Below are 57,671 nucleotides of genomic sequence, written 5' to 3'. Positions count from 1 at the left end.
TGAGCGTGCGCGAGGAGGACCAGGTCAGGTCCACCCACTGCTGCCCGGTCTCCGGCCAGCAGCCCCAGCGCGGGTTGACGGTGTCGTTCGACGAGGGCGGGTCGATCCCGTCGTTGACCGCGGCCACGCTCTCCCAGGAGGAGGTGTTGGACGCGCTCGCCGTGGCGGAGGTCGCGAGGTTGGCGGACGGCTGGACGCCGCCCCTGTTGTGCACCTTGATCTCGGTGAGGCCGGTCCGCGCGCCGGAGGCGGCCGTGGCCAGCACCCGCACCCGCTGCGCGGTGACGGCGGGGAACTGCACCACGTTGTAGTTGGCGCGCGGCGTGGCCGGGTTCTTCGCCTGGGAGGGCACGCTGACCCAGGCGCTGCCGTTGTGGTACTGGATGTCGTAGGAGGCCGGGGCCCGGTAGGTCGTGCTGGCCGGGCGGCTGTCCTTGAAGTAGAGCCGCACCTCGTTGAACGTGCGGGCGGTGCCGAAGTTGAGCTCGTACCAGTCCTGGCCCGCGGTGGTGCCGCCCCAGAACGGCTCGTTGATGGGATAGCCGTCCACGGCGCCGGCCGTGGTGCTGCCGGAGGCGGTGGTGGAGGCCGTGGCGGTGGCGCCGGCGGCCAGGTTGGCGAGGTCGGCGGTCAGGTCGACGCCGGCCTTGGCGAGCAGATCGACCATGCGGGCGCTGGTCTGGCTGACCTGGGCGGGCGCCTGCAGCCCCGGCACGGCGACGTTGTAGGAGACGGTGCCGGAGGTGGTGACGGCCCCGGTGGCCGGGTCCCAGGTGAACGGCACCAGCGACGACACGGTGGCCACGCGGCTGCCGTTGATGAAGATCGAGTAGCCCTGGGGCACGCCCGGGTAGCGCACGACGCCGTCGGCCGGGTCGTCCCAGACGATGGTCAGGTCGGCGTTGCGGTAGCGCAGGTTGTTGACGGTGAAGTGGGACCAGCCGATGTTGATCGGCGACAGCTCCACCTTGGCGTCGTTGCGCGGGCGCAGGCCGGCGACGTCCTCGATCACGGTCCAGTTGCTGCTGCCCAGGATGTTGTGGTGGATCCAGGAGCGGTAGGTGATGGACGAGCCGTTCCAGTCGGCCCAGAACTCGTTGGCGTCGGGCCACTGGGTGTTGCCGCCGACGTACTGGGCCCAGGCGTTCCAGTAGAGCAGCTTCTTGTACCAGGTCGGGTCGATCCACTCGTTCGGGTAGTTGCGCAGCACCGAGGAGAGCAGCCGGAACTGCACGGTCGAGTTGATCGTGGAGAAGTTGTTGCTGCCGGTGCCCGAGGCCGCCTTGTCGGCCTGGTTGGCGGTGTAGAAGGGGAAGATCGGGTACTGCGCGGGGTCGTCGAACAGGCGCAGCGCCTGCTTGTACGTCGCCGTGTTCGGGATCGCGCCGACCGCGAACGGGTAGTAGTTGTTGATCTCCTTCCACGGCACCCACTCGTTGGTGGACTTCAGCCGGTGCTCGAACAGCTGCCGGCCCGGGTTCCACAGCACGCCGACAATGGCGTTCTGGATCTGGGTGGCGAGGTTGCGCATCTCGGTGGCCTTGGCCGTGTTGCCGACGGCCTCGTACGCCTGCGCCGCCGCGAGGGCGCCGCTGTACTGGTAGGCGGACTCGGCGCGGTCCATGCGGCCGGGCTTCCAGTGGAAGGAGACGGCGTCGGCGTCGTTGCCGGTGAGCGCGCCCCAGTCGTACTCGATGAGCTTGTTGTTGTCGGTGTCGTAGTAGGAGAGCTGGCCCTTGACGTCCTGCTCGGCGTAGCGGGCGAGGTTGGCGGCGATGCCGGGCTGGCCGCCGTGGATCTGGTAGCTCTTCCACGCGGCCTCGGCGATGTACTGGGTGTAGCTGTTGGACCAGTTCTCGGGGTCGCCGGGGTTGTCGAGGAAGCGGCCGTTCTTGGAGGTCTGGCCGACGCTGAGCCAGTCGCCGTAGGCGTAGGCCGGGTCACGCAGGTACTTCAGGTCGTCGATGTGCATGGGCTGGGTCAGCGCGATGGCGTTGTTGTAGCCGAGCACGCCCTCCATCGACGTCGGGAACTGGAAGGTCTGCCCGGGGATGTCCGCGTCGAGGTGGTTGTAGCGCATCAGCCACCAGCGGTAGTAGATGTTCTTCTTGATGCCGGGCTCGGGCACGTCGATGTAGGGGACGTTGTCGGCCCACCAGCGGTTGTACGCGCGCACGTGCGTGGCGAACGCGGTGGCGGGCGTGTAGCCGGCGTAGGCGTCGTACTCGGTGCGCGAGGCCGGGATCTCGTTGGTGACGAAGCCCATCACGACCTTGACGGTCACGGTGGCGCCGGCGGCGACGGTGACCGAGCGGTTGAGGCCGCCGCTGGAGACCGTGAAGCCGTCGCCGGTGAGCCTCGGGTAGAGCGTGGTGAGGTTGTTGTAGGCGTTGACCTGGCCGGTCAGCTCGCTGCCGCTGCCCGTGGTCGCGTACGGCGAGGTGGCGCGGAGCTGCAGCGTGGTCGAGGCGGAGCCGCCGTTGGTGATGGCGAGGTTGGCGACGGCCACGTTGTTGTCGGTGATGAACTTGGTCTGGTCGATCGTCACCGAGCCCGAGGTGTGCCGGCTCTTCCAGTGGCTCGGCGCCTGCCAGCGGGAGTTCACCTGCTCGGTGAAGGTGCCGGGCGTGACGGCCACGGTGAACGCGTTGGCGTTGCTGATGCTCTCCCAGTACGCCACCTGCCCCGCGAAGCCGAGCGTGCCGGGCGTGTGCGTCTTCATGAACAGCGCCCGGCCGCGCGTCATCAGCCAGGTGCCGGCCGGGTCGTTGCCGGGCCGGGCGAGCAGCCGGTCCATCCAGAAGTCGGTGCCGGAGCTCTCGGCGTCGTAAATGGCCCGCATCGTGTTGCCGGTCGTGTACGTCCCCGGCGGGGCCGGGACGGCCGGGCCGCTGAAGGTCGGATAGCCGATGGTCTGGTCGGCGTTGGCCGGGGCGCCCGCCACGACCAGGCCCGCGACCAGCAGGAGAGCGGTCAGGACACGTCTCACGAGAAGGCCCTCCATTCGAGGACGCCGGTCGAATAGCCGGTGCGCGAGGTGATGTTCAGTCGGAGCCTGGTGGTGCTGATCGCGGGGAAGGTGGTGGCGTTGAAGGTGTTCGCGGCCACGCCGCAGCCCGACTGGCCGGGGACGTCGGCGTAGGCGCTGCCGGTCCAGTACTGCACCCGGCAGGAGGCGGGCAGGTCGATGCCCTGGTCGTCGTCGAACCAGTAGACCTCGGAGCGGGAGACCGTCTGGGCGGTCGGCCAGCGGTACTCGATCCACTCGGTGCCCTGGTGGTTCCAGTTGCCGTACGCGCCGTGGCTGTGGTCGGCCGAGTTCGCCGGGGTGTAGCCGTCGTTGACCGCGGCCAGCGTCTCCCACGGGGAGACGTACGAGGTGGAGGCGGTGGCGCTCGCGGCGAGGTTGCCCGGGGTGACCGGGCCGCCGGTCTGCACGACCTTCTGCATGGTGCCGTCGGCGTTGAAGTACAGCTTGTCGATGGTCACCGAGCGGCGGAAGTTGCCGCCGCCGGGGCTGGAGGCGTTGTGGTAGACCATGTACCACTGGCCCTTGAACTCGATGATCGCCGGGTGGTTGGTGGTCGAGCTGACCTGGTCGAGCACGACGCCGCGGTGCGTCCACGGGCCGAGCGGGTTGCTCGCGGTCGCGTAGCGGATGCAGGCGTAGCCGGGCGCGGAGCAGGCCGAGTCGTTGGCGGCGTAGGCGAGGTAGTAGACGCCGTTGCGCTTGAACATCCAGGGGGCCTCCCAGAAGTTCGTCACGCCGCTCGGGGTGATGACGGAGCCGTTGAGCGAGGTCATGTTGCTGGTGAGGCGGGCGGCGCGCAGGCCGTAGTAGGAGCCCCAGTACATGTAGACCTGGCCGTCGTCGTCGGTGAAGACGGTGGGGTCGATGTTGAGCGGCGAGGAGTTGGGGGTGCTGTCGCTGACCAGCGGGCCGCCCTTGGCGTCGCGGAACGGGCCGAGCGGGGTGTCGCCGACCGCGACGCCGATGTCCATCCAGCCGGCGCCGTTGCCGTTGACGGGGACGTACCAGTAGTACTTGCCGTCCGCGCCGCGCTCGACCTCGCCGGCCCAGGCGTCCGCGCCGGCCCAGGAGAAGTTGGAGATGGCCAGCTTGGCGCCCTGGTCGGTGAAGGTGGCGGCGTCGGAGGAGGTGAAGACGTGCCAGTCGCGCATGACGAAGTTGGTGCCGCCGGTCGGGGCCTCGTCGTGGCCGGTGTAGAGGTACAGGGTGTCGTTCACGACCAGCGCGGCCGGGTCGGCCGTGTAGATCGCGGTGGTGATCGGCGCGCCCGCGAGCGCGGGGGGCGCGGTGCCGAGGAGGAGGAGCAGGAGTGCCGCGGCGAGGGCCGCCGCCCGTCGTCGTCTCATGGGGGGTGTGCTCCCTTTTCTGTTAGCGCTAACATCCATTCCGAGGAGACCTAAAAGGTTTTCGGGAACGTAAACCGGCGGCGGCGGGCTGTCAATGCGTCACTGCTATGGCTTGCATGCGCCCCTACCTGCGACTCTGAGAACTCACCACCACTGATCAGCGAGCGAGCGTCATGTTACGATTCGATCTCACCGAAAAGGCTTTCGGAGACATACGGCGGTGACCTTGTACTCGGGGCACGAGGTGACGGTGTCCGCGTGGCTGGAGATCAGCGCGTTCACCCGGCTGGCGGCGAAGTGGAAGGCGCAGAAGACCTGGCCGCGCAGGACCTCCTCGGTGACCCGCGCCGTCAGCGTGGCCTGCCCGTGCCGGCTCTCCACGAGCACCGGATCGCCGTCGCGGAGGCCCGCGCGGGCCGCGTCGGCGGGGTGCAGGTCGAGGTGGTCCGTCGGGTCGATCGCGACGGCGCCGCTCCGCCGGGTCATGGTGCCGGAGTTGTAGTGCGCCCAGCGACGGCCGGTGACGAGGATCAGCGGGTAGTCGTCGTCGGCGGCCTCGCCCGGCGGCAGGTAGGGACGCGCGGCCAGCCGCGCCAGCCCGTCGGCGGTGGCGAAACGGTCCTGGTAGAGCCGGCTCACCCCGGGCCGGCCGGCCTCGGGACACGGCCAGGGCACGGCTCCCTCCCGGTCCAGCCGCTCGTGCGAGATCCCGGCGAAGACGGGAGCCACCCGCCCGCACTCCGCCAGCGCCGCGGCGGGCGTCGGGCAGCCCAGGTCCGCCCCGAGCGCCGCGGCGACCGCGTGCACGATGGCGAAGTCGGCGCGTGCCTCGCCGGGCGGCGCGAGCGCGGGGCGTACGCGCTGGAAGCGCCGGTCGAAGTTGACGAAGGTGCCGTCCTTCTCCAGCCAGGAGGCCGCCGGCAGGACCACGTCGGCGCGGCGGGCGGTCTCGGACAGGAAGAGCTCCTGGCTGATGACGAGCGGGCAGGACTCCAGCGCCTCGACGACCCGGTTGGCGTCGGGGTCGGTGGTCGCCACGTCCTCCCCCACGATCCACAGCACCCGCAGGTCTCCCGCGCGGGCCGCCGCGAACATCTCCGGGATCCGCAGGCCGTCGTGGTCGGGCAGCCGGACACCCCACACCTGCTCGGCCCTGCCGCGCGCGACCGGGTCGCGGACCTTGCCGTAACCGGGCAGCAGGTCGGGCAGCGCGCCCATGTCGGAGGCGCCCTGGACGTTGTTCTGGCCGCGCAGCGGGTTCACGCCGAACCCGCGCCCGGTGCCGACCGCGCCGCGCAGGATCGCCAGGTTCGCCAGCGTCCGTACGCCGTCGGTGCCGTGCAGGTGCTCGGTCACGCCGAGCCCGTACAGGATCGCGGGGCGCTCGGCCCGGCCGTAGAGCCGCGCGGCGGCGACCAGGTCCGCCTCGGGCACCCCGGTGATCGCGGCCACCCGGCCGGGCGGGTGGTCGTCGAGGACCGCGGCCAGCTCGGGCAGCCCGGCCGCGCGGCGCCGCAGGAAGTCCTCGTCGATCAGGCCCTCGGCGAGCAGGACGTGCGCGAGCCCGTTGAACAGGGCGACGTTCGTTCCGGGCCGGGGTCTCAGGTGCACGTCGGCGTGGCGGGCGAGCCCGACGGCCCGGGGGTCCGCGACGACCAGCCGCGCGCCGCCCAGCACCTGACGGAGCAGCCGCGCGCCGACCACCGGGTGCGCCTCGGCGGGGTTGGCGCCGGCCACGAGCAGGCAGTCGGCCCGCTCCACGTCCTCGAAGGCGTCGGTGCCGCCCGCCAGGCCGAACGTGGCGGTGAGCCCGGCGGCCGACGGCGAATGGCACAGGCGGGAGCAGTTGTCGATGTTGTTGGTGCCGACGACCGCGCGCATGAGCTTCTGGAGCAGGTAGTTCTCCTCGTTGGTCGAGCGGGCCGAGGAGATCGCCGCCACCGAGCCCGGCCCCGCCCCGGCGACGGCGTCGCGGATGCCGCGGGCGATGTGCGCCAGCGCCTCCTCCCAGCTGACCGGCTCAAGGCGGCCGGAGCGCCCGCGCAGCAGCGGCCGGGTGAGCCGGTCGCCGGCCCGCAGGAACCCGTGGGCGAACCGGCCCTTGACGCAGGCGTGGCCGCGGTTCACCGGACCGTCGCCGGCCGGGCGTACCGCGGCGACCTCGCCGTCGCGGGTGAGCACGTCCAGGGCGCAGCCGACGCCGCAGTACCCGCAGGTGGTGCGGGTACTGGTGAGCGCGCCCAGCCAGGACCCCGCGGGCAGTCCCGGCTCGGTGAGCGCGCCGGTCGGGCAGGTGTCCACGCAGCCCCCGCAGGAGACGCAGTCGGAGTCCGCCCAGAGGCCGCCGGTGCCCGGCGCGACCACGGTCTCCGATCCCCTGCCGGTCAACGTGAGCGCGAACGTGCCCTGGACCTCGGCGCACATGCGTACGCACCGGCCGCAGGCGATGCAGAGGTCCCGGTCGAGCCGGACGAACGGATGGCTGTCGTCCCGGCCCCTTTCCGCGCCGCCTCCGGCGCTCTCCGGGCCGATGCCGAGCTCCCGGCAGGTCCTGGCCAGCTCGCCGTCGCCGTCCAGCGCGTACGGCGGAAGCACCGAGACGATCAGCTCCACGGCGTCCCGGCGCAGGCCGCGCAGCTCCTCCCCCTCGACGGTCACCTCGGCGCCCTCGGCCGCCGGGGTGACGCAGGCCGCCACGACGCGCCCGCCCACCCGCACCGAGCAGGCCCGGCAGGAGCCGACGGGCGTGAGCCGGTCGTCATGGCAGAGCGTGGGCACGCCGAGGCCGGCCGCGCGTACGGCCGACAGCAGCGACGCCCCGGTGGGGACGTCCACCGGACGGCCGTCCACGGTCACCCTCATCCGCCCCACCCCCGCAGCCGCTCCCCGTAGGCGCGGACCAGGCCGCGCACCGCGTACGGCAGCCGCCGGCCGAACGCGCACAGGCTGGCCTCGCCCATCACCCGCAGCATGCGGCCGTAGGCGTCGCCAGGAGGAACCCCGGAGCGCACCCGCTCCAGCCCTCGCCGCGAACCGACCCGGCAGGGCGAGCAGGCGCCGCAGCTCTCGGCCGCGGCGAACTCCCACACGTGCCTGAGCACGTCCAGGGGCTCGATCCGCCCGTCCACGGCGACCAGCCCGGCGTGGCCGAGCGCCGCGCCGAGGCCCGCCAGATCCCGCTCGGTGAGCGGGACGTCCAGCTCCTCCTCGGCGAGGAACCCGCCCAGCGGGCCGCCGACCTGCAGCACCGCCAGCCCGGCCCCGTCCCGCAGCCCGCCGCCCAGCTCGGTGACGATCCGCCGGACCGGGGTGCCGAGCTCGACCTCGTGGCAGCCGGGACGGGCGAACCGCTCGGACAGGCAGACCAGCTTCGTGCCGGTCTCCCCGGGCGTGCCGCGGCGGGCGTAGGCGGCGCCGCCGCGGCTGACGATCCACGGCACCGCGGCCAGCGTCTCGACGTTGTTGACCACGGTCGGGGCGTCCCACAGTCCCCGGTCGGTGGGGTACGGAGGCCGGGCCCGCGCGCAGCCTCGGCCGCCCTCCAGCTCGGCGATCAGCGCGGTCTCCTCGCCGGCGACGTACGAGCCGGCGCCCGCCACCACCTCGATCTCCAGGTCGGCGCCGCCGCCGTGCGGCCGGCGGCCGAGATGGCCGTCCGCGCGGGCCCGCTCCACCGCCTCCCGCATCAGTGCCAGCGCCCGCGGATACTCCGAGCGGACCAGCACGAGTCCGCGACGCGCCCCGCAGGCGAAGCAGGCCAGCGCCAGGCCCGCGAGCACCCGCGCCGGATCGGCCTCCATGAGCAGCCGGTCGGCGTAGGAGCCGGGGTCTCCCTCGTCGCCGTTGGCGATCACCACGGTGTCCGGCGAGCCGCCCGCCGCCGCCCATTTGGCCGCCACGGGGAAGCCGGCCCCGCCTCGGCCGCGCAGCCCGGAGGCCGCCACCTCCGACCGGACCACCTCGGGGCTTCGCCGGCTCACGGTCTCCGCCCAGATCAGCCACGGGTCCTCGTCGCCCAGGACGCCCGCGAGCACCACCGGGTCGCCCGTGGCGTCGGCCGCCGGGATGGGCGGCGCGTGCGGCCGGGCGCGCCCGGCGAGCTGGTCGGCGAGGTCCGGCCCCGCGCAGGCCGTCACGCCGTCCAGCGCGGCCGGTCCCCCGTAGCAGTAACCGAGACAGCGGACGGTCCGCAGGGACACGCCGGGGTCCGGGTCGCGGTCGTCGTCGGCGGTGACGCCGAGCGCGCGCTCGACGGCGGTGACGCCGAGCGCGCGCTCGACGGCGGGCAGGTGCCGGCCCGCCTGGGCCGCGAAACAGGCCGTAGCGGTGCAGACCCGCACGTGGCGGCGTCCGTGCGGCGTCGCCAGGTCGGCGAAGTAGGTGGCGGGCCCGAGCCCGGCGGCCGCGGGCAGCCGGAACCTGCGGGCGACCTCGGGCGCCCACCTCGCGGGCGGTCCCGCGTGCTCGGCGGCAGCGGCGGCGAGCGCGTCGAGCAGCCGGGCGCCCGGCCGTCCGCGCCGATCGGCGAGGGCGCGGAACGCGTCAAAAGGGTGGCTTCACGGATTGTGCATGCCCGTTTCCTTCATATCGGACACCCGAGACACGAAGGGAGGGCAAGAGTTTCCTCCGCAGCGGGACTCGTACCGGCGGGCCCGGGGAAGCTCCTCCGGCAGGACCGGACGGGAGGCGACGGTGAGAGACGACCAGGCCGGCCGGCGATGAGCCGCCTCCGGCAGGTGACGTGACGGGGGCGGACGCGCTGGAGGTCGGGACCGCGGCGGCGCTGCCGGTGGACGAGGTGCTGGCCCGGCTGGGCGGCACGACCGGCGGCCTCAGCCAGGCGGAGGCCGAGCGCCGCCTGACCACGGTGGGGCCGAACGCGCTGCGCACCCACCGGGCGCGCCGCGCCGCGGTGCTGGCCCGTCAGTTGCGCTCGCCCCTGCTGGTCCTGCTCGCCGTCACCGCGGCCGCGTCGTTCTTCCTCGGTGAACGGTCGGACGCCCTGATCATCGGGGTCATCCTGGCGGCCTCGGTCGGGCTCGGGTTCGTCAACGAATACCGCGCGGAGAAGGCCGCCGAGGCGCTGCACTCCCAGATCCGGCACCGCTGCCTGGTACGGCGCGACGGCCGGCCCCGGCTCGCCGACGTGACCTCCCTGGTCCCGGGCGACCTCGTGGAGCTGCGGCTGGGCGACATCGTGCCGGCCGATCTGCGGCTGGTGTCGGTGACGGAGCTGGAGTGCGACGAATCGGTGCTGACCGGCGAGTCGATGCCCGTCGTGAAGACCTCCGAGGCCGTGAGCGCCGGCGCCGCACTGGCCGACCTGCGAAGCTCCGCCCTGATGGGCAGCGTGGTGCACGCCGGGTCCGGGACCGGCGTCGTCGTCGCGACGGCGGGACGGACCGAGTTCGGGCGGATCGCGCTCCGGCTCGGCGAACGCCACCCGGAGACCGAGTTCCAGATCGGGCTGCGCAGGTTCTCCATGCTGCTGGTACGGGTCGCCGCCGCGCTCACCGCCGCCATCTTCGCCATCAACCTCGTCCTGGACCGCCCGGTCCTGGACGCGCTGCTGTTCTCCCTGGCGATCGCCGTCGGCATCTCCCCGCAGTTGCTGCCCGCCGTCGTCTCGACCAGCCTGGCGGCCGGCACCCGGCGCCTGGCGCAAAGCCGGGTGCTGGTCAAACGCCTGGTCTGCATCGAGGACCTGGGTGACATCGAGGTGCTGTTCACCGACAAGACCGGAACCCTCACCGAGGGTCGGATCAGCTTCATGCGCTCGCTCGGCCCGGACGGACGCCCCGCCGACGACGTGCTCGTACTCGGCCTGCTGTGCAACGAGGCCGCCGCCTCCGACGGGCAGGGCCGTGTCGCGGGCGGGAATCCCCTGGACGCCGCCCTGTGGGAGGCCCCCGCCGCCGGCGTCCTGCGGGCGTCGGCGGCCCGCTGCCGGCGGCTCGCCCTCGTGCCCTTCGACCACGAGCGGCGTACCGCGTCCGTGCTGGTCGAGGACGACGACGGCCACCGCGTGATCATCACCAAGGGTGCTCCCGAGGCCGTGCTGGAGCGCAGCTCCCCCATCGGCGACCAGGCGAAGGCCGTGCTCGAAGCCGAGTTCGCCGCGGGCAACCGCGTGGTGGCGGTGGCCACCCGGCCGCTGCGCGGAGCCGACGCCCGGCGGACGACGCTCACCCCGGCCGACGAGCACGACCTCACCTTCCGCGGCCTCCTGGTCTTCCTCGACCCGCCCAAGGCCGGCGCGCCGCAGGCGCTGGACCGCCTCACCGGCCTCGGCGTCACCGTCAAGGTCCTCACCGGCGACAACCCCACGGTCGCCGCCAAGCTGTGCGCCGACCTCGGCCTGCCGGGCGGGCGGGTGCTGACCGGCCAGGACGTCGAGGCGGCCGACGACGCCCACCTGGCCACGCTCATCGAGCAGAGCACGGTCTTCGCCCGCGTCACCCCCGAGCACAAGGCCCGCATCGTGCGCGTCCAGCGGCGCGGCGGCCTGGACGTGGCCTTCCTCGGCGACGGCGTCAACGACGTGCTCGCGCTGCACGCCGCCGACGTGGGCATCTCCGTCGAGACGGCCACCGACGTCGCGAAAGACGCCGCCGACGTGCTGCTGCTGGAGAAGAACCTCGACATCCTGGCCGACGGCGTCCTCCAGGGCCGCCGGATCTTCGGCAACACCATGAAGTACGTCCTGATGGGCACCTCCAGCAACTTCGGCAACATGTTCTCCGCCGCCGCGGCCTCGGCGTTCCTGCCCTTCCTGCCGATGCTGCCGTCCCAGATCCTGCTCAACAACCTGCTCTACGACGCAAGCCAGCTCGCCATCCCCACCGACACCGTGGATCCCGAGCGGCTGCGGCGGCCCTCCCGCTGGGACGTGCGGCTGATCCGGCGGTTCATGCTGTTCTTCGGCCCGATCAGCTCGCTGTTCGACTTCGCCACCTTCGCGGTCATGCTAGGCCTCTTCCAGGCCGGCCCGCCGCTGTTCCGCACCGGCTGGTTCGTCGAGTCCCTCGCCACCCAGGTCCTGGTGATCTTCGCCATCCGCACCAGGCGGGTGCCCTTCCTCCGCAGCCGGCCCAGCGTCCCGCTGCTGCTGGCCGCCCTGGGCGTCGTCGCCGTCGGCGCGCTCATCCCCGCCGCGCCCTTCGCCGCCGCCCTGGGCTTCCGGCCGCTGCCGGGGCCGTTCTTCCTCGTCCTCGCCCTGATGGTGGCCGCCTATCTCGTGCTCATCGAGCTCGCCAAGCTCTGGTTCTACCGGGGCTTGCCCCCGGCCCCCGCCGGGCGTGAGCGTACGCCCGCCCACGCCGCGCACCGCAGGGCCCACCGCTTCACCATCCCGGCCGCCCTCCCGCCTGGCGGTCACACCCGCCGCCGCACGCGCAGCAGGTACTCCTTGCGGTCGAGCGGGTCGTGACCGAGGCGGGGGCGGGCGGGGGCCGGGCCGCGTACGGGGCGGTAGCGCTCGAAGGCGCTGTCCAGCACCCCCTCCCCCCGGGTCAGGCCGGGCAGGCGCTGCCCCAGCTCGTGCACCCGCGCCGCCGGGATCTCCCCCTCGATCAGGCCCGGCCCCTGCGCGCGGGGGACCGCGCCGAGCCGGGCCAGCACCGGCAGCACCTCGCCGGTCGTGTCGGCGGGCAGCTCCAGCGTGAAGCGGTGCACCGGCTCGCACACCACGGTCCCGGCCCGCCGCAGCGCCTCCATGACGACCAGCGGCGTCAGGGCCCGGAAGTCGCCGGCCGTGCTCGACATGCTCTTGTCGAACACGCCGCCCGAATGGCTCTGCCTGGCCCAGTAGCCGGAGTGGGTGAGCGTGACCACGCAGTCGATCACCTGCCAGCCGCGCAGGCCCTGCCGGAGCGTCTCGTGCACGGTCTCCTCGATGGTGCGCATGAACGCGTACGGCAGCGAGCCCAGCTCCACCTCCAGCCGGAACGCCACCCCGCCGCCCGGCGGGCCCGGCTCGACCCGCAGGCCGACCGTGGCGAGGAACGGGTTGGGGTCCACGGCGATCAGCTCGACGGCGGCGCCGGAGCCGAGCGGGCGCTCGACGCAGATCGTGGTGCTCTTCCTGAAGGAGACCTCCAGGCCGTCCTCCTCCAGCAGGGTGGCCTGGATGACCTCCTTCTGGACCTCGCCGTAGAGGGTCAGCGAGACCTCGCCGCGCGCGTCGTCCTGGCGCAGGCCGATGAGCGGGTCCTGCTCGGCGAGGCGGGTCAGGGCGAGCAGCAGCGCGCCCCGGTCGGCGGGGCGGGCCGGCCGCACCACGGTCTCCAGGGTGGGCGGCGCGAAGTGGCCCTCCCCGCCCCGGGGCGGCGGCTCGCCCAGCGGGTCGCCGACCCGTACCGCGTCGAGACCCCGCAGGCGGGCGATCTGACCGGCGGCGACGGACCCGCGGGAAGCGGGGATGCTGAGGACGTCCATGCCGGTCACGCGGGCCTCGCCGCCGCCCGGCAGGCGGAGGCGGTCGCGGACGCGCAGCGTCCCGGAGAACAGGCGCGCGTAGGCGAGCTTCTCGCCCGCCGGGCCGCGCTCGATCTTGAACACCGCCCCCGAGACCGGCCCGCCGGGATCGCCGCCGGCGGCGGGCAGCAGCTCGCGCACGCCCGCCACCAGGTCGTCCACCCCGGCCCCGGTGATGGCCGAGCCGAAGAACACCGGGTGCACCAGGCCCGCGCGGGTCTGGGCGGCGAGCGCGGCCCGCAGCCGGGCGGGCGGCACGGCCCCGCCCCGCACGTACGCCGCCAGCAGCGCGTCGTCGTGCAGCGTGACCACGTCGAGCAGCTCCGCCCCGCCGTACGGGACGAAGGCCGCCTCCGGGGTGCCCGCACCGGCGACCTCGCCCATGGCGGCGACCGGCAGCGCCAGCCGGGAGGCCAGCTCCTCCAGCACGGCGCGGGGCCGCGCGCCCCGGCGGTCGATCTTGTTGACGAAGACCAGCGCGGGGATGCCGAGCCTGCGCAGCGTCCGCATGAGCACGCGGGTCTGCGCCTGCACGCCCTCGACGGCGGAGACCACGAGCACCGCGCCGTCGAGCACGTTGAGCACCCGTTCGACCTCGGCGATGAAGTCGGGGTGGCCGGGGGTGTCGATGAGGTTGACCGTGGTGTCGCCGACGGCGAACGAGACCACGGCCGATCTGATGGTGATGCCGCGCCGGCGTTCCAGGTCGAGCGCGTCGGTCTGGGTGCTGCCGTCGTCGACGCTGCCGAGCTCGTCGATGACCCCGGCGGCGAGCAGCAGCCGCTCGGTCAGGCTCGTCTTGCCCGCGTCCACGTGCGCGAGAATTCCCAGGTTGAGCGTATGCAACGAACGTCATGTCCTTCGATGGGTGCGGTCCTGTGACGGAGGGACACGACAGTCGCTCGCATTTTCTGCTCCTTTCCTGGGGTTCCCGGCCAGCAGACCAGAGGGCCCGGCCCGGGGGCAACCGATTAAAAGTCAGCCGAGAAGCTCGACGGTGCCGCGTTCGCCGTCCACGCGGACGCGGTCGCCGTCGCGCAGGCGCATGGTGGCGTTGCCGGTGCCGACCACGGCCGGGATGCCGAGCTCGCGGGCCACGATGGAGGCGTGCGACAGCGGCGCGCCGAGATCGGTCACGACGGCCGCGGCGCGCGGGAACATCGGCGTCCAGCCCACGTTGGTCAGCGTCGTCACGAGGATCTCGCCGGGCTTCAGCCGGTCGCCCTCGTCCGGGCCCGCGAGCACCCGGGCGACGCCCTCGACCACGCCGGGCGCGCCGGGGAAGCCGGTCACGGCGTCGCCGACGGGGGCGAGGCCGCCGCGGGCGTCGTACACGTCGGCCCGCCGGTCGGGGTCGGCCGCCCAGCGCACCGGGTCGAAGTGCCCGACGATCAGCACCGGGTACGGCGGCAGCGCCGCGTACCGTTCGTAGGCGGCCCGCCGCGCCGGCACCCGGTCCAGGCCGGCGGCGTCGCCGCGCAGCAGGCCGAGCAGCTCCTCCAGGGACAGGAAGAAGACGTCGTCGCCGTGCCCGGTCAGCTCCCCCGCGCGCAGCGTGAACGCCCGCAGCACCCAGAAGGCGCGCATGGTCTCCGAGCGCGCCTCCTCCCGGTCGCGGACGACCGCGCCCCAGCGGCGCACCCGCTCGCGCATCCGCGCCTCCCGGCCCGGGTGGCGGGCGGCGAAGCGGGCCCACGCCTCCTCCCTGGCCCGCTCCTGCCGGGCGAGCAGCGCCTCGGTGTCGGTGCGCAGGTCGCGCAGCCCGGCGAGCTGGGCGTCGATCCACGCCGGGTCCTCGCCCGGCCGCGGCTTCGACACCTCGAACTCGTGCGGCCCGCGGTGCCCGTACGCGGCCGCGAACTCCTCGCGGGTGATCTCGCCGCGGGCCAGCCGGGACAGGCCGAGGAGCAGGCCCATGCTGGCGAGCCCGCCGCCCGCGTCGACGCCGGACAGCATGGCCTCGGCGTCGCCCTCGCCGGCCAGCTTGCGCAGCTTGTCGCGGGTCCAGACGAGGGTGCCGCCGCCCTGGCGGCCGGCCGCCTCCAGCATCCGGCAGGCGGTGACCACGTGCGGGCGGATCTCGCGCTCCCACAGCCCGGCCAGCTCGGGGGCGGTGGGGGTGGCGGCGACGCGGGCGCGCAGCTCCTCGCAGCGCCGCCGGGAGGAGGCCAGGAAGGCGGGCATGGCCTTGAGGTTCGTACGGACCCGCCGCTGAAGGGCCACCGCCATCGGCAGCACCCTTCTGATGATCTCCCAGCGGGACAGGGCCACCTTCGGCACGTCCAGTCCCGGGGGCAGCTTGCCGAAGACGTTCTCCGTCGCGGAGGTCCGCTTGGCCATGCCCATCGCGGCCGCGATCGTGTGGACGGTGCTGAGGTTCATGTAGAACCGGCCGCCGATGTTGCCGACCATGTCGAAGCCGGGCAGCGCCGAGGCGGACATCGCCTCGTGGATGAACAGCCGCACGTACGACCAGGTGATCGGCGTCATCACGTCGGGGATGGCCTCGCCGAGGTTGCCCGCGGTCCACAGGTATTCGCCCTTGAGGCTGTCGTTCCACTCCTCCGGGCGCGCTCTGAGCCCGGTGATCGGGCGGGCCTGGAGGACGGCCAGGGTGCCGTCGGCGCGGCGGGCCCACTCGACGTCCATGGGGACGCCGTACAGGTCCTGGACGCGCGTCCCGAGCGCGGCCAGCTCGGCCGCCTGCGCGGCGCTCAGCACGGGGGCGCGGCGCAGCTCGGCGGGGACCGGCCGGTCCTCGGTGCCGTCGGGCGTGCGCACGGTCATGACGGTCTTGTCGCCGACCTGCTCGCGGACGACCGCGCCGCCGCGCAGCACGAGCGTGTCCGGGGTGACCTGCCCGCCGACGACGGCCTCGCCGAGCCCCCAGGAGGCGTTGATCACGGTCTCGTCGAGCGCGCCGGTCACCGGGTCGGCGGTGAACATGATCCCTGCGGCGTCGGCGTCCACGAGCTCCTGCACCACCACGGCGAGCGCCACGTCGTCGTGCGGGACGCCGTTCCTGTCGCGGTAGGCGATCGCGCGGGCGTTCCACAGCGAGGCCCAGCAGCGCAGGACCGCCGGCAGGAGGCCGTCGCCGCGGACGTTGAGAAAGGTGTCCTGCTGGCCGGCGAAGGACAGCTCCGGCAGGTCCTCGGCGGTCGCGGAGGAGCGCACCGCCACGGCGACGTCGTCGCCGAGCCCCGCGTACGCCTCCCTGATCGCGGCCGCGACCTGCTCGGGGATCTCGTGCCGGGCGAACAGCGCGGCGGCGCCCTCCGGGTCACGCGGGTCGATCTCGTCGCGGAAGCCCGCCACGAACGCGCGGTACGCCGCGGTCGTCACGTGGAACCCGCGAGGCACCGGGAGCCCGGCCCGCGCGAGCCGGGCCAGCGACGCCCCCTTCCCGCCCGCCAGGGCCAGGTCGGCGGCCGGGTCGTCCAAGGGCAGCACCAGGTTCACGTCACTCACACTCCTCGTTCCCGAGCGAGGCCGCGAGCCGGCGGCGGGCGACCTCCTCCATGGCGTCCAGGATGTCCGCGGTCGCCTCGGCGACGGCCCGCCGGTCCGCCTCCGGCAGGGCGCGGCCGGTGGACATGGCCCGCTCCACGGTGTCGGTCACCAATGCGGCGATCCGCTCGTCGGGCAGCCGCGCGCTCTCGGGCAGCAGGTCCGGCAGGGCGATGAAGCCGTACACGATGGAGCTGATCACCGTCAGGTGGTCGCCGGGCTCGGCGCGCACCGCGCCGAGCCCGATCAGCCGGGCGATGTAGGTGTCGAAGGGGCCGCCCAGCTCCAGGCCGGTGCGGCTGGTCCGCTTCATGCGCGTGAGCTTGCCCAGCACCTCGTCGTCGCCGAGCAGGACCGCGCGCAGCAGGGGGCGGTTCAGCGTCTCGCGGACCAGGCCGCCGAACAGCTCGGGCAGCGTGGCCGGGGCGCTCGCCCTGATGCCGTCGAACAGGTGGACCCGCTCGCGGCGCAGCAGCGCCGCGAAGAGCTGGTCGCGGGTCCTCCAGTGCAGGTAGATCGTGCCCTTGGCGACGCCGGCGCGGCGGGCCACGTCGTCGATCGTGGTCTTGTCGTAGCCCCAGCGCAGGATCAGCTCGGCGGCGGCGTCGAGGATGCGGTGCGCGCGTTCGAGCTGGCGCGCCGGGTCCTGCGGCGGTCGTCCGGCTTTGGCCATCCGGTTCCCCCCGTTTGTTTGACTGGATGAAACTATCCGGTCAATCAATCAAGAGCAAGCCGTTCCCGGGTCCTGGCCGTAGCGTGGGGTGCATGGCCAAGGCGTTCTGGATCGACCAGGACTTCGACAGGGACCGCGACGGGCGCTACGCCGTCCACGTGCGCAAGAACCTGGACGAGTTCGAGTGGGGGGACATCGCCCCCGTCAGGTTCGCGTGCACCGCGTGGCGGCTCGCCACGCCGCCCTCGCTCACCCCCGGCTACGTGCGGTGGGACCGCCGCGTGCTGGAGGCGACCTGTCACCGCAACACCTGGGACGGAACGCTCTACGCCCGCGTCCGGCTCGTCTCCCCGCTGCCGGAGGAGCTGACCCGCTCGCGCGCCTGGTGGCGCGACCGCGGCTGGCTCGGCTGGCAGGAGACCTTCGGCCAGTACGTCGAGCCGTCCCAGCAGGACCTCGCCCGCGTCCCGTTCCTGCGCGCCTCCCTGCTGGTGGAGGCGCCGCTGCCGCTCGGCGACCTGCCGCCCGAGCCCGAGGGCCCGCACGACGAGGTCGAGGAGCACGCCCGCCGCGCGGTGACGGTGCTCGCCCGCGAGCTCGACGCGCTGGTCAGTCCCGTGCTCGACCAGCTCGGGCGCTGACCCCCCGCCGCCCGCGCAGCATGTTCGCGTGATCGGGGGGTAGCAGCGTGCCATGAAGATCCCGCTCGTCGCGCCGGCGCTGGGAGTGGCGCTGGCCCTGACCGGCTGCGCCCCGGACACCGCGGCCCCGGCGCGGGCGGCCGAGCGTTTCCACGCCGAGCTCGCCGCGTCCCGCGACGACGCCGCGTGCGAGCTGCTCGCCCCCAAGACCGCCGACAAACTCCCCGATCCCGGCCAGACCTGCGCCGAGGCGCTGCGCGAGCTCAAGCTCGGCCCCGGCGGCGCGGTCACCGACGTGCGCGTGTGGGGCGACAACGCCCAGGTGCGGCTGGCCGGCGACACGCTCTTCCTGCACCGATTCGGCGACGGCTGGCGGGTACGGGCCGCCGGCTGCGAGCCCGTGCGCGACCTGCCTTATGAGTGCGAGGTGGAGGACTGATGCGGGTGATGTTCACGATCACCACGGTCCTGATCGTGGTCGGGCTCGCGTGGTTCTTCGCCGTGGGGTGGTCCAGGCTATGAAGTGGATCAAGGAGAACTCGCTGTCCCTGGCCTTCCTGGTGATGTTCCTGCTGGCCCTCGCCGGCCAGGCGGTCGCCGGACGGCTCGACTTCAACGACCACCAGCGCGCCATGGGCGACCAGCCCGTCTCTCTCTGGGAGTACGTCGCCTCCTCCGACTTCGCGGTCAACGTCGCGGAGAACTGGCAGTCGGAGTACCTGCAGTTCTTCCTCTACATCGCGCTCACCGTCTGGCTGGTGCAGAAGGGCTCGACCGAGTCGAAGGCCGTCGAGGACGCCGGTGGCGAGTCCGACAAGGAGCAGCAGGTCGGCGCGTACGCCGCGCCCGACTCGCCGCGCTGGGCGCGCTCGCACGGGCTGCGGCTGTGGTTGTTCGGCAACTCGCTCGGCCTGGTGATGGGCCTGATCTTCGCGCTGTCGTGGGCCGCGCAGTCGGTCGCCGGGCAGGCCGCCTACAACTCCCAGCGGCTGGCGGACCTGCGCGACCCGGTGTCCTGGGGCTCGTACGTCACCTCGCCCGAGTTCTGGAACCGCAGCCTGCAGAACTGGCAGTCGGAGCTGCTGGCCGTGCTGTCGATGGTGGTGCTGTCGATCTACCTGCGTCAGCGCGGCTCGTCCGAGTCGAAGCCGGTCGGCGCGGCGCACGCCGCGACCGGGGTCGAAAGCTGAGCATCCGGGGCCTCGGGCGGGCTGGTGACCACGGCGACGACGCGGGTGCCCGGCGCGAGGACGCCCCGCCTGGCCAGATCGACGACGCCGAGGAGCATCTTGGCCACGTAGACGCGCTCGACGCCGTGCCGGGCGGCGAACTCCGTCAGCTCCGGCGTCGTGCGCGCGTAGCCGCCGAAGTGGTGGTCGAGGTCGATCACCCAGTTGGACCAGGTCCGTCCGTACGCCTCCCGCTGCAGCCTGGCCACCTCCCCCTCCAGGAAGGCGGCGCCCTTCAGCACGGCGAACCCCAGCGCCCGCTTGCCCTCGGGCAGCCCGGCCGCGATGCCGGCCAGCGTGCCGCCGGTGCCGACGGGGCAGCACACGACGTCGTACGGGACGCCGATCCCGGCGGGCAGCTCGGCGCAGCCGCGCACGGCCGCCGCGTTGCTGCCGCCCTCGGGCAGGATCGCGACGTCCGCGCCGAACCGGGCGCGCAGCGCCGCCCGCACCTCCTCGGTGTGCTTGCGCCGGTAGGTGGCCCGGTCGAGGTAGGTGAGGGTCATGCCGCACTCGCGTGCGCGGGCGAGCACGGGGTTGAGCGGCAGGTGCTCCTCGCCCCTGATGACCCCGATCGTCTCGATGCCGTGCCGGAGCCCCGCCTCGGCCACCGCCGCGATCAGGTTGGACCAGGCGCCGCCGAAGGCGAGGATCCTGCGGTGGCCCAGGTTGTACTTGAGCTTGCGCGGTTTGTTGTCGTCGCGCATCAGGAACACCCGGACCTGCCCGAGCCCTGGATCCAGGAGCTCCTCCATGGCGCTAGTCTACGGTCGGGCCCTTGTTGAGGAGTGTTGGGTTATGCGCGTTGTTGAAGCTTTTCGCGCCGCCTTCGGTGCGGACCCCCAGACCGTCTGGCGCGCGCCGGGACGGGTCAACCTGATCGGCGAGCACACCGACTACAACGACGGCTTCGTGCTGCCGTTCGCGGTGCCCTGGGGCGTGACCGCCGCCGTCACCCCGCGCGCCGACCGGACCGTCCGCCTCCTCTCGCTCCAGTCGCCGGGCGAGCCGGTCACGCTCGCCACCCACGAGGAGGCCAAGGGCTGGACCCGCTACGTCGTCGGCGTCCTCGCGATGCTCGGCGACCGCGTGGCGGGGGCCGACATCGCGATCGACGGCGACGTCCCGCAGGGCGCGGGGCTCAGCTCCAGCGCCGCCCTGGAGGTCTCCGTCGCCGCCGCGCTCAACGACCTGCACCAGCTCGGCATGACGCCCATGGAGCTCGCCCTGCTCGGCCAGAAGGCGGAGAACGACTTCGTCGGCATGCCCTGCGGCATCATGGACCAGGCCGCGTCGGCGCTGAGCGAGGAGGGGCGCGCCCTGTTCCTCGACTGCCGCTCGCTCGCCTCCCGCACCATCCCGCTCGACCTCGCCGCGCACGGGCTGAGCATCCTCATCATCGACACCCAGGTCCACCACGAGCACGCCGGCGGCGAGTACGCCAAGCGGCGCGCCGAGTGCGAGTCGGCCGCCCGCAAGCTCGGCGTGCCCGCGCTGCGCGACGTCACCGACCTGGCCGGCGCCCTGGACCGGCTGAGCGGGGCCGAGCGCAAGCGCACCATGCACGTCGTCACCGAGAACCACCGCGTCGAGGCGCTGATCGGCCTGCTGCGGGCGGGCGCCGTCACCGAGATCGGCGCCCTGCTCAACGCCTCCCACCTGTCGCTGCGCGACCAGTACGAGGTGTCCTCCCCCGAGCTGGACCTCGCCGTGGAGGCCGCGCTCAAGGGCGGCGCGCGGGGCGCCAGGATGACCGGCGGCGGCTTCGGCGGCTCGGCCGTCGCGCTGGTCGCCGACGACCGCCTGCAGTCCGTCCAGGACTCCGTCTCGGCCGCCTACGCCGAACGCGGCTTCCAGGCGCCGCGCTTCCTGCCGGCCACCCCGGCACGCGGCGCCCACCGCCTGGCCTGACCCTTTCTTACAGGGCGGGGAAGTTCGGGGGGCGGCGTTCGAGGAAGCTCGCCACGCCCTCGGCGAAGTCCGGGCGGCCGAAGGAGGCGAGCATCTCCTGCGTCGCCGTCTTCGCCGACTCCTCCAGCGTGACGTCCCAGTCCCGCCACACCTGGCGCTTGATCACCGACATCGAGGCGGGCGAGCTGTGGGCGGCCAGCTCGCGCGCGTACTCCTGGGCGGCGGCCACCACGCCGTCCCCGGGCACCGCCCGGTTGACCAGCCCCAGCTCGTACGCCTCCCGCCCGGTGAACACCCGCCCCGACAGCAGCACGTCCATCGCCCGCTGCTGGCCCACGATCCGCGGCAGCACCCATGACAGGCCGTACTCGGCGACAAGCCCGCGGCGCGGGAACGCGGTCGTCCATTTGGCGTCCTCGGCGGTGAAGACCAGGTCGCAGACGAGCGCGTGCACCATGCCGAGCCCGGCGCAGGCCCCGTTCACGGCCGCGATGACCGGCTTGGCGATGCTCGTGGGGAAGGTGTTGGGCCGCGGGTCCGGCTTCTCGTCGTAGGCGCCGGTCTGGATGGCGCTCAGGGTCTTGAAGTCCGCCCCCGAGCAGAAGCCCTTGCCCGCCCCGGTGACGACCACGGCCCGTACGGCGGGGTCCCGCTCGGCCTCCTCCAGCAGGTCGAAGTAGCGCCGCCCCATGGCGTCCGTCCAGGCGTTGAGCGTCTCGGGACGGTTGAAGGTGAGCGTGAGCACGCCCTGGTCGACGGCTGAGAGCACGAGTTCCGACATGAAGCCAACAGAATCATGTTCTATCCCATGGCGGCAAGTGGCCCGCGCCGCTAGCGGTGGTGGACGAAGGACGGCGTGAGGACGCTGGTGTCGTAGTAGCGGTGGAAGACGGGGGTGGCGCTGCCGGACAGCGGCGGCACGATCCACGACCAGTCGGCCGGGCAGACCCGCCCGGCCTTCTCCTCCTTCGCCAGGTGCGTGAGGAAGCGCCGGGACTCGGTGTGGTGGTCGGTCATCGTCACCCCCGCCCGCTCGAACGAGTGCAGCACCGCCACGTTCAGCTCCACCAGCGCGTGGTCCCGCCAGAGCGAGCGCTCGGTCGAGGTGTCCAGGCCGAGCCGCTCCGCCACGGTCCCGAGCAGGTCGTAGCGGTCGTGGTCGGCGAGGTTGCGGGCGCCGATCTCGGTGCCCATGTACCAGCCGTTGAACGGGGCGCACGGATAGCAGACGCCGCCGATCTCCAGGCACATGTCCGAGATGGCGGGCACGGCGTGCCAGCGCAGCTCCAGCTCGGCGAACCACCCGTAGTCGGGATGCTCCAGCGGCACCTCCAGCACGGCGTCCCCCGGAAGGTTGCAGAGCAGCGGGTCGCCGAGCCCCGGCTGGATGATCACCGGCAGCACGTCGAACCTGCCGCCGGCGCTCCCCCGCCAGCCGAGGGTCCTCGCCAGGTCGGTGAGCCAGAGGTTGCGCGGGTCGCCGGTGACGCTGCCGTCACGGGACCGGTGGGCGGCGTAGCGAATGAGCTGGTCGTTGAGTATCCGCGGCCCCGGACGGGCCGGGCCGTCGGGCGCGAGCACCGTCACCGTGGGCCTGATCCGGCCGCCGCCGGTGGCCTCGCGCAGATGGGCGACGCATTCGAGCGCCACCCCCTCGGCGGTCGAGACGTCCCTGCGGTCGCGTACGCGGAGGGAGCGCCAGTAGAGGCGGCCGATGCAGCGGCTGCTGTTGCGCCAGGCCACGCGGGCGCCGAAGACCAGCTCGTCGGCGGTGTGGGTGTAGGTGCCCGTACGGGCGATCTCCCGCGCCACGTCGCGCAGACGCGCCTCCTGGCCGCCCGCGCCGGGGTTCTCGGCGTGGTAGAGCCTGACGAAACGTTCCGCCTCACGCAGGTCGGCGATGCGCCCCAGCCAGGCCTGGGTGCGGGGCATGTCGAAGGGACTGAGGGACCTGATCCAGGTACGCACGCGGCAATCAGCACTTCTCGGTCATCGGATCGCCCCGCCGGATTTCCGGGTCACGACGGCACGTCCTGGCGGCGGCGCCCTCTCCTCGCCACCTTCGCAGTTCCCGCGGCTTCCGGCCCCTGGGGACCGGTCCACCCATCTTCGCCGCCAAGTCCCCCCTTGTCCCGAGAACCGAGAAATGCCCCGGACTCGGACGCTCACCCCATCGCGTCCTCCCGGCCCGGCTGTGTACGGCCGGCCAGGGCACAGAGCTCGTCGGCGATGCCGGTCCAGAGTTCGCGCGGGAGGTTGTGCCCCATGCCCGGATACAGGACGAGCCGGGCGCCGGGGACGGCGGCGGCGATCTCCTTCGCCGCACTCGGCCGGATCATCGGGTCGGCCTCGCCGTGGATGACCAGGGTGGGCAGGTTCACCTCGGCCAGCCGAGGCAGCAGGTCGCCGGTCGCCCCGGCCGCGGCGGACTGGCGCATCTCGCCGCCCGCGGGGCTGGAGTCGCGGTCGTAGGACACCCCTGCGGCATGCCGCCACCACGCCTCGTCCAGCGGGTAGCCGGGCGATCCGAGGATGCGCATCGCGTCCACGACACGCCGGACCGCCCCCTCCCGTCCGGCCGGATATCTCCTGAGGCTCTGGCTGAGCATCAGCCTGAGCACGGTCCGCATGTTCACCCTGCCGCGTCTCCAGCCGGCGTAGCTGGAGGAGACGGTGAGGGTGCGCACCCGTTCGGGGCGGCGGATCGCGGTGAGCTGGGCGATGACGCCTCCCAGCGACGCCCCGAAGAGATGCGCGCTGCTCCAGCCGAGCGCGTCCATCACCGCGAGGGCGTCGTCGGACATGTCCTCCAGCCGGTACGCCGCCACCCTGCCGGCCCTGAACCAGTCCTTGGCCAGGCCCGGCCGCCCGGCCTCGGAGAAGTGGGTCGACAGGCCGGCGTCGCGGTTGTCGAACCTGGCCACGGCGAACCCGCGATCGGCCAGCATGGCGCACAGGTCGTCGGGCCACATCACCATCTGCATGGCCGTACCCATGATCAGCAGCAACGGCTCGCCGCCGGGCGGCCCGAACGTCTCGTAGGCGATCTCCACCGCGTCGTTGCGCGTCGTCCGGATGGTCATGGTCCTCCTCCGCGCTGTTTACAATGCACTTGCATCGTAAAAGCGGAACGCAGCGCTTGCAATGCGACTGCATGGGAAAAATTGGGACGGCATGCCCAGACAGGTGGATCATCAGGCTCGGCGCAGGCAGATAGCCGACGCACTGCTACGGATCGTCGATCGCGAGGGACTGGAGGGCGTCAGCCTGCGACACGTGGCGGCGGAGGCCGGGGTGTCGATGGGCAGCGTCCAGCACTACTTCGCCACCAAGGATCAGATGATGATCTTCGCGCTGATCCACGTGCACGAGCGCATCTACCAGCGGGTCAACGCCTGCCTCGATCCCCGCTCGCCACGCGATCTCGTCCGCAGCGCGATCATCGAGATGCTGCCCCTGGACGACGAACGACGCACCGAGGCCCGCATCGCGCTGGCGTTCCTCGCCCGGTCGGCGGTGGCTCCCGAGTACGCCGCGACGCTGCGGGAGGGCTACCCCTACCACGCCCTCTTCTTCGCCGAGCAGATCCGGCGCGCCCAGCAGAACGGCGAGGCCCCGGCCGACCTGGTGCCCGAACAGGAGGCGGTGCTCCTGTTCGCCATCACCCAGGGACTGGTCAACCCGACCCTGATCGGCCACTACACCGAGGAGACCGTGATCGACGCCCTCGACCGCCACCTGGACCGCATCTTCCGCGCCGGATGACACCCCGCGCCATGGAACCTCGCTCATCGCCCCAGCCGGCCCCACTCCGGACGGCGTCCCTGCTGAGCGCTCCCCCGTCGGCCCCCGGAACGACTCAGGCCCCCTGTCCTCGATCCGAGGAAGGGGGCCTGAGCCTTTGAAGATGCTCCCGCGATAGGACTCGAACCTATAACCTGCCGGTTAACAGCCGGCTGCTCTGCCGTTGAGCTACGCGGGATCGATCTGTTTGCGCTGCTCGGCGGGGTTTTGCGGCCCCTCCGTCGTGCGCATGAATAGATTAGCGCACTCCTGGAGTGCGTGTCGCATCGTTACCGGGGTAGGCCCGGTGACAGCGGAGGTGTGACATGCGATATCGAATGACATTCACGATGGGACTGGCCATCGGCTACGTACTCGGCAGCCGGGCGGGTCGCGAGCGCTACGAGCAGATCAAGCGCGCGGCGCAGCGCGTCGCCGACAACCCGAGGGTGCAGGAGGTCGCGGGCGTCGTCGGCGCCCAGGCCTCCAGGTACGCGGGCGCGGCCAGGACCAAGGTGGGCGACACGCTGCAGCATCGGATCCCCTTCCTGGGCGGTGACGCGCACAAGCACAACGGCGCCACTGGCTGGCCGGAGGAGGAGGACGTCACGGCGGGCGTGGAGCGCAAGTCCCGGGAGAGCGGGATCACCTACTAGGTGGCGGGCATGGGTGTGCGCGCGATCACACACCCATGCTGCGCCGCACCCCCTCCAGGGCCTGCTCGGCCTGCGCGCGCAGGCCGGGGTCCTGGGGGTCGAGGCCGTCGTCGAAGACGAGGGTCCAGCCGAGCACCTCGCCGCCCGGCGGACGCCTGGCGACGAGCCGTACGCCGCCCCGGCCGGGCAGGTCGACGTGCTTGTTGACCACGATGGTGGCGTTGACGCGCTCCCTGAGCGTCTCGGGCAGCATGCGCGGCTCGGGCACCGGCTCGACGTGGCGCACGCCGGCCATCGTGAGGACGGTGAGCCCCTGCTCGTCCCAGTAGGCCTTGTCGACCTCCTCGTACGGCACCCGCGTCCCGTCGGGAAGCAGCAGCGCGAGGTTCGTGGCGATCACGTGGCCCGAGCCGGAGACGGCGAAGGTGAGGACCCGCTCCCCTCGCCGCAGGTCGAGGGATTTGCGCACGTCGGCGGGCAGCCGGCGAAAGATGTTCATGCCCACACGGTATCGGCGAGCAGGTCGAGGGTGAGCGCCGCGCTCCAGGAGAAGTCGCGGCAGCCGCGTCCGCTGCCGTCGAAGGGGTCGAAGCACTCGCGGAAGCCGGCCTGCCTGACCAGCCGGAGGGTGCCGTTGGTGAGCTGCTGGGCGAGGTGGTCGAGCGAGTGCACCGCCGCGGCCCTGCGCAGCAGCCAGTTGGTGTTGACCCAGGAGGGGCCGCGCCAGTAGCGGGTGCGGTCGAACTGGCCGGCGCGGATCTCGCAGCTCGGCACGGGGTAGCCGGTCGCGCCCATGAACCTGGCCGACTCCAGCAGCTCGACGGCCGCGCGCAGCTGCTCGGCGGGCAGTTCCGGGTCGAGCAGCGGCCCGAACCCGCCCACCGTGGCCACCCTGATAAGCTCCCCGGCCCGCAGGTCGCGGGCGTAGAAGCCGCCGTCCCAGAGGCGGTCGAGCAGTGCGCGCCTGATGCGCGCGGCCTGTTCGAGGTGGGGGGCGGGGTCGGCGTGCGCGAGCGGGGCGAGCTCGGCCATGGCCTGGCAGGAGGCCAGCCAGATGCCGTTGAACATGGGGTCCTCGACCGCGAAGGGGTGCTCGTCGCGCAGGTAGCCGGCGCTGTAGCCGGCGTCGCGGTAGCGCATGGCGAGCCAGACGTAGCGCTCGTGGTCGCTGTCGGGGTGACGGTCGGCGAGCTCGACGCCGCGGTAGCCGTAGTGGATGGCGGGCAGGTTGTGCAGCGGCTGGTCCCAGGCGGGGCTGTCGTCCATGCCCGACTCCCACGGGTGGACGATGGCGGCGAGCCCGGCGCCGCCGAGGTCGCGGGCCGAGGCCAGGTAGTCGTGCTGGGCCACCAGCGCCGGGTACGCCCTCCTGACGAAGTCACGGTCGCCGGTGTGCCGGTAGAGCCACCACAGGGCGAGCCCGTGCAGCGGCGGCGCGGTGAGCCCCGAGGTGAGGACGGGCGGCGCGGCCGCGTGTTCCTGGGAGCGCCAGAGCGACGGCCCGGGGAAGTACGCCTCGCGGGTGTGGAAGACGATGTGCGGCACCATGCCGGTCGCCCACTGCCCGCGCAGCAGGCTCAGCAGCTCGTCGCGGGCCCGGTCCGGCCGGCGCCGGGCCAGACCGATGACGACGAACGCGGAGTCCCAGCTCCACTGGTGGGGATAGAGCCCGGGAGCGGGCACGGTGCCAGAGCCCGTCCAGTTCGCCTCGAGCACGGCCATCGCCTCGCGCCCGAGCGCGGCATCGTCTACCGCGGGCCGCGCCTCCATCACCCAACTATGACTGGGGAAGCGTCCAGAAGCTATGTCCTCTTGGCCCACTTCGACAGCACGAGGACGCCGAAGGCGACGGCGCCGATGATGAGCCCCCACTTGAGCAGCGTGAGCGCGAACCCCAGCAGGGGGCCGAGCAGTACGAGCGCGGCCACGACCGCCGCGATGATCAGAAGTATGCGTCCCATGTACGTAACGCTAAGAGATCGTTAAGCCGTTTGCAGGCGAGACAGGGTTGAATCAGGGACAAGTCAGGGGTCCCCCCGACCCTTGCCAGCAAAAGGAACTTAAGCCGTCAGACCACCCGTTGTGCCCGGTATAAACGGGGTAATCGGGGGGGTTTCGCCGGGGAGCGTGATGAACCTGGGACCACCAATGAGCAGGGAAGGCGTCGAGCACGCGCTGCGCGCCCGCGCCGACGAACGTGACCGCATCTCCGGTGACCTGCTCGACCTCGAATCCCACACGACCTACCAGTTGCTCAAGGGCGCGTCCTTACGGGGGGCGACCGCCCACCGCTGGACGGACGTCCAGGCGGCGCTGGCCAGGCTCTGGGGCCTGAACGACGCCTACCGGGCCGTGTTACGCGACGCGGAGCAGATCAGGGACTCCCGTGGCCGGCTCGGCTCCGACCAGCTCGAACAGCTCACCACGCTGCTCGCCGGGCCGTCGGTGGTGCTGAAGGCCGCGGCCAAGCCGGTCGAGCAGCGCTCGCTGCTGCCGCAGGCGGACGAGCGGCTGACCCTCGACCAGGCCGTCACCCGCATGGACGCCGCCTTCCGCGAGGTCACCTCGGCCCTCACCGACATCGACGCCCGCTGGAACGATCTGCTCCCCCGCCTCGACGCCGCCGACGCCGCCCTGCGCCGCGTCCGCGCGCTGGAGGCGGACCTCGGCGAGGCCGCGCCGGGGCTGGGCCAGGCGGACGCCGACCTCGTACGGCTGCGCGCCGACGTGGTCGAGGACCCGCTCGGCGCCTCCGTCGAGCCGGACCTCGACCGGGTCTCCCGGCTGCTGGCCGCCGCCGTCGCCGAGCTGGAGCTGGCCGTCACGGTCAAGCAGGAGTACGGCCGCCGCCGCGAGAACCTGGTGGCCGCGCTCGACCGGGTGCGGGCCGCCGAGAGCGAGGCCCGGCTGGCCCACGGCGCGGTCGTCGTCAAGATCGCGCTGCCGCCGCAGGCCCAGCCGCGCAGCCGCGTGGACGCCCTGGCCGACGCACTCGACGCGCTCGACGTCTCGGCCGACTCGTGGGTGCTGCGCGCCAAGCGGCTGTCCGGGCTGGAGAACGACGCCGACGCCGCGGCCCGGCAGGCCCAGACCACGGCCAGGGCGCTGTACGGCCTGGTCGGGCGGCGCGACGAGCTGCGCGGCCGGCTCGGCGCCTGCCAGGTGATGGCGGTGCGCAAGGGCCTCGCGGAGGACCAGGCCGCCGCCGAGCTGTTCGAACGGGCCCGCGCCCTGCTCTGGAGCGCCCCCTGCGACCTGACCGCGGCGGCCGCGGCCGTCGAGACCTACCAGCGTGCCATCCATGGAGGTGAGGCATGACCCGCTGCGTGCAGCCCGGCTGCACCGGGACCATCGAAGAGGGCTACTGCGACCTGTGCGGCCACGCGGCGACCGCCGCGCCCCCGGCGTCCGCGCCTTCCTCGGTCTCGCTCTCGCCGCCCACCCAGCCCTCCTCGCCCGTCACCAACCCGGTGAGCCGCATGACGGGGCCGGCCAGCAGCGGGCGGTCGCGGGCGGGGGTGCTGGCCACGCTGGCCGACCTGCCGTCGGTGCCGTACCGCGATCCGGCCACCGCCGTCATGGCCAACCCGGAGGTGCCGGAGGAGAAGCGCTACTGCGCCAACCCCGACTGCGGCAAGCCCGTCGGCCGATCCAGGAACGGACATCCCGGGCTGACCGACGGGTTCTGCCCGCACTGCCGCACGCCGTACTCGTTCGCCCCGAAACTGGGCAAGGACGACCTGGTGGCGGGCCAGTACCGGGTGCTGGGCTGCCTGGCGCACGGCGGGCTCGGCTGGATCTACCTGGCCTCCGACGAGAACCTCGACGGCCGCTGGGTGGTGCTCAAGGGCCTGCTCAACACCAACGACGCCGAGGCGCTGGCCGCGGCCGAGGCCGAGCGGCGCTTCCTCACCACGGTCGACCACCCCAACATCGTCAAGATCTTCAACTTCCAGCGCTCGGCCGGGCTCGGCTACATCGTCATGGAGTACGTCGGCGGCCAGTCGCTGCACGAGCTGCGCCGCCAGGGCCCGCTGCCGCTGCGCGAGGTCCTCATGTACGGCAGGGAGATCCTGCACGCCTTCGGCTACCTGCACGAGAACGGCATGGTCTACTGCGACCTCAAGCCGGCCAACGTGATCAGGGTCGGCCGCCAGCTCAAGCTCATCGACCTCGGCGCGGTCCAGCCCATCGGCTCGCCGCCCGGCACCTCGTGGGCCACGGCCGGCTACCACGCACCCGAGCTGGAGACCCACGCGGCGTCGGTGGCCTCCGACCTCTACACGGTGGCGCGTACCCTCGCCGTGCTGGCGATCCCCGGGTTCAGCCCGGTGCAGAACGGCAAGGGCGCGCCGCTGCCGCAGGACTGCGGGCACCCGTCGTTCACCCGGCTGCTGCGCCGGGCCACCGCCGACGACCCTGCCGACCGGTTCCAGAGCGCCTGGGAGATGGAGGAACAGCTCGTCGGGGTGCTGCGCGAGGTGTGCGCGCAGGAGGACGGGGTGCCGTACCCGCATCCCTCGACGCTGTTCGGGCCGGAGCGGGGGGCGGTGGGCACGGCGCTGGCCGAGGGCGGCGGGGCGGTGCTCGCGCCGCTCGACCCGGCGGCCGTCGCCGCCGAGCTGCCGGTGCCGCTGGTGGACCCGGCCGACCCGGCCGCCGGCGCGCTGGCCGGGCTGCTCGGCCTGGACGGCAAGGATCTCGTGGACCAGCTCGCCGCGATGCCGCGGACGCCCGAGACCAGGCTGATGCGGGCCAGGCTGCTCGCCGAGGAGGGCGCCGCCGAGGCCCCGGTGGTGCTCGACCAGCTCGCGGCCGAGCTGCCCGGCGACTGGCGGGTCACCTGGTACCGCGGCGTGCTGGCGATGGCGACCGGACGGCTCGACACGGCCGTGTCGATGTTCGACGCGTGCCTGTCGCTGCTGCCGGGCGAGCCGGCGCCCAAGCTGGCGCTGGCGTTCGCGCTGGAGTGCGCGGGCCGGCACGCCGCCCCCTGGTACGACACCGTCTGGCGCACCGACCACGGCTACGTGAGCGCCGCGTTCGGCCTGGCGCGTACGGGCCGGCTGAGCGTGCTGGACGAGGTGCCGGCCACGTCGAGCTACCGGGTGGCGGCGCAGGTGGCGCTGGCCGTGTCGGCGGCGCGCCGGCCGGACCCGGCCGCGATCGTCCCCGGCGAGCTGGTCACCGCGGCCGACCGGCTGACCCGCCTCACCGACCTCGACGGCCGCCGCCGCGACCTGCTCACCGCCGAGCTGCTGCACGGCGGCCTGGCCTGGCTGGCGTCCAACGCGCCGCCGCCCGGCCTGCGGCTGGCGGAGGCCGCGTTCACCAAGTCGGGGCTGCGCAGGCGGCTGGAGTCGATCTACCGGCGGCTGGCCGTGGCCGCCACCACCCGCCAGGAGCGGCACGCCCTCATCGACCAGGCCAACGCCGTACGTCCCCGGACGTGGCTGTGACGGCCCCGGAGGCCCGCCCGGCGGACGCCGGGTCGGGGGCGTGCCCGGTCTGCGGCACGCCGGTGTACGAGGGCTACGCCTACTGCGAGAAGTGCGGCCACACGCTGGGCTCGCCGACGTGCGCGTCCTGCGGGGCGGCCGCCGTGGACGCCGAGGGCTACTGCGAGCGGTGCGGGCTGCGCCAGCCGACCGGACGCGACCACGCCGAGATCGTCCTGGAGGGCGGCGCGGCGGCGGTCACGGACCGGGGCCTGCGGCGCAGCAGGAACGAGGACGCGGTCGCGCTGCTCGCCGCCGGGCGGTCCACCGTGGCCGTGGTCTGCGACGGCGTCGGCAGCTCCCCCAGGGCCGACGAGGCGTCCGCCGTGGCCGTCGAGGCGGCGAGCGCGGCGCTCATCAGGGGGCTGGCGCACGAGGAGGCGTTCGAGCTGGCGGGGCGGGCGGTCACCAAGCTCGCGACGTCCGTGGACGACGCGCCCGCCTGCACGTACGTCGCCGCCGTGGTCAGGGACGGCCGCATCAGCCTGGCCTGGGCGGGCGACACGCGGGCGTACTGGCTGCCGGCCGAACCCCCGGCCGGGCCGCCGAGCGGGCTCCCGGACGAGCTCCCGACCGTGCCGTCGACCGAGCTCCCGAGCGGGCCGCCGGAGGGGCCGCCGGACGGGCCCCCGGGCGGGGCCCTGCTGACCACCGACGACGCGATCGAGACCGGCGAGATCACCGCCTGGCTCGGCGCGGACGCCGACGACGTCCGGCCGCACGTGCGCGTGTTCGAGCCGCAGGGCCCCGGCCTGCTGCTGGTCTGCAGCGACGGCCTGTGGCGCTACCTGGACGGCCACCCGCTCCCCGCCCCCGGCGATCCCCAGGAGCTGGCCCGCGAGCTGCTGCGGCACGCCCTGGACTCCGGCGGCCAGGACAACATCACGATCGCCCTGATCCCCCTAGGAGAACTCCCGTGAGTGACCAGCCGACGTTCACGCTGACGATCGACCAGAACAAATATCTCCCCCTCGACGGCCGCGAGGTGCACGCCATCCTGACGGTCGGCGCCACGGGCGGGATCACCACGCAGGCGGCCGGGCCCGCGGAGGCCGCCGAGGTGATCATCGTGGACACCTCGGGCTCGATGAGCGGCAGCAAGATCCGCGAGGCGCGGCAGGCGGCCGTGACGGCCGTGCAGACGCTGCGCGACGGCGCGTACTTCGCGGTGATCGCCGGCACCGAGCGGGCCACGATGGTCTACCCGCGCGGCAACCCGCACCTGGTGAAGGCCACCCCCGCGACGCGGGCCGAGGCGCACCGGGCCATCGACAAGCTGCTCGCGCACGGCGGCACCGCGATCGGCGAGTGGCTGAAGCTGGCCGGTCACCTGCTGACCGCGCACCCGTCGGCGATCCGGCACGCGCTGCTGATGACCGACGGCCAGAACAACGAGCGCGCCGACGTCTTCGCGTCCGTGCTCGCCGCCTGGAGCGGCAAGTTCGTGGTGGACTGCCTCGGCGTCGGCGCCGACTGGGCGCCGGCCGAGCTGCGCAAGGTGGCCGAGGCGATGCTCGGCACGTTCGACTTCGTCCGCGACCAGGGCGACCTGCCGGAGTACTTCCGCCGGCTCACGCAGACCTCGATGAGCAAGACCGTGGCCGAGCTGTCGCTGCGGGTGTGGGTGCCGCAGACCGCGCGGCTGAAGTTCGTCAAGCAGGTCTCCCCCGTGCTGCTGGACCTCACCGGCAAGCGGACCGACGTCAACCCGCTCACCGGCGACTACCCGACCGGGTCGTGGGGCGCGGAGGAGCGCGAGTACCACGTGTGCGTCGAGGTGCCGCCCGGCCAGATCGGCCAGGAGATCAGGGCGGGCTGGGTCAAGCTCGTCCGGCCCGACACCGGGGACGTGCTCGCCAGCGGCAACGTGCTCGCCCAGTGGACCGACGACCTCGCCCAGTCCACCCGCATCAACGGCAAGGTCGCCCACTACACCGGCCAGGCCGAGCTGCACGACCTCATCCAGGACGGGCTGAGCGCCCGCGCGGCCGGCGACGTGGACACCGCGACCGCCCGGCTGGCCAAGGCCCGCGAGATCGCGGTCGAGTCCGGCCGCGAGGACACCGCCCGCCTGCTGGAGAAGGTGGTCGAGGTGGACCCGGCCACCGGCACCGCGCGGCTGCGCAGGAACGTGGACAAGGCCGACGAGATCGAGCTCGACACCGGATCGGTGCGCACCAGCCGGCTGCGCAAGGAAGGATCGTGATGGCGACCTGCCCGCAGGGGCACGCGTCGGGCGCCGACGACTACTGCGACGTGTGCGGCGCCCAGATGGCCGCCGCCCCCGCCGCCCAGCCCGCCGCGCCCTCCGGTGAGAGCGCGACCGCCGAGAGCTGCCCCATCTGCCAGACGCCGCGCGCCGGCCAGTTCTGCGAGGTGTGCGGCCACGACTACAGCGGGAACGGGGCGGCCGTCCCGCTCCCGGTCACCGGGGCCCGGTGGGAGGCGGTCACCGCCGCCGACCGCGCCTACTACGAGAAGGTGATCGCCGAGGGCGGGCCGGACGCCGACCGGGTGGCCTTCCCGCCGTACTGCCCCGAACGCTCCTTCGGGCTGCACGGCGAGCAGGTGCGCATCGGACGGCGCAGCCGGGCCAGGAACGTCGCCCCCGAGATCGACCTGACCGGCCCGCCCGAGGACCCGGGCGTGTCCCACCTGCACGCCGTGCTGCTGGCCCAGCCGGACGGCTCGTGGACGGTCGTGGACCCGGGCTCGTCGAACGGCACCCAGGTCAACGGCAGGCCGCTCACGGTGAACGTGCCGGTGAGGATCGGCCCCGGCGACCGCATCCACCTGGGCGCGTGGACCGTCATCACGATCAGGGAGGGCACCCCGTGACGATGACGCAGGCCCCTCCCCCGGCTCCACCCGTGATGGCGCCCGCGCCGCCGCCCCCGCCGAGGCGGCGCAACGTGCCCGGCCGCGTCCGTACGCTCACCGGCGTCACCGCCGCCGCGCTCGCGCTGCTGTTCACGGCGCTGGCGGTGGGCAGCTCCAGCGCCCGCGACGGCCTCCAGGTCATCGGCCGCGACGCCGGGCCGCAGGTCGTCGCCACCGCGGGTCTCTACCTGGCGCTCAGCGACATGGACGCGCAGGTCGCCAACGCCCTGCTGATGGGCAACGGGTACGCCGAACGCCGCGCCGACGCCCTCGCCCGCTACGAGAGCCGCCGCTCGGAGGCCAACCAGGCGCTGCTGAAGGCGTTCCAGCTGTCCGGCGACGACCCGGCCGAGCGGCGGACCGTGCAGTCGGTGCTGGACGGGCTCGGCCGCTACGAGCGGCTGGCCGGGCAGGCCCTGCTGCTCGACGAGCGCGCCGGGCACGCGCCGGGCACGCCGCCGGCGGAGGTCGTGGCGACCTACCGGCAGGCCACCGACCTCATGCGGATGGTGCTGCTGCCGCAGGCGTACAACCTGACGCTGGAGAACGGCACCATCGTGCGCCGCACCTACGACGACAAGCAGCTCATGCTGCCGCTGCTGCGGGCCGCGGTGGTGGTGGCCGGGCTGCTCGCGCTGGGCTGCCTGCTGGCGCTGCAGATCTTCCTGGCCCGGCGCTTCCGCCGGGTGTTCGGCCCCGCGCTGCTGGTGGCGACGGTCACGACCGCGCTGGCGCTGGTGTTCGGCTCGAACGTGCTGAGCCAGGACCAGGACGCGCTGCGCGAGGCCAAGAAGTCGTCGTTCGACTCGGTGCTGACGCTGGCGAGGACGCGGGCGATCAGCAACAGCATGCAGGGCGACCAGAGCCGCTATCTGCTGGACAAGGAGCGGGCCGACACCTACGAGCACACGTTCCTGGACAAGTCGCAGTCGCTCTTCTACGTCCCGGCGGGCAACCTGGAGACCTACCAGGCCAAGGTGACCAAGGGCGAGACGAAGGTGCTCGGCCTGCTCGGGCCCGAGCTGATCGGCCCGCGCGGCCGGGACGTCGCCACCGCCTTCGCCGGCTTCCAGGCCGCCGACGCCGACCTGCGCAAGCTGGCGCTGGCCGGGCGGGACAACGGCGCGGTGGCGGCCCGGCTCACGACGGCGACGCAGGCGTTCGACGCCTACGACCGCGCGGTGGTGGCGCTGGCCGGCCAGCACGAGGCCGACTTCGAGCGGGCCATCGGCCGCGGCGAGAACGCCCTCGACAACCTGTGGCGGCTGCTGCCCTTCGCGATCGGCGGGATCGGCCTGCTGCTGATCGCCGGGGTGTGGCCTCGACTCAAGGAGTACCGGTGAAGCGGGTGCTGGCGGTGACGGCGGCCCTGGTGGCCGCGCTGGCGGCCGGAGGCTGCGCGAGCGGCGAGGTCGAGTCGATCGTCGACAAGGACGACCTCGTCATCGCGGTGCGGCCGGACCTGCCGTCGGTCGGGTTCCGCAAGGCCGACGGGACGTTCGAGGGCTTCGACGTGGACGTGGCCCGCTACCTCGCCCGTAAGCTGGGCAAGGGCGTCACGTTCCTGCCGGCGCTGGCGGCCGACCGGGACAAGGTGCTGCTCGACGGGCGGGCCGACATGGTGGTGGCGACGTACACGATCGATCAGGACCGCAAGGCCAACGTGCTGTTCGCGGGGCCGTACCACATCTCCTACCAGGACATCCTGATGCGGCCCGACGAGACGTTCAAGAACGTGCGCGACCTCAAGGGGCGGCGGATCTGCCAGGTCAAGGGGTCGAACGCGGCCGAACGGGTCACCGAGGAGCGCAAGGTCGCGGCACAGCTCGTGCCGTTCGACGACTACGCGCAGTGCCTGGAGGCGCTGAAGAGCCGGCAGGTGGACGCCGTCACCACCAACGACGTCATCCTGGCGGGCCTCGCCATGCGGGACGGCTCGGGGCTGCGGCTGGCCAACGCCCAGTTCAACGAGCAGCGTACGGGCGTCGGGCTGCGCAAGGGCGACGTCCCCGGCTGTGAGGAGCTCAACCGGGCGATCATCGACATGTACCAGGACGGGACGGCGTCGAAGCTGCTGCACAAGTGGTTCGGCAAGTCGGGGCTGCACCTCGGCACGATCGCCGTGCCGCAGTTCGAGGGCTGCTCCTGACGTCGCGCGGGAAGCCGAGCGGGCCGGGGCGTCAAGCCCTGGCCCGCTCTCCCGCCCTCCGGTCGTCCGCTCAGTCGAGGTAGTCGCGCAGCATCTGCGCCCGCGTGGGGTGGCGGAGCTTGGCCAGGGTCTTCGACTCGATCTGCCTGATGCGCTCCCGCGTGACCCCGAACTCCCTGCCCACCTCCTCCAGCGTGCGCGGATGCCCGTCGGCCAGCCCGAAGCGGAGCTGGATGATGCGCTGCTCCCGGTCGGACAGCGTCGCCAGGATGTCGTCGAGCTGGTCCTGCAGCATGATGAAGGCCGCGGCCTCCATGGGCACGACGGCGTCGGCGTCCTCGATGAAGTCACCGAGGTCGGAGTCCTCCTCGCCGATCGGCGACTGCAGCGACACGGGCTCCTGGGCGATGCGCTGGATCTCCACGACCCGGTCGACCGGGAGGTCCATCTCCTTGGCGATCTCCTCGGGGATGGGCTCGCGGCCGAGGTCCTGGTGGAGCTGGCGCTGGACCCTGACGAGCTTGTTGATGGTCTCCACCATGTGGACCGGGATGCGGATCGTCCGCGCCTGGTCGGCGATGGCCCGGGTGATCGCCTGCCTGATCCACCAGGTCGCGTACGTGGAGAACTTGTAGCCCTTGGTGTAGTCGAACTTCTCGACGGCCCTGATGAGGCCGAGGTTGCCCTCCTGGATCAGGTCCAGGAACAGCATGCCGCGGCCGACGTACCGCTTGGCGATCGACACCACGAGCCTGAGGTTGGCCTCGATGAGGCGTTGTTTGGCCCGCGTGCCCTGCCAGACGAGCTCCCTGAACTCGGGGAAGGCCAGGCGCGAGACCCCACCGGCCAGCTTGTCCTCGGCGAACAGGCCGGCTTCGATCGACTTGGCGAGCTCCACCTCCTCCTCGGCGGTCAGCAGCGGCACCCGGCCGATCTCCCGCAGATAGATGCGGACCAGATCGCTGGTCGGCGCCCGCTTGCCTACGTCTTCCTCATCGGCGCGGGTGGACTCCTCGTCGCCCTGGGGCTCGAGGACCTCCACGCCGTTCTCGGCGAGCATGCGCACGACGCGCTCCAGCGCGTCGGACGGCAGCTCGGATCGGTCAAGCGCGGCGGCGACGTCATCGACGGTTACGCTCCCGCGCTCCCTTCCCTTCGCGACGAGGTCCGCCACCTGAAGATCTACCGATGGCGGTCCGCTTGGCAGCACCGATGCACCCACGGGAGACAGTCTGCAGTATTGGTTCCGTCAAATGGCAGACCCATTTTTGTCACCGAAGGTAAGACCTCCGTCCTTACCGAATTGAGATCGGAATTAGGTTTGGCCGGAGTTTGATCAGGAAAGTAAAGCCAATTACGCGATCAGCATTCTCGCGCCCGGCGGGCCCCTCCGGCCGGACGCGACTCTTTCGCTGCCCGGACCACGTTGTCCACCCGCTTTGTCGCATGCTGGACCGCGCCAGGTTCCCGGGCCAACCAGCCGGGTTTGCCGCTTGGAGTCGCGACCGAACCGTTACCTTCGCCCGGCGCGGACGATCAGCTTCCGGTGTCTGCTTCCGGGGTCGGCTTCCGGGGTCAGCTTCCTGCCGCGCGCTCGCGCAGCACCCGGCGCTGCTGCTCCAGCGCCACCAGCTCGCCGAACAGCTTGTTGTACTCCTGCTGCTCCTCCACCGGGTTGAGCCGCTGGATGCGCGACTTGACCTGGGCGATGGCCCGGTCGACCGCGATGGCCTCGATGGCCGCCAGCATCGCCCCCGCGTAGCGCTCCTCGGCGTGCGCGTCGGCCTGGATCGGCTCGACCGCGAACCGGGTCACCAGCGCCCGCGAGCCCTCCTCGTGCGCGTGCTCCAGCAGCAGGTCGACCCACTCCCTGCCGCCGTGACCGGCCGCCGCGAGGCCGCCCGCGGCGGCCACCACCCGGTGCAGGGCGACGTGGTCGGGCGCGGTGAACGCCTGCGGGTCGAGGGCGTCGAAACGCGGCCCCAGCAGCGCGGGACGCTGCACGGCCAGCTTGAGCAGCTCGGCCTCCACCCGGACGCCGGGATCGACCGGCGCCGCCTGCGGGGCGCGCTGCGGACGGCCCTGCTGCGCCCCGGCGACCGCCGCGATGCGCTGCATGACGAACCGCTCGTCCATGAAGCCGAGCCAGCGGTCGAGGTCGATCGCGTAGCGCTTGCGCAGCCCGGCGTCCTTGATGCCGGCCACGATGGGCGCGGCGGCGTCGAGAGCGGCGATCTTGCCTTCGTTGCTGCGCAGGTCGTAGCGGGAGATCGTGCTCCTGATCGCGAACTGGAACAGCGGCTCGCGGCTCGCGACGAGGTCGCGCACGGCCGCGTCGCCCTGCTTGACCCGCAGGTCGCACGGGTCGAGCCCGTCGGGCTGCACCGCGACGTAGGTCTGCGTGACGAACTTCTGCTCGTCGGCGAACGCGCGCAGCGCCGCCTTCTGCCCGGCCGCGTCGCCGTCGAAGGTGAAGATGACCTCGCCGCGGAACTCGGCCTGGTCGAGCAGGAACCGGCGCAGGATCTTGATGTGCTCCTCGCCGAACGACGTGCCGCAGGTGGCCACCGCCGTCGGCACCCCGGCCAGATGGCAGGCCATCACGTCGGTGTAGCCCTCGACGATCACCGCCTGGCTGCGCTTGGAGATCTCCCGTTTAGCGAGGTCGATCCCATAAAGCACCTGGCTCTTCTTGTAAAGCGGGGTGTCAGGCGTATTCAGGTATTTGGGCCCGTCGTCGGAATCGAGCAACTTCCGCGCCCCGAAACCGATCACGTCGCCCGTGGCGTCCCTGATCGGCCAGATCAGCCGGCCGCGGAAGCGGTCGATCGGGCCGCGCCGCCCCTCCTTGGCCAGCCCGCCCTTGACCAGCTCGTCCGTCGAGAAGCCGCGGCCCAGCAGGTGCCGGGTCAGCGCCTCCCACTCGTTGGGCGCGTAGCCCACCCCGAAGGTCTCGGCGTCGGCCCGCTCGAAGCCCCGCTCCGACAGGAACCGCCGCCCGGCCGCCGCCTCGGGGGCGAACAGCTTGCCCGCGTAGAACTCGGCCGCCGCCTTGTGCGCCTCGATCAGCCGGGCCCGCTCGCCGTGGTCGCGCTTGGGGACGTAGCCGCCCTGTTCGTACTGGAGGTGGATGCCGGCCCGCTGCGCCAGCCGCTCGACCGCCTCGCCGAACGACAGGTGCTCGATCTTCTCGACGAACGTGATGACGTCGCCGCCCTCGGAGCAGCCGAAGCAGAAGTACATGCCGCGCTCGGGCGTGACGTTGAACGACGGCGACTTCTCGTCGTGGAACGGGCACAACCCCTTGAGGTTGCCGCCTCCGGCGTTGCGCAACTGGATGTGCTCGCCGATGACCTCGGCGATGGGAGAGCGTTCGCGCACGAGCGCGATGTCGACGTCACGGATCCGGCCAGCCACGCCGGTGAGTCTATGCCGCCCCGCTGACGTTCCCCGCACCTGCCGCCAGAATGGGCTCATCCCTCGGGGGATCGCGGCAAAGCGGCTCGGCGGGGGTCCCCGGTCGGCTACAAAGGTAAAGTTCGTGGAAGCGGTGACACGGGTGGAGATCATGCGATCGGGGCATCTCGGACGATGGGCGGCCGTCGCGGGCGCCGTGCTGCTGACGGGCGCCTGCTCGCAGGCGACCGGGCTGGCGGGCGTGAGCGCCAAGTCGCCCACCACGGCCCCGTCCTCGGGCACGCCGGCGGCCACCGCGACCGTCCCCGGCCCCACGCCGTCGGCGCAGCACCAGGCCGCCGCCGAGCAGCCGCCGCAGGGCGACGACCCGGTCAGGGTGCCGCCTCCCAAGCTGTCGAAGTACGCCTACACCTTCCCCGTCAAGGGCTGCAAGACGAGCTACCAGCGCAAGCTGCTGGTGCTGCCCAAGACGACGATCTGGGCCAAGCAGGGCTGCGAGTTCGTGGCGCCGGTGGACGGCGTCGTGGACGAGGTCAACGTCCAGAACGGATGGACGCCGGCCAGGGACGAGGGCTGGACGCGGGAGGGCAGGTTCGTCACGGTCATCGGCGACGACGGCGTGCGCTACCTCGGCGGCCACCTCGACTCGGTGGACGCCGGCGTCAAGCCGGGCCTGCGGGTGAAGGCCGGCCAGGTGCTGGGGAAGGTGGGCCGCTCGGGCAACGCCCGCGACACCGGCGCCAACCTCTACTTCGCGATCTCGTGGAAGACCGGCCCCGCCTACTGGTGGGTGCGCCGGGGCATGGTCGAGCCGTGGGACTACCTCGACGCCTGGGCCAAGGGCAACCGCACCCTGTCGCCGCGCGAGGAGACGCTGAAGCTGCGCGCCAAGCTGGGCGAGACGCCGGCCTGCACGGTCCAGTGCGCCGGGCGGGCGCAGCCGCCGACGCCCAGCAAGACGCCCCGGCCCACCCCGCGCAAGACCGCCGAGAAGAAGGACGAGATCCCCGACAAGGAGACGCTCAACCCGACGACAATTCCTTAGGGTCGACGACCGTTCCGGAGCGGATGAGCTCCTGGATGCCGTCCGCGACGTCCCAGACGTTGACGTTCATGCCGGCGACCACCCGGCCGTCGCGCAGCCAGTACGCGACGAACTCCAGGCCGTCCACGTCGCCCCGCCAGACGACCTCGTCGTAGCCGTCGATGTGGCCGGAGAACTCCATGCCGAGGTCGTACTGGTCGGTGTAGAAGTACGGGATCAGGTCGTGCACGACCTCCTGGCCGAGCATGGAGCGGGCGGCCGCGGGGCCGCCGTGCAGGGCGTTGGCCCAGTGCTCGACGCGCAGGTGGCGGCCGTACAGCGGGTGGAAGGACTCGGCGACGTCGCCGGCGGCGTACACGTGGGGGTGCGAGGTGCGCAGGGCGGCGTCGGTGCGGACGCCCTGGCCGACCTCCAGGCCCGCCTCGCGGGCCAGCTCGACCTCGGGCGCGGCGCCGATGCCCACGACGACGAGGTCGGCGGTGAGCCGCTCGCCCGAGCTGAGCCGCACGCCGGTCGCGGTGACCTCGGCGGCGGAGATGCCGAAGCGCAGGTCGACGCCGTTGCGGGCGTGCAGGCGGGCGAACACGCCGCCCACCTCGGGGCCGAGCACCCGGTGGAGCGCGGTGGGCTCGGGCTCGACGACGGTGACCTCGCAGCCGGCCGCACGGGCCGCCGCGGCCGTCTCCAGGCCGATCCAGGAGGCGCCGATGACGACGACGCGCTCGGCCCGCGCCAGGCCCTCCCTGATGGCCTCGCTGTCGGCCAGGGTGCGGAGGTAGGCGGCCGGGCCGGGCAGGCGGCGCGGGGTGGCCCCGGTGGCGATCAGGAGCTTGTCGTACGGCTGGCGCGAGCCGTTGCCGAGCCGGACCACATGGTGCTCGGGCTCGATGCGGGTGACCCGCATGCCGAGACGGAGATCCACGGCGTTGTCGGCGTACCACTCGGGGGCGTGGACGAAGACGGCCTCGCGCTCGCTCCTGCCCAGGAGATGGTCCTTGGACAGGGGCGGCCGCTCGTAGGGCCGTTCGCTCTCCGCGGCGAACAGCACGATCTCACCGTCGAAGCCCTCTTCGCGCAACGTCTGCGCGGCCTTGGCCCCGGCAAGCCCGCCGCCGACGATCACATATGTGGCCATGGGCGCAGTATCCGCCCCGGGCGGGATTCGGGGAAGCGGATCGGGTCACCGGGTGAGCCGCCGGTGCCAGGCGACCGCCGAGGTGTCGGTGAGCGAGGCGATCTGGTCGATGACGACCCGGACGCGGGCGGCGTCGTCGGCCGCCTCCAGGAACGCCGGCCGGAAGGCGGGCTCCAGCGTGCCAGGCGCGCCGAGCGTGATCAGGGAGGCGAGCTCGGTGATGAGGTCGCGCTGGCGGGCCTGGTTGGCGTTGTGGTCCTCGGTGGTCATGACGTAGTGGGCGGTGACGCCCTTGAGCAGCGCGCACTCCAGCCGGGTGGCGTGCGGGACGACCAGGTCGGACCGGTGGCGGGCGCTGCGCATCTCCTTGGTGGCGGCCTGGGCGGAGCGGCAGAAGCGGCCGATGAGACCGCTCGTGAGCGCCTTCAGCCCGGCCAGCTCGGGCAGGGTGCCGGTGAAGCGGCGCGGCCAGAGCGGGTCGGCGACGAGCTTGCCGAAGACCTCCTCCAGCTCGTTGAGGTCGGCGCCGGGGGTGTACCAGGTGCGGGTGGTCTCGCAGACGAGCCTCCGCTCGGCGGGCGAGTGCAGGGCCTCGGGGACGACGTGGCCCGAGTGCAGGGCGTCCTCCAGGTCGTGCACCGAGTACGCCACGTCGTCGGCCCAGTCCATGATCTGCGCCTCGAAGCTGACCCGGCCCTCGGGGGCGCCCTCCCTGATCCACTTGAAGACCGGCAGGTCGTCGTCGTACACGCCGAACTTGGCGCCCTTGTCGCAGGTCCACGGGTACTTGACGGAGGCGTCGAGCGCGGCCCTGGTGAGGTTGAGCCCGGCGCTGCGGCCGTCCTCGGTGAGGACCTTGGCCTCCAGCCGGGTGAGCAGGCGCAGGCTCTGGGCGTTGCCCTCGAAGCCGCCGCAGGTGGCGGCCAGCCGGTTGAGCGCCACCTCGCCGTTGTGCCCGAACGGCGGATGGCCGAGGTCGTGGGCCAGGCAGGCGGTCTCCACCAGGTCGGGGTCGACGCCGAGGGTGGCGCCCATCTCGCGGCCGACCTGGGCGCACTCCAGCGAGTGCGTCAGCCGGGTGCGGGGGATGTGCTGGCCGCCGCCGAGCGCCTCGCCGGGGCCGACCACCTGGGTCTTGGCGGCGAGCCTGCGCAGGGCGGCGCTGTGCAGGACGCGGGCGCGGTCGCGTTCGAACGCGGAGCGTTCAGGATTGCCGGGAGGTTCCGGAACCCAACGCTCCTGGTCGTGCTCATCGTAGTGCGGCATTGGTTCGACGATTTTATCCAGTTTCATGTCTCCGCTAGTGTCAAGCCTCGCGAGAACCCCTTCCCCGGGAGTCCTTCCCCATGACCACAGCGTTCCGAGCGGTGCTGGCCTTCACGTTGCTCGCCGGCTTCTACCTCCTGGTCGGCCTCGTCCTGGCGGCCGCGGTGTTCTTCGACGTCCTGCTCATCGTCGACTTCGGCGCGGGCACCCTCAAACTGGCGGTGGTGCTCACCCTGGCCGCGGGCGCGCTCGTACGGGCCCTGGTCATGGTGAGCCGCCGCAAGGACGGCGAGCAGCCGGGCGTGGCCGTGGGCCGCGAGCACGAGCCGGTGCTCTGGCAGCTGGTCGAGGACCTCGCCCGGCGGGTCCGCACCGCCCCGCCGGACGAGATCAGGCTGGTCGCCGAGGTCAACGCGGCGGTGTCGGAGGACACCCGCTGGCTGGGGCTGCGGGCGACGCGGCGGCGCATGTTCATCGGGCTGCCGCTGCTCCAGCAGCTCACCGTGGACGAGATGCGCGCGGTGCTCGGGCACGAGCTCGGCCACTACAGCGGCGCCCACACGCGGCTCGGCGCGCCGGTCTACCGGGGCCGGGTCGCGCTCATCGCGACCGTGCAGGGGCTGGGCGGCCACCCGTTCATCCAGAAGCTGTTCACCTGGTACGCCAAGCTCTACCTGCGGATCTCCCAGGCCGTCTCGCGCCGGCAGGAGCTGGAGGCCGACCGGCTCGCGGTGGCGATCGGCGGCCGGCAGGCCATGGCGGGGGCGCTGACCAAGGTGCACGCGACGGCACTGGGCTGGGACATCTACGTCAACGGCTACCTGTCGCTGGCCGGCGCGGGCGGCGGGCGGCCGACCGCCGTGTTCGGCGGTTTCCAGCGGATGATGGGCGACCCGGAGCGGCAGGCCCAGATCGCGAAGCTGGGGGCCGAGCCGGAGGAGGTCTCGCCGTACGACTCGCACCCCGGCCTGGCCGAGCGGCTGGCCGCCATCGAGCGCCTGCCCGAGCCCGAGCACGTCCCCGACCCGCGCCCGGCCCTGGCCCTGCTCATGGACGCCAACGTGGCCGCGCAGGCGGTCGAGAACTCCATGTGGACACCCGAGGCGCTGTCCGCGCTCCGCCCGGTGGGGTGGGAGGAGCTGGTGGCCCAGGGCATGTACGCGGGCCGCAACGCCGAGGCGCTGCACGACCTCGCGGTGGCCGGGCAGCGGGTGATGGGGTCGCCGCAGCCGTACCTGGACGCGGCCTTCGAGGCCATCGCGCGGGGCCGGCAGGCCGAGCTGGAGGCGCGGCTGCTGGAGCTGGGCTGGAACCCGTCGGAGACGCTGCTGGCCGGGGTGCTGGGGCAGGCGCTGGAGGCGGTGCTGATCCAGCTCGGCCAGGCCCGGTGGACGCTGTCGTGGTCGGGGCCCGCCCGGCTGCTCTACGACGACGGCGAGGAGGTGGCGCTGTCGGAGTACGCGGCCCAGGTCGCGGCGAACCCGGAGGCGGTGGCGGGGCTGCGGCGGTGGCTCGGCGACCACGGCATGCGGCATGACTACGTCCCGGTCGAGCAGCCCCCAGCCGCTCCTCAGCCGCCCGCCGTCCAGCAGTCGCCCGCCGCGCCGCAACCGCCCGCTCTCACCCCACAGGGCTGACCGGCCTGGTGGAGGGGACCGTGCGGCCCCCTCCGCCGCCCGCTCAGCGGGTGTCGGAGTCGGTCTCGCTCAGCGCCGCCCGGCCCGCCTCCAGCCGCGCCACCGGGATGCGGAACGGCGAGCAGGAGACGTAGTCCAGCCCTGCCTTGTGGCAGAAGTGCACCGAGTCGGGGTCGCCGCCGTGCTCGCCGCAGATGCCGAGGTGCAGGTCGGGACGGGTGGCCCGGCCCTCCTGGACGGCGAGCTCGACCAGCCGCCCGACGCCCTCCCTGTCCAGGGTCTCGAACGGCGACACGCCGAAGATGCCGAGCTCCAGGTAGCGGGAGAAGAACGCGGCCTCGACGTCGTCCCGGGAGAAGCCCCAGGTCATCTGGGTGAGGTCGTTGGTGCCGAAGGAGAAGAACTCGGCCGCCTCGGCGATCTGGCCGGCGGTCAGCGCCGCCCTCGGGGTCTCGATCATGGTGCCGACGAGCGCCTCGACGCCGACCTCCGCGAGGATCCTGACCGCCTCCTCGCGTACGGACTCCAGCTCCTGCACGGTCGCCACCAGCGGGATCATGATCTCCGGGCGCGCGCCGGGCACCTCCTTGGCGGCCTGGGCGATGGCCCGCACCTGCATCGCGAACAGCCCCGGGATCACCAGCCCGAGCCGGACGCCGCGCAGGCCCAGCATCGGGTTCTGCTCGTCCAGGCGCTTGACGGCGGCGAGCAGCGCGCGGTCCTTGTCGGTGGGGTTCTCCGAGGTCGCGATCTTGACCGACAGCTCGGTGATGTCGGGCAGGAACTCGTGCAGCGGCGGGTCGATCAGGCGGATCGTGACCGGCGCGCCCTCCATCGCCTGGAAGATGCCCACGAAGTCGGACTTCTGCAGCGGCTCCAGGGCGTCCAGCGCCGCCTGGCGCTGCTCGTCGGTCGAGGCCAGCACCAGGTCCTCCACGAGCTGCCGGCGCTCCCCGAGGAACATGTGCTCGGTGCGGCACAGGCCGATGCCCTGCGCGCCGAAGCGGCGGGCACGGGCGGCGTCCTCGGGGGTGTCGGCGTTGGCCCGCACGCCGAGCCGGCGGCTCGCGTCGGCGTGGCGCATGATCCGGTCCACCGCCTTGACCAGCTCGTCGGCGGGCTCGGCGCCCTCGAAGTACTCGACCACGGCCGAGGCCACGACCGGCACCTCGCCGAGGAACACCTCGCCGGTGGTGCCGTCGATGGAGATCACGTCACCCTCGGCGACGACGATGCCGCCGGGCGCGGTGAACCTGCGCTCGGCCGTCGAGACCTCCAGCTCCTCGGCGCCGCACACGCACGTCTTGCCCATGCCGCGCGCGACCACGGCGGCGTGGGAGGTCTTGCCGCCGCGGCTGGTGAGGATGCCCCTGGCGGCGATCATGCCGGCCAGGTCGTCGGGGTTGGTCTCGCGGCGTACGAGGATGACGTCCTCGCCCTGCCCGGCCAGCTCGACGGCCCGCTCCGAGGAGAAGACGGCCTTGCCGACGGCCGCGCCCGGGGAGGCGTTCATGCCCTTGGCGATCCGCTTCTTCTCGGCGCCGTGGTCGAAGCGGGGGAACATGAGCTTGGCGAGCTGGTCGCCGGTCACGCGGGTGACCGCCTCGTCGAGGGTGATGAGGCCCTGGTCGACGAGCTGGGTGGCGATGCAGAACGCGGCCGCGGCCGTGCGCTTGCCGACCCGGGTCTGCAACATCCACAGCTTGCCGCGCTCGATGGTGAACTCGATGTCGCAGAGGTCCTTGTAGTGCGTCTCCAGGACCTCCATGATGCGGACGAGCTCGTCGTAGGAGGTCTTGTCGAGGCGTTCGAGCTCTTCGAGGGGGATCGTGTTGCGGATGCCCGCGACGACGTCCTCGCCCTGGGCGTTCTGAAGGTAGTCGCCGTAGATGCCCTGGCGGCCGGTGCCGGGGTCGCGGGTGAAGGCGACGCCGGTGCCGGAGTCGTCGCCGTAGTTGCCGAAGACCATCGCCATGACGTTGACGGCGGTGCCGAGGTCGGCGGGGATGCGCTCCTGGCGGCGGTAGAGGATGGCGCGCGGGGCGTTCCAGGAGTCGAAGACGGCGTTGATGGCGAGGCCCATCTGCTCGCGGGGGTCGGTGGGGAAGTCCTTGCCGGTCTGCTCGCGGACGATGCCCTTGTACGTCTCCACGAGCCGCTGCAGCTCGCCCGCGTCGAGGTCGGTGTCCTGGCGGCGGCCCTTGACGGCGTCGAGCGCGTCCTCGAACAGGTCGCCGTCGATGCCGAGGACGGTCTTGCCGAACATCTGGATGAGGCGGCGGTAGGAGTCCCAGGCGAAGCGCTCGTTGCCGCCGGCCTGCTTGGCGAGGCCGTGCACGGACTCGTCGTTGAGCCCGATGTTGAGCACGGTCTCCATCATCCCCGGCATGGAGAACTTGGCGCCGGAGCGCACGCTGACGAGGAGGGGGTCGTCGGCCTGGCCGAGCTTCCTGCCCATGCGCTCTTCGAGCGCCTTGAGGTGCTCGGCGACCTCCCGGTCGAGACCGTCGTGGACGGCGCCCTCCGCCAGGTAGTGGCGGCACGCCTCCGTGGTGATCGTGAATCCGGGGGGAACGGGCAGCCCGAGATTGGTCATCTCAGCCAGGTTCGCGCCTTTACCGCCGAGAAGATCCTTGAGATTCCTGTTGCCCTCGGTGAAGTCGTAAACGTACTTGGCCACCACAGCTCCAATCCAACACGCGTCTGATCCGGACTCTACCGGCGAAATTGATGATGAAACTGCACTCCTTCCTCAAGTCACTGTTTATGCAGGTAAACGGCTTATGAGAGGTCTAATCCAATTATAAGGCTGGTTTGCCGAAAATTGGTTTATACCAATTGGTATAAACCAATTCTTGTGCCGGAAAGAGGGGGGCGGACGCAGAATCGGATCACCCCGTGGGAGCGACGGTGTTCGTGCCGGGTCTTCTTCACCGGCGCTTTCGCGGGGCGCGCGAGAGACGGGCCGGGTGCTCGGCGTCACGCTGTCCGCGGGCGCGGGCGATCCCCTGGCCTACGTCAGGCAGCGGGAAAGGGCAGGAACTACTGCTGCCGGTGCCGCTGACCTGGACGTGCCTGCCGGCGTCTGGTTCGGGGCGCCTTCCCTGACATGGGATGTTCAGGCTTTTCGCCACGCCCTGCCGGCGGCGGCACCACACGCACCGGTCCTCGCCTGACGACAGAGGCATAGTGCCCGAAGAAGCACGGCGCGCCTCGCGCTGCTCACCGGACCGTGAGAGCACGACGCGTACACGCCGCGCGAGGCCGCCCGGCAGGGCCGCTGGGAACATGGGCGAGCGGGGCCGCTGGGCCGGGCCGCGCGCAAGGTCCCCAGGCGAAGGCGCCGCACAACGCCGCCAGGCGGACGCGCCAGGCGAAGACGCTGCACATGCCGCCCTTCGCCTGGTGGCAGAGGCATGCCAAGTACTTTGCAGTAGCGCAGAGTGCGTCACGCTGCTCGCCGGGACAGCGTGGGAGCACGGCGCGTACTCGCTGCGCGGGGTCGCCGGGCGGGTGCGCCGCGAAGGCCCGCGCGGGCGCTGCGCGGGGCCCAGCGCGGGCAGGCGCACCGCAGGGGGCCGCCAGCAGCGGCCCTCCGTCTCCGACGACCGGCGGGTGGCAGCACAGGCAGGCACGGGCGGGCTCGGCACGGACGGACACGGCACAGGCAGGCACGGCACAGGCAGGCGCACCGCGGGCCCATGCGGGGGCGCAGTGCGAGGGCGCAGTGCGAGGGCGCAGTGCGAGGGCGCAGTGCGAGGGCGCAGTGCGAGGGCGCAGCCCGGGGCCGCCCTTCTGGTGCTGCGGGTGCTGGACGGCGCACTGGGGTCCGTCGGGGAGGGCATGCTCCCGATCGGCCTGTCTGGCCAGCCGACGGCGGCTGCCCGCCCGCAACGCTGCCGGCCGGGTCGGGGACGGCTGTGTCCGGACGGTACGAGGCGCGGCCGTGTCCGGACGGGCGTGTCGGGACGGCCGTGTCGGCGGACGGCGCGCGGCGCGCGCCTGGCCGTTTCAGCGGTCGGCACGCGGCTGCAGGGCTGCAGTGGACGCCGGCTCACTGCGCTGCGGCCCGCCGCAACGCCGGACGTGTCGGCGAAGGGCTGTCAGATAGTTATGGTGCCGCCGGTGGCGGGGCGGCGGCTGCCGGGCTGTAGCGGCTGCCGGCTCACTGCGCTGCGGCCCGCGGCAACGCCGGACGTGTCGGCGAAGGGCTGTCAGGTGGTTATCGTGCCGCCGGTGGCGGGCTTCCTCCTCGCCCGGGCGCAATGTCGCGGGCGAGGAGGAAACGGAGGCGGGGTCAGTCGTTGAGGTGCTGGCGCAGGTAGGACTCGACGCTGTCGATCGCGATGCGCTCCTGCGTCATACTGTCGCGCTCGCGGATCGTCACCGCGTGGTCCTCGAGGGTGTCGAAGTCGACGGTGATGCAGAACGGCGTGCCGATCTCGTCCTGGCGGCGGTAGCGGCGGCCGATCGCGCCGGCGTCGTCGAACTCGACGTTCCACCGGCGGCGGAGCTGCGCGGCCAGGTCGCGGGCCTTCGGCGACAGGTCGGCGTTGCGCGAGAGCGGCAGCACCGCGGCCTTGACCGGCGCGAGCCGGTGGTCGAGCCGCATGACCGTGCGCTTCTCCAGCTGGCCCTTGGCGTTGGGAGCCTCGTCCTCGCTGTAGGCGTCGAGCAGGAACGTCAGCGTGGCCCGGTCGACGCCCGCCGCCGGCTCGATGACGAAGGGGACGTAGCGCTCCCCGGTGTCCTGCTCGAAGAAGCTGAGGTCGACGCCCGACGCCTTGGAGTGGGCGGTCAGGTCGAAGTCGGTGCGGTTGGCGATGCCCTCCAGCTCACCCCACTCCGAGCCGGTGAAGTTGAAGCGGTATTCGATGTCGACGGTGCGCTTGGAGTAGTGGGACAGCTTGTCCTTGGGGTGCTCGTACAGGCGCAGGTTGTCCTTGTTGATGCCCAGGTCGGAGTACCAGCGGTAGCGCTCGTCGATCCAGTACTGGTGCCACTCCTCGTCGGTGCCCGGCTTGACGAAGAACTCCATCTCCATCTGCTCGAACTCGCGGGTGCGGAAGATGAAGTTGCCCGGCGTGATCTCGTTGCGGAACGACTTGCCGATCTGGCCGATGCCGAACGGGATCTTCCTGCGCGCGGACTGCTGCACGTTGAGGTAGTTGATGAAGATGCCCTGGGCCGTCTCGGGCCGCAGCCAGGCGAGGCCGGACTCGTCCTCGACCGGGCCGAGGAAGGTCTTGAGCAGGCCGCTGAACTGGCGGGGCTCGGTGAAGGTGCCCTTGTTGCCGCAGTTGGGGCAGGTGATGCCGGCCAGGCCGCCCTCGGGCTCGGCGCCGTGCTTCTCCTCGTACGCCTCGACCAGGTGGTCGGCGCGGAAGCGCTTGTGGCAGGACATGCACTCGGTGAGCGGGTCGGTGAAGGTCTCGACGTGGCCGCTGGCCCGCCACACCTCGGGGGCCAGGACGACCGAGGAGTCGAGGCCCACGACGTCCTCTCGGGCCTGGACCATCGACAGCCACCACTGCCGCTTGACGTTGTTCTTCAGCTCGACACCCAGCGGACCGTAGTCCCACGACGCGCGAAGTCCGCCGTAGATCTCGCTCGACGGGTAGACGAGCCCGCGGCGCTTGGCGAGGCTGACGATGGTGTCCATGACGTCGGTGCGTCGTGCCATTTTGGTTGGTTCTCTTTCCGGCTGGAGGTCGGCGAGTGTGAAAGTGTGAGCTCCCAGCTTAGGGGACGGGCGGAGGTCCCGGGCGCGAGTGGCTCTACGTCCCGTCCTGCGTGTGGACGTCCTCGTACGCGCTGGGTTCGTTGACCATGAGGATCATCAGCGGATACATCACCATGCGGGCGGCGGACAGCGCGCGGCGGTAGAACCCGGCGCCCTCCCACTCCGAGACCAGGGCCCACAGGTTGGGCTCGTCGACCGAGCGGGCCACCCGCCCGCGCAGGAAGCCCGGCTGGCCGGCGAACGTGTCGAGGATGGTCTGCCCTTGCTTGGCGAAGTCTTGGGACTGGGACTCTGGGACGGTGTATCGGATCACGGCGAGCACCTGAACAGCCTAGAGGCGCATCGGCCACTCCCGTAGGCTCTGGGCGTGGCCTCTCACGACAAGCGCCCGCTCCCGCAGGGCGAGCGGTTCTTCACCGAAGGCGCGAGCGGGCTGCGCAAGGCCGTGGAGCGGCGGAGCGCGGTGCCGATGGCGTACCTCTTCACGCAGGTGCCCCGCTGGGTGCCGCCCGTGGTGCTGGTGGTGCTGCTGCTGACCGCGCTCGCGGTGGCGAACCCGCTCGGCGGGGTGGCGGCGCTGGCGGTGCTCGCGTTCATCGGCTGGCTGGCGTTCCTGTCCTGGCCGTCGCTGGGGTCGGGCGCGAAGGTGCTGCGGGTCGCCATGGTGCTGTTCGTGGCGGCGGTGGCGGCGACCCGCTTCGGCCTGATCCCCGGTTAGGCCGGGGGCAGCAGTGTGTAGTGCGGGAAGTTGCCCGGCAGGCGTTCGCCGTCCGGGCCCTCGGTCACGGCCTTGACCAGCAGCTCGCCGCCGACGAACGCGCCGCGCCAGGACGCGCCGAGCCCGCCGAACAGCTCCTCGCGGTCGCCGCGCGAGCGCGGCCGGTTGTGCCCGACCTTGAAGGCCCGCACCTCGGGGGCGAGGCGGCGGAAGGTCTCCTCCTCGTCGCAGGAGAGGGTGGCGACGAGCGCGCCGTTGCTGGCGTTCATGGCGGCCAGCAGCTCGGCCTCGGTGTCCACCAGGACGATCGTGTCGACCGGGCCGAACGGCTCGGCGTGGTGGAGCGGCGAGGAGCGGGGCGGGTCGAGCAGCGCGGTCGGGGCGAGATAGGCGGAGGTGTCCTGGCCCGGCAGGAAGTGCCCGGAGGCGGGCGAGGCCCGGTGCAGCGGCACGGCGCCGCGCGCCACCGCCTCGTCCACCTGGTCGGCGAGCTCCTTCGCCTTGGAGGCGTTGATGAGCGGGCCGAAGTCCAGCTCGGGCAGCGGGTCGTCCGGGCGGGCGACGGCGAGGGGGTGGCCGAAGCGCAGCGCGTCCACCGCCCCGAGGTAGGCCCGCAGGAAGTCGTGGAACAGCGCGCGCTGCACGACGAAGCGCGGGTAGGCGGTGCAGCGCTGCTTGCCGTAGTCGAAGGAGGCGCGGATCTGGCGGGTGAGGGTGTCCCAGTCGCCGTAGCGCCAGACGCCCCAGCAGTTGAGCCCCTCCTGCTCCAGCACGTGCCGCCGGCCGAGGTCGGCCAGTGAGGTGGCGACCTTCGCGCCGGCGTCCCTGCCGCCGACGAACGACACGCAGCCGAGTGCCCGTCCGCCGGCCAGCACCGGCGACAGCTCCGCCCCTCCCCCGCTGACGAGGGTGAACGGCAGCCCCTCGCGGACGGCGAGCGCGCAGGCCAGGGTGAGGCAGCTCAGCCCGCCGTCGGTGGGGGTCTTGGCGATGACCGCGTTGCCGGCCAGCGCCTGCACGAGCATGGCGTGCATGAGCACGCTCATCGGGTAGTTCCAGCTCGCGATGTTGCTGACCGGGCCGGGCAGCGGGGTGCGGCCGGCGGTCATCCGGTCGATCTCGTCGACGTACCAGCGCACGCCGTCCAGGCAGCGGTCCACGTCGGCGCGGGCGGTCCGCCACGGCTTGCCGATCTCCCAGACCAGCAGCAGGGCCAGCAGGTCGCGGTGGGCGGCCATGGACTCGACGGCGGCGGTGACCATGGCCTTGCGCGCGGCGAGCGGGACGTGCCGCCAGCGCCGGTGCTCCTCGACCGCCCCGGCGACGGCCCGGCCCGCGCCGGCCCGGTCGAGGCGCGGCGGGCCGGCGATGGCGGTGCCGTCGAGGGGCGAGAAGCCGGGCACGGGGCGGCCGTCGCGGTGCCAGATGCCGCCCCAGTGGTTGAGCACCCGGTCGTCGTGGAAGGCTTCGGGGGCCGCCGTCCGGCAGCGGTCGTACGCGTCGTGCCAGGCCGTGCCCGGTTTGAGCCGCATGTCAGATCCTTCCTCAGTCGGACCAGTCGGCGGAGATGAGCTCGGGCAGCGGCTCGTACTCCTTGATCGCGTCGAGCGCCGGCCCCATGGCGGCGTTGGCCTCGCGCTCGACCATCACCTCCACCAGGACCGGCAGCCGCTCGCGGGCGGACGCGGCGCTCGCCCAGGCCAGCGCGTCACGGAGGTCGCCGGGCAGCTCGACCCGGCGCGCCGGGCAGCCGAACGCCTCCATGGCCTTGACGTGGTCGATGCCGCCCTCGCCGTAGTGCAGGTCCACGGCGTAGTTCATCCCGTACGGGAGCTCGGCCTGCCGGATGAGCCCCAGGTACTCGTTGTTGATCATGATGATGACGAACGGGATCCGGTGCTGCGCGGCCACCGCGACCTCCTCCATGAGGAACTGGAAGGAGTAGTCGCCGACGACGGCCACCACCTGCCGCTCCGGATGCGCGCACTTGACGCCCATCGCGGCCGGCACCTCCCACCCCAGCGGCCCGGCCTGCCCGCACACCAGGTAGTGGCGCGGCAGGTACGTCGCCTGGAACTGCCCGGACCAGATCTGGTAGAGCCCGATCGCGGTGACGAACGTGGTGTCCCTGCCGAAGAAGTCGTTGATCTCGCGGAACACCCGGGGCGGCTTGATCGGCACGTCGTCGAAGTCGTCGCGCCGGTTCAGCGTGCGGCGCAGGCCGGCCACCTTGCGCGCCCACGTGCCCGGCGCGCGGGGCCCGCCGCGGGCGCGGGCCTCGTCGAGGAGCGCGGCGAGCGCCGGCCGGGCGTGCCCGACGATCCCGAGGTCGGGCTCGAAGACCCGGCCGAGCTGGGTCGGCTCGATGTCCACGTGGATGAAGGAGCGGCCGCGCCGGTAGACGTCCAGGTCGCCGGTGTGCCGGTCGCCGAAGCGGGCCCCGACCGCGAGCACGAGGTCGCTCTCCAGGAACGCGGCGTTCCCCCACCGGGTCTGCGTCTGGATGCCGGCCATCCCGGCGAACAACGGGTGGTCCTCGGGGAAGGCCCCCTTGCCCATGAGCGTCACCTGCACCGGCACCTGGAGGTACTCGGCCAGCGCCCGCAGCTCCTCCGCCGCCTCGCCGATGATGACGCCGCCGCCCGCGAGGATGATCGGCCGCCGGGCGCCCTCCAGCAGGTCCACCGCCCTGCGCACCGGCTTCGGCAGCGGGCGCGGCACCTCGACCGGCAGCGGGGCGTCGAGGTCGCGGTCGTAGCGGCAGGTGCCGCGCTGCACGTCGAGCGGCAGGTCGATGAGCACGGGCCCCGGCCGCCCGGAGCGGGCGATCCTGAACGCCTCGCGGAACACCCACGGCGCCTGGGCGGGCTCCTTGAGCTGCACCGCCCATTTGGTGACCGGCCGGGCGATCTCCACGATGTCGACCGCCTGGAACGCCTCCTGGTGCAGCTTGGCGCTCTCGGCCTGGCCGGTGACGCAGATGATGGGGATCGAGTCGGCGAGCGCGGTGTAGAGGCCGGTGATCATGTTGGTGCCGGCCGGGCCGGAGGTGCCGACGCAGACGCCGACGTTGCCGGTGACTCTGGCCCAGCCGTCGGCCGCGTGCGTGCCGCCCTCCTCGTGGCGGACCGTCACGTGCCGGATCGAGCTGCCCCGCAGCGCGGCGTAGAACGGCAGGATGGCCGCCCCGGGGATGCCGAAGACGGTGTCCACCCCCTCCGACTCCAGCACCGCGACCACGGCCTCCATGCACGGGATGCGCTTCACGTGTTCAGCCTTTCGACGACCTTGAGCAGGGCGGAGTGGTCGAGCGAGCCGTGTCCCTGCGCTCGGGCCGCGGCCACGAGCTGGGCGACCTGGCCGGTGAGCGGCAGCGCGACGCCGGCCTCGCGGGCGGCGGCGACGGCGATGCCCATGTCCTTGTGGTGCAGGTCGATGCGGAAGCCCGGGGTGAACTCGCGCCTGATCATGGTGTGCCGCTTGAGCTCCAGGATCCGGGAGCCGGCCAGGCCGCCCGCCAGCACGTCCAGCCCGGCGACGGGGTCCACGCCGCTGGCCTCCAGCAGCACGATCGCCTCGGCCACCAGGCCGTAGATGCCGCCGACGACGAGCTGGTTGGCCGCCTTCACGGTCTGCCCGGCCCCGGCGGGGCCCACGTGCACGATCGTGGTGCCGAGCGCCCCGAGGATCGGCCGGGCCGCCTCGTACGCCTCCCGCTCCCCGCCCACCATGATCGACAGGGTGGCGTCGACCGCGCCGCGCTCGCCGCCGCTCACCGGGGCGTCCAGGGCCCGGACGCCGGCGGCGGCGGCCTCGCGGGCCACTGTGCGGGAGGTCTCCGGCCTGATCGTGCTCATGTCGAGGTAGAGCAGGCCGGGACGGCCGTGCCTGACGACGAGCGGCGCGACCTCCTCGACCTGCGGCGAGTCGGGCAGCATGGTGATCACGACGTCCGCGCCCTCGACCGCGTCCGGCACGCCGGCGGCGGCCTCGCCGCCGAGCGCGGCCAGCCGTTCGACGGGCGCGGCGCTCACGTCGTGGCCGCGTACGGTGTGCCCCGCCTTGACGAGGTTGGCGGCCATCGGGCCGCCCATGATCCCCAGACCGATGAAGCCGATGTTCACGCGTGCCTCCAGTCGAACGCGCCCGGCCCCTCGTGCCGGTACTCCAGGCCGACGTGCCCCTCGTAGCCCGCCGCCGCCAGCCGCGCGAGGATCTCCGGGTACGGCATCCCCCCGCTGCCCGGCCGCCCCCTGCCGGGGTCGTCGGCGATCTGCACGTGGCCGAAGCGGGCGGCGTGGCGGTCGATGAGCGCGAGCACGTCCTCGCCCATCCGGTGCAGGTGGTAGAGGTCGGCCAGGAACGCGACGTTCTCCCTGTCCACCTCGTCGATCAGCGCGAACGCCGCCTCCGACGACGTGATCGGATAGTGCGGGTTGTCGTACGCGTTGAGCGCCTCGACGACCACGGTCGCGCCGACGCCGGCCGCCGCGTCCGCCGCCCGGCGCAGGTTGGCCACGGCCAGCTCCCTGTCGGTGCCGGGGCCGTTGCCGTACAGGGCGTTCAGCACCGGGCAGCCCAGCTCCCCGGCCAGCCGGACGGCGGGCCCGATGCCGGCGAGGAACCGCTGCGCGCCGTCGGGGCGGGCCAGCAGGCCGCGCTCGCCCGCCGCCATGTCGCCGGCGTCGAAGTTCAGCCCGGTGAGGCGGACCCCGGCCGCCTCGATCGCCCGGCGCAGGGCGGCCGTCTCCGCGGCCGTCGGCTCCGGCCCGTCGAACGGCCACCACAGCTCGACGGCGTCGAACCCGTGCTTGGCCGCCGCGGCGGGCCGCTCCAGCAGCGGCAGCTCGGTGAGCAGGATGGACAGGTTGACGGCGAACCTCACCGGGCACCCGCCAGGACCGAGCGCAGCAGGCGGGCGGTCTCGGACGGGGTCTCGCCGACGCGGACGCCGGCGGCCTCCAGCGCCTCCTTCTTGGCACGGGCGGTGCCGGACGAGCCGGAGACGATGGCCCCGGCGTGGCCCATCGTCCTGCCCTCGGGGGCGGTGAAGCCGGCCACGTACGCCACCACCGGCTTCGTGACGTGCCCGGCGATGTGGGCGGCGGCCCGCTCCTCGGCGTCGCCGCCGATCTCGCCGATCATCACGATCGCGTCGGTGCCCGGGTCGTCCTGGAACGCCCGCAGGCAGTCGATGTGCGTGGTGCCGACGACCGGGTCGCCGCCGATGCCGACGCAGGTGGAGAAGCCGAGGTCGCGCAGCTCGTACATGAGCTGGTAGGTGAGGGTGCCGGACTTGGAGACCAGGCCGATGCGGCCCGCGGTGGTGATGTCGGCGGGGATGATGCCGGCCGACGACTGCCCGGGGCTGATCAGTCCGGGGCAGTTGGGGCCGATGATCCGGGTACGTCCCCGCGCGAGCGCCCGGAAGCGCACGGTGTCGTGCACCGGCACGCCCTCGGTGATCACCACGCACAGCGGCACCCCGGCGGCCACGGACTCCTCGACGGCCCCGCCGGTGAAGCGCGGTGGCACGAACACCACCGACACGTCCGCGCCGGTCTCCTCCACCGCCTCGCCCACCGAGCCGAACACCGGCACCGTGCGCTCGCCGAAGTCCACCGACCGGCCGCCCTTGCCCGGGGTCACCCCGGCCACGACGTCGGTGCCGGCGGCCAGCATGCGGGCCGTGTGCCGGGTGCCCTCCGCGCCGGTCATGCCCTGCACGAGCACCCGGCTGTCCTTGGTGAGGAAGATCGCCATCTTTCACGCCCCTGCCGCGAGTCTGGCCGCCGTGGCTGCGGCGGCGTCCATGGTGGAGACCTGGCGGACGGCCGGGTGCCTGGCCTCGTCGAGGATGCGCCGGCCCAGCTCGGCGTTGTTGCCGTCGAGCCGTACGACGATGGGCCGGCCGTGGCCCCGCTCGCCCAGGAGTTGCAGTGCGGTGACGATGCCGTTGGCCACGGCGTCGCAGGCGGTGATGCCGCCGAAGACGTTGACCAGCACCGAGCGCACGTCAGGGTCGGCCAGGATGATCTCCAGCCCGTCGGCCATCACCTGCGCGGAGGCGCCGCCGCCGATGTCCAGGAAGTTCGCCGGGGCCGCGCCGGCGCCGGCCACCACGTCCAGGGTGCTCATCACCAGGCCCGCGCCGTTGCCGATCACGCCGACGGTGCCGTCCAGCTTCACGTAGTTGAGCCCCTTGGCGCGGGCGCGGTCCTCCAGGCCGCCGGTCGGCTCCTCGGCCTCGCGCCGGTGCCGGAAGGCGGCGTTGTCGTCCAGGGTGACCTTGCCGTCGAGCGCCACGACGCGCTGGTCGGTGGTGCAGATGAGCGGGTTGACCTCGACCAGCAGCGCGTCCTCGGCCACCAGCACCCGCCACAGCCGTTCCAGCACGTCGGCGGCCTGCTCGGGCAGGCCCGCCTTGGCCGCGAGCAGCCGGGCGGCCTCGGCGTCCACGCCCTCGACCGGGTCCACGGGGAGCCGGACGATCGCGCCGGGGTCGCGCGCCGCCAGCTCCTCGATCTCCACGCCGCCCTGGCCGGACACCATCGCCAGGAAACCGCCCTCGGCGCGGTCCACCAGGAAGGCCGCGTAGTACTCCTCGAACGGCACGGTCGCGGCCTCCACCAGGACGCGGCGCGCGCGGTGCCCCTTGATGTCCATCCCGAGTACGCGGGCGGCCTCGTCCTCGGCCGCGACCGGCCCCGCCGCCGGCCTGATGCCGCCCGCCTTGCCTCGTCCACCGGTCTTGACCTGGGCCTTGATGACGACGGGCGCGTTCAGGTCGGCCGCGATCGCGCGGGCCTCGGCCGGGGTCTCCGCGACCGCGCCACGCGGGACCGGGATGCCGTGCCGCCTGAAGAGCTCCTTCGCCTGGTACTCGTACAGGTCCATGCGAGCCTCCTTTGTGTACGGTATACCGTAT

Annotated in this window: 44 protein-coding genes, 1 tRNA gene and 1 pseudogene (1 of these 46 running past the window's edge); 17 read left to right on the top strand and 29 right to left on the bottom strand. The window is 72.8% G+C overall.

From position 1 onward, the window contains the following. From AC27IY_RS01585 to AC27IY_RS01565, 5 genes and pseudogenes are all read right to left on the bottom strand, one after another. Positions 1-2,989, bottom strand: the 5' portion of a protein-coding gene (locus AC27IY_RS01585) for an MGH1-like glycoside hydrolase domain-containing protein (protein WP_487176883.1). 245 nt of this gene lie to the left of the window's left edge; the window shows 2,989 of its 3,234 coding nt (coding positions 1-2,989); its start codon is at positions 2,987-2,989; its stop codon lies off the left edge, out of view. Next, positions 2,986-4,377: a glycoside hydrolase family 43 protein gene (locus AC27IY_RS01580; RefSeq protein WP_487176882.1), complete on the bottom strand. Its 1,392-nt coding sequence runs from the start codon at positions 4,375-4,377 to the stop codon at positions 2,986-2,988. The genes AC27IY_RS01585 and AC27IY_RS01580 overlap by 4 nt, the downstream gene beginning before the upstream one ends. Before the next feature lie 189 nt (positions 4,378-4,566). After that, on the bottom strand, positions 4,567-7,239 hold the full coding sequence (gene fdhF / locus AC27IY_RS01575) for a formate dehydrogenase subunit alpha (RefSeq protein ID WP_487176881.1): 2,673 nt from the start codon (positions 7,237-7,239) through the stop codon (positions 4,567-4,569). Then, entirely contained in the window at positions 7,236-7,478 is a 243-nt protein-coding gene (locus AC27IY_RS01570; protein ID WP_449945387.1) for an NADH-ubiquinone oxidoreductase-F iron-sulfur binding region domain-containing protein, read from the bottom strand. Before AC27IY_RS01570 ends, fdhF begins: the two co-directional genes overlap by 4 nt. A 345-nt stretch (positions 7,479-7,823) precedes the next feature. Further along, a pseudogene (locus AC27IY_RS01565) lies at positions 7,824-8,879 on the bottom strand (NAD(P)H-dependent oxidoreductase subunit E); the annotation flags it as partial. 239 nt (positions 8,880-9,118) lie between these two features. On the opposite strand from AC27IY_RS01565, the gene mgtA reads away from it, so the two are divergent. After that, a complete protein-coding gene (gene mgtA / locus AC27IY_RS01560) occupies positions 9,119-11,806 on the top strand; it encodes a magnesium-translocating P-type ATPase (RefSeq protein ID WP_487176880.1) in 2,688 nt (895 codons plus the stop codon). Here the strand turns inward: mgtA and AC27IY_RS01555 are convergent. The 3 genes from AC27IY_RS01555 to AC27IY_RS01545 all read right to left on the bottom strand — a co-directional run bounded on the left by AC27IY_RS01555 (position 11,752) and on the right by AC27IY_RS01545 (position 17,035). Next, positions 11,752-13,698, bottom strand: a complete 1,947-nt coding sequence (locus AC27IY_RS01555) for a GTP-binding protein (RefSeq protein ID WP_487176879.1) — start codon at positions 13,696-13,698, stop codon at positions 11,752-11,754. The two genes, mgtA and AC27IY_RS01555, sit on opposite strands and share 55 nt — an antisense overlap. A gap of 132 nt (positions 13,699-13,830) precedes the next feature. Next, positions 13,831-16,323 (bottom strand): PEP/pyruvate-binding domain-containing protein, encoded by a 2,493-nt coding sequence (locus AC27IY_RS01550; RefSeq protein WP_487176878.1) that lies wholly within the window; start codon positions 16,321-16,323, stop codon positions 13,831-13,833. Further along, complete coding sequence (locus AC27IY_RS01545) at positions 16,316-17,035, bottom strand: TetR/AcrR family transcriptional regulator (protein WP_487176877.1); 720 nt, start codon at positions 17,033-17,035, stop codon at positions 16,316-16,318. Before AC27IY_RS01545 ends, AC27IY_RS01550 begins: the two co-directional genes overlap by 8 nt. Positions 17,036-17,127: 92 nt before the next feature. Between AC27IY_RS01545 and AC27IY_RS01540 the strand changes: the two genes are divergently transcribed. The 3 genes from AC27IY_RS01540 to AC27IY_RS01530 all read left to right on the top strand — a co-directional run bounded on the left by AC27IY_RS01540 (position 17,128) and on the right by AC27IY_RS01530 (position 18,866). Further along, a complete protein-coding gene (locus tag AC27IY_RS01540; RefSeq protein WP_364451415.1) occupies positions 17,128-17,676 on the top strand; it encodes a hypothetical protein in 549 nt (182 codons plus the stop codon). Between the two features lie 52 nt (positions 17,677-17,728). After that, the gene (locus tag AC27IY_RS01535; RefSeq protein ID WP_423445124.1) at positions 17,729-18,115 is read left to right on the top strand and encodes a hypothetical protein; all 387 of its coding nucleotides are present in this window, start codon (positions 17,729-17,731) and stop codon (positions 18,113-18,115) included. 79 nt (positions 18,116-18,194) lie between these two features. Continuing rightward, positions 18,195-18,866 (top strand): DUF6766 family protein, encoded by a 672-nt coding sequence (locus AC27IY_RS01530; RefSeq protein WP_487176876.1) that lies wholly within the window; start codon positions 18,195-18,197, stop codon positions 18,864-18,866. On the opposite strand, the gene AC27IY_RS01525 is transcribed toward AC27IY_RS01530, so the two are convergent. Beyond that, a complete protein-coding gene (locus AC27IY_RS01525; RefSeq protein ID WP_487176875.1) occupies positions 18,800-19,660 on the bottom strand; it encodes a 1-aminocyclopropane-1-carboxylate deaminase/D-cysteine desulfhydrase in 861 nt (286 codons plus the stop codon). The two genes, AC27IY_RS01530 and AC27IY_RS01525, sit on opposite strands and share 67 nt — an antisense overlap. A 43-nt stretch (positions 19,661-19,703) precedes the next feature. Here AC27IY_RS01525 and galK point away from each other — a divergent pair, with 43 nt between their 5' ends. Beyond that, entirely contained in the window at positions 19,704-20,816 is a 1,113-nt protein-coding gene (gene galK / locus AC27IY_RS01520) for a galactokinase (RefSeq protein WP_487176874.1), read from the top strand. A 7-nt stretch (positions 20,817-20,823) separates the two neighbouring features. Here galK and AC27IY_RS01515 read toward each other — a convergent pair whose 3' ends face one another. The 3 genes from AC27IY_RS01515 to AC27IY_RS01505 all read right to left on the bottom strand — a co-directional run bounded on the left by AC27IY_RS01515 (position 20,824) and on the right by AC27IY_RS01505 (position 23,899). Beyond that, positions 20,824-21,597 carry an enoyl-CoA hydratase-related protein gene (locus AC27IY_RS01515; protein ID WP_423473215.1) on the bottom strand — a complete coding sequence of 258 codons (774 nt, stop codon included), beginning with the start codon at positions 21,595-21,597 and terminating at the stop codon, positions 20,824-20,826. Between the two features lie 50 nt (positions 21,598-21,647). Further along, a complete protein-coding gene (locus AC27IY_RS01510; protein WP_487176873.1) occupies positions 21,648-22,748 on the bottom strand; it encodes a nitric oxide synthase oxygenase in 1,101 nt (366 codons plus the stop codon). 233 nt (positions 22,749-22,981) lie between these two features. Beyond that, positions 22,982-23,899 (bottom strand): alpha/beta fold hydrolase, encoded by a 918-nt coding sequence (locus AC27IY_RS01505; protein WP_487176872.1) that lies wholly within the window; start codon positions 23,897-23,899, stop codon positions 22,982-22,984. Between the two features lie 103 nt (positions 23,900-24,002). Between AC27IY_RS01505 and AC27IY_RS01500 the strand changes: the two genes are divergently transcribed. Then, a complete protein-coding gene (locus AC27IY_RS01500) occupies positions 24,003-24,581 on the top strand; it encodes a TetR/AcrR family transcriptional regulator (RefSeq protein WP_364451396.1) in 579 nt (192 codons plus the stop codon). Positions 24,582-24,726: 145 nt separating this feature from the next. Here AC27IY_RS01500 and AC27IY_RS01495 read toward each other — a convergent pair. After that, positions 24,727-24,798, bottom strand: a tRNA-Asn gene (locus tag AC27IY_RS01495). A gap of 127 nt (positions 24,799-24,925) precedes the next feature. Here AC27IY_RS01495 and AC27IY_RS01490 point away from each other — a divergent pair. Then, positions 24,926-25,255 (top strand): YtxH domain-containing protein, encoded by a 330-nt coding sequence (locus tag AC27IY_RS01490; protein ID WP_329582618.1) that lies wholly within the window; start codon positions 24,926-24,928, stop codon positions 25,253-25,255. A 25-nt stretch (positions 25,256-25,280) separates the two neighbouring features. Here AC27IY_RS01490 and AC27IY_RS01485 read toward each other — a convergent pair whose 3' ends face one another. From AC27IY_RS01485 to AC27IY_RS01475, 3 genes are read right to left on the bottom strand one after another with little or no spacing between them, the layout of a single operon-like run. Further along, positions 25,281-25,754, bottom strand: coding sequence for a hypothetical protein (locus AC27IY_RS01485; RefSeq protein WP_344204729.1), 474 nt, complete (start codon positions 25,752-25,754; stop codon positions 25,281-25,283). After that, positions 25,751-27,025, bottom strand: a complete 1,275-nt coding sequence (locus AC27IY_RS01480; protein WP_344204731.1) for an amylo-alpha-1,6-glucosidase — start codon at positions 27,023-27,025, stop codon at positions 25,751-25,753. The genes AC27IY_RS01485 and AC27IY_RS01480 overlap by 4 nt, the downstream gene beginning before the upstream one ends. Positions 27,026-27,057: 32 nt before the next feature. Beyond that, positions 27,058-27,216: a hypothetical protein gene (locus AC27IY_RS01475; protein ID WP_020545297.1), complete on the bottom strand. Its 159-nt coding sequence runs from the start codon at positions 27,214-27,216 to the stop codon at positions 27,058-27,060. 187 nt (positions 27,217-27,403) lie between these two features. On the opposite strand from AC27IY_RS01475, the gene AC27IY_RS01470 reads away from it, so the two are divergent. The 7 genes from AC27IY_RS01470 to AC27IY_RS01440 are packed head-to-tail and all read left to right on the top strand — an operon-like array spanning position 27,404 to position 35,782. Continuing rightward, the gene (locus tag AC27IY_RS01470; RefSeq protein ID WP_487176871.1) at positions 27,404-28,573 is read left to right on the top strand and encodes a hypothetical protein; all 1,170 of its coding nucleotides are present in this window, start codon (positions 27,404-27,406) and stop codon (positions 28,571-28,573) included. Next, positions 28,570-30,714, top strand: a complete 2,145-nt coding sequence (locus tag AC27IY_RS01465) for a tetratricopeptide repeat protein (protein WP_487176870.1) — start codon at positions 28,570-28,572, stop codon at positions 30,712-30,714. Before AC27IY_RS01470 ends, AC27IY_RS01465 begins: the two co-directional genes overlap by 4 nt. Further along, positions 30,705-31,673 carry a PP2C family protein-serine/threonine phosphatase gene (locus AC27IY_RS01460; RefSeq protein WP_487176869.1) on the top strand — a complete coding sequence of 323 codons (969 nt, stop codon included), beginning with the start codon at positions 30,705-30,707 and terminating at the stop codon, positions 31,671-31,673. The genes AC27IY_RS01465 and AC27IY_RS01460 overlap by 10 nt, the downstream gene beginning before the upstream one ends. Beyond that, a complete protein-coding gene (locus AC27IY_RS01455; protein ID WP_364451383.1) occupies positions 31,670-32,959 on the top strand; it encodes a vWA domain-containing protein in 1,290 nt (429 codons plus the stop codon). The genes AC27IY_RS01460 and AC27IY_RS01455 overlap by 4 nt, the downstream gene beginning before the upstream one ends. After that, positions 32,959-33,591 carry an FHA domain-containing protein gene (locus tag AC27IY_RS01450; RefSeq protein ID WP_364451831.1) on the top strand — a complete coding sequence of 211 codons (633 nt, stop codon included), beginning with the start codon at positions 32,959-32,961 and terminating at the stop codon, positions 33,589-33,591. Before AC27IY_RS01455 ends, AC27IY_RS01450 begins: the two co-directional genes overlap by 1 nt. 2 nt (positions 33,592-33,593) lie before the next feature. Further along, positions 33,594-34,976 carry a hypothetical protein gene (locus AC27IY_RS01445; protein WP_487176985.1) on the top strand — a complete coding sequence of 461 codons (1,383 nt, stop codon included), beginning with the start codon at positions 33,594-33,596 and terminating at the stop codon, positions 34,974-34,976. Beyond that, on the top strand, positions 34,973-35,782 hold the full coding sequence (locus AC27IY_RS01440; RefSeq protein ID WP_487176868.1) for a transporter substrate-binding domain-containing protein: 810 nt from the start codon (positions 34,973-34,975) through the stop codon (positions 35,780-35,782). Before AC27IY_RS01445 ends, AC27IY_RS01440 begins: the two co-directional genes overlap by 4 nt. 70 nt (positions 35,783-35,852) lie before the next feature. Here AC27IY_RS01440 and rpoD read toward each other — a convergent pair whose 3' ends face one another. Both rpoD and dnaG read right to left on the bottom strand, forming a co-directional pair. Then, complete coding sequence (gene rpoD / locus AC27IY_RS01435; RefSeq protein WP_245774956.1) at positions 35,853-36,956, bottom strand: RNA polymerase sigma factor RpoD; 1,104 nt, start codon at positions 36,954-36,956, stop codon at positions 35,853-35,855. A gap of 401 nt (positions 36,957-37,357) precedes the next feature. Next, on the bottom strand, positions 37,358-39,199 hold the full coding sequence (gene dnaG / locus AC27IY_RS01430; protein WP_423445135.1) for a DNA primase: 1,842 nt from the start codon (positions 39,197-39,199) through the stop codon (positions 37,358-37,360). 124 nt (positions 39,200-39,323) lie between these two features. Between dnaG and AC27IY_RS01425 the strand changes: the two genes are divergently transcribed. Next, entirely contained in the window at positions 39,324-40,244 is a 921-nt protein-coding gene (locus AC27IY_RS01425) for a M23 family metallopeptidase (protein ID WP_487176867.1), read from the top strand. Here AC27IY_RS01425 and AC27IY_RS01420 read toward each other — a convergent pair. Both AC27IY_RS01420 and AC27IY_RS01415 read right to left on the bottom strand, forming a co-directional pair. Next, a complete protein-coding gene (locus AC27IY_RS01420) occupies positions 40,222-41,379 on the bottom strand; it encodes an NAD(P)/FAD-dependent oxidoreductase (RefSeq protein WP_487176866.1) in 1,158 nt (385 codons plus the stop codon). The genes AC27IY_RS01425 and AC27IY_RS01420 overlap by 23 nt on opposite strands. Positions 41,380-41,424: 45 nt before the next feature. Continuing rightward, the gene (locus AC27IY_RS01415; protein ID WP_423473225.1) at positions 41,425-42,645 is read right to left on the bottom strand and encodes a deoxyguanosinetriphosphate triphosphohydrolase; all 1,221 of its coding nucleotides are present in this window, start codon (positions 42,643-42,645) and stop codon (positions 41,425-41,427) included. Positions 42,646-42,725: 80 nt separating this feature from the next. On the opposite strand from AC27IY_RS01415, the gene AC27IY_RS01410 reads away from it, so the two are divergent. Further along, complete coding sequence (locus AC27IY_RS01410) at positions 42,726-44,282, top strand: M48 family metallopeptidase (protein WP_487176865.1); 1,557 nt, start codon at positions 42,726-42,728, stop codon at positions 44,280-44,282. Positions 44,283-44,325: 43 nt separating this feature from the next. On the opposite strand, the gene ppdK is transcribed toward AC27IY_RS01410, so the two are convergent. The 3 genes from ppdK to AC27IY_RS01395 form a co-directional block, all read right to left on the bottom strand. Then, on the bottom strand, positions 44,326-46,962 hold the full coding sequence (gene ppdK, locus AC27IY_RS01405; protein WP_487176864.1) for a pyruvate, phosphate dikinase: 2,637 nt from the start codon (positions 46,960-46,962) through the stop codon (positions 44,326-44,328). 1,617 nt (positions 46,963-48,579) lie between these two features. Then, entirely contained in the window at positions 48,580-49,965 is a 1,386-nt protein-coding gene (locus AC27IY_RS01400; RefSeq protein ID WP_487176863.1) for a glycine--tRNA ligase, read from the bottom strand. A gap of 94 nt (positions 49,966-50,059) precedes the next feature. Beyond that, positions 50,060-50,338, bottom strand: coding sequence for an antibiotic biosynthesis monooxygenase family protein (locus AC27IY_RS01395; protein WP_344204747.1), 279 nt, complete (start codon positions 50,336-50,338; stop codon positions 50,060-50,062). Positions 50,339-50,392: 54 nt separating this feature from the next. Between AC27IY_RS01395 and AC27IY_RS01390 the strand changes: the two genes are divergently transcribed. Continuing rightward, positions 50,393-50,743, top strand: coding sequence for a DUF6703 family protein (locus AC27IY_RS01390; RefSeq protein ID WP_423473230.1), 351 nt, complete (start codon positions 50,393-50,395; stop codon positions 50,741-50,743). Here the strand turns inward: AC27IY_RS01390 and AC27IY_RS01385 are convergent. Genes AC27IY_RS01385 through sucC form a run of 6 tightly spaced genes read right to left on the bottom strand, consistent with a single transcriptional unit; the run spans position 50,740 to position 57,640 of the window. Beyond that, positions 50,740-52,275 (bottom strand): aldehyde dehydrogenase family protein, encoded by a 1,536-nt coding sequence (locus tag AC27IY_RS01385; protein WP_364451357.1) that lies wholly within the window; start codon positions 52,273-52,275, stop codon positions 50,740-50,742. The two genes, AC27IY_RS01390 and AC27IY_RS01385, sit on opposite strands and share 4 nt — an antisense overlap. Positions 52,276-52,288: 13 nt before the next feature. Beyond that, the gene (gene gcl / locus AC27IY_RS01380) at positions 52,289-54,010 is read right to left on the bottom strand and encodes a glyoxylate carboligase (protein ID WP_487176862.1); all 1,722 of its coding nucleotides are present in this window, start codon (positions 54,008-54,010) and stop codon (positions 52,289-52,291) included. Beyond that, positions 54,007-54,867 (bottom strand): 2-hydroxy-3-oxopropionate reductase, encoded by an 861-nt coding sequence (locus tag AC27IY_RS01375; RefSeq protein WP_487176861.1) that lies wholly within the window; start codon positions 54,865-54,867, stop codon positions 54,007-54,009. Before AC27IY_RS01375 ends, gcl begins: the two co-directional genes overlap by 4 nt. Continuing rightward, on the bottom strand, positions 54,864-55,628 hold the full coding sequence (locus AC27IY_RS01370; protein WP_487176860.1) for a hydroxypyruvate isomerase family protein: 765 nt from the start codon (positions 55,626-55,628) through the stop codon (positions 54,864-54,866). The genes AC27IY_RS01375 and AC27IY_RS01370 overlap by 4 nt, the downstream gene beginning before the upstream one ends. Next, the gene (gene sucD / locus AC27IY_RS01365) at positions 55,625-56,506 is read right to left on the bottom strand and encodes a succinate--CoA ligase subunit alpha (RefSeq protein ID WP_487176859.1); all 882 of its coding nucleotides are present in this window, start codon (positions 56,504-56,506) and stop codon (positions 55,625-55,627) included. Before sucD ends, AC27IY_RS01370 begins: the two co-directional genes overlap by 4 nt. A 3-nt stretch (positions 56,507-56,509) precedes the next feature. Continuing rightward, positions 56,510-57,640 carry an ADP-forming succinate--CoA ligase subunit beta gene (gene sucC, locus AC27IY_RS01360; protein WP_423473234.1) on the bottom strand — a complete coding sequence of 377 codons (1,131 nt, stop codon included), beginning with the start codon at positions 57,638-57,640 and terminating at the stop codon, positions 56,510-56,512. Positions 57,641-57,671: the final 31 nt, after the last annotated feature.

This window comes from Nonomuraea sp. B208 (assembly GCF_057536035.1).
The sequence above is the reverse complement of the archived record's forward strand: the minus strand, read 5'-3'. Positions and strand labels throughout refer to the sequence as shown.

Coding starts and splice junctions, on each gene's coding strand:
- AC27IY_RS01580 (WP_487176882.1), bottom strand. CDS start 4,377: ATGAGACGACGACGGGCGGCGGCCCTCGCCGCGGCACTCCTGCTCCTC.
- fdhF (WP_487176881.1), bottom strand. CDS start 7,239: ATGAGGGTGACCGTGGACGGCCGTCCGGTGGACGTCCCCACCGGGGCG.
- AC27IY_RS01545 (WP_487176877.1), bottom strand. CDS start 17,035: ATGGCCAAAGCCGGACGACCGCCGCAGGACCCGGCGCGCCAGCTCGAA.
- AC27IY_RS01540 (WP_364451415.1), top strand. CDS start 17,128: ATGGCCAAGGCGTTCTGGATCGACCAGGACTTCGACAGGGACCGCGAC.
- AC27IY_RS01535 (WP_423445124.1), top strand. CDS start 17,729: ATGAAGATCCCGCTCGTCGCGCCGGCGCTGGGAGTGGCGCTGGCCCTG.
- AC27IY_RS01530 (WP_487176876.1), top strand. CDS start 18,195: ATGAAGTGGATCAAGGAGAACTCGCTGTCCCTGGCCTTCCTGGTGATG.
- AC27IY_RS01525 (WP_487176875.1), bottom strand. CDS start 19,660: ATGGAGGAGCTCCTGGATCCAGGGCTCGGGCAGGTCCGGGTGTTCCTG.
- galK (WP_487176874.1), top strand. CDS start 19,704: ATGCGCGTTGTTGAAGCTTTTCGCGCCGCCTTCGGTGCGGACCCCCAG.
- AC27IY_RS01515 (WP_423473215.1), bottom strand. CDS start 21,597: ATGTCGGAACTCGTGCTCTCAGCCGTCGACCAGGGCGTGCTCACGCTC.
- AC27IY_RS01510 (WP_487176873.1), bottom strand. CDS start 22,748: ATGCCCCGCACCCAGGCCTGGCTGGGGCGCATCGCCGACCTGCGTGAG.
- AC27IY_RS01505 (WP_487176872.1), bottom strand. CDS start 23,899: ATGACCATCCGGACGACGCGCAACGACGCGGTGGAGATCGCCTACGAG.
- AC27IY_RS01490 (WP_329582618.1), top strand. CDS start 24,926: ATGCGATATCGAATGACATTCACGATGGGACTGGCCATCGGCTACGTA.
- AC27IY_RS01485 (WP_344204729.1), bottom strand. CDS start 25,754: ATGAACATCTTTCGCCGGCTGCCCGCCGACGTGCGCAAATCCCTCGAC.
- AC27IY_RS01480 (WP_344204731.1), bottom strand. CDS start 27,025: ATGGAGGCGCGGCCCGCGGTAGACGATGCCGCGCTCGGGCGCGAGGCG.
- AC27IY_RS01475 (WP_020545297.1), bottom strand. CDS start 27,216: ATGGGACGCATACTTCTGATCATCGCGGCGGTCGTGGCCGCGCTCGTA.
- AC27IY_RS01470 (WP_487176871.1), top strand. CDS start 27,404: ATGAGCAGGGAAGGCGTCGAGCACGCGCTGCGCGCCCGCGCCGACGAA.
- AC27IY_RS01465 (WP_487176870.1), top strand. CDS start 28,570: ATGACCCGCTGCGTGCAGCCCGGCTGCACCGGGACCATCGAAGAGGGC.
- AC27IY_RS01450 (WP_364451831.1), top strand. CDS start 32,959: ATGGCGACCTGCCCGCAGGGGCACGCGTCGGGCGCCGACGACTACTGC.
- AC27IY_RS01445 (WP_487176985.1), top strand. CDS start 33,594: ATGACGCAGGCCCCTCCCCCGGCTCCACCCGTGATGGCGCCCGCGCCG.
- AC27IY_RS01420 (WP_487176866.1), bottom strand. CDS start 41,379: ATGGCCACATATGTGATCGTCGGCGGCGGGCTTGCCGGGGCCAAGGCC.
- AC27IY_RS01415 (WP_423473225.1), bottom strand. CDS start 42,645: ATGCCGCACTACGATGAGCACGACCAGGAGCGTTGGGTTCCGGAACCT.
- AC27IY_RS01410 (WP_487176865.1), top strand. CDS start 42,726: ATGACCACAGCGTTCCGAGCGGTGCTGGCCTTCACGTTGCTCGCCGGC.
- AC27IY_RS01400 (WP_487176863.1), bottom strand. CDS start 49,965: ATGGCACGACGCACCGACGTCATGGACACCATCGTCAGCCTCGCCAAG.
- AC27IY_RS01385 (WP_364451357.1), bottom strand. CDS start 52,275: ATGCGGCTCAAACCGGGCACGGCCTGGCACGACGCGTACGACCGCTGC.
- sucD (WP_487176859.1), bottom strand. CDS start 56,506: ATGGCGATCTTCCTCACCAAGGACAGCCGGGTGCTCGTGCAGGGCATG.
- sucC (WP_423473234.1), bottom strand. CDS start 57,640: ATGGACCTGTACGAGTACCAGGCGAAGGAGCTCTTCAGGCGGCACGGC.